Origin of the sequence: Accumulibacter sp., from assembly GCF_029255125.1 — a bacterium.
In the GTDB taxonomy this organism is placed as follows: domain Bacteria; phylum Pseudomonadota; class Gammaproteobacteria; order Burkholderiales; family Rhodocyclaceae; genus Accumulibacter.
Map to the genome: position 1 here is coordinate 1 of NZ_JAPUVR010000111.1, position 42,750 is coordinate 42,750.

A 42,750-nucleotide genomic window follows, 5' to 3' on the forward strand; every position below is an offset into this window, starting at 1 on the left:
CTTCTTCCTCGCGAAAAAGAGATTCAGTCATCGCCAGAAACCGTCCGTAGTTGACATTGTCATTATACCCTGCGTCCCACGTTCCCGGAGGGTAGGCTCGGGATTTTTTCACAGCCTCTCAGGCCTAGCCGTTGCCAAAGCGTCCGGGTCAGCGCAACCTGGTTCAGCGTGTAGAAGTGCAGCCCCGGCGCGCCGGCGGCGAGCAGCTTCTCGCACAGCCGACCGACGACCTCGAGGCCAAACTCGCGGATCGACGCGGAATCGTCACCGTAGCTTTCGAGCGCCCGTCTGATCCAGCGCGGAATCTCCGCCCCGCAATTGTCCGAGAAACGGGCAAGACTGCTGTAGCTGGCGATCGGCATGATTCCGGGAACGATCGGCGCCTCGATGCCGATCGCCCGGCAGCGGTCGATGAAGCTCTCGTACGCCTCGAAGTTGTAGAAATACTGGGTGATCGCCGAGTTGGCGCCAGCGGCGAGCTTGCGCTTGAAAGCGAGCAGGTCGTCCCGTGGGCTTTTCGCCTGCGGGTGGCATTCGGGATACGCCGCGACCTCGATGTGGAACCAGTCGCCCGTCTCGGCGCGAATGAACTCGACGAGTTCATTCGCGTAACGAAACGTTCCCGGGCGCGCCATTCCCGACGGCAGATCGCCGCGCAGAGCAACGAGCTGGCGAATGCCGTGGGCGCGGTACTGCTCGAGGATGTTGCGTATGCTTTCGCGCGTCGAGCCGATGCACGACAGGTGCGGCGCCGCGTTGTGGCCCTCGCGCTGAACCTCGAGGACCGTCTCCAGCGTGCGCTCGCGCGTCGAGCCGCCGGCGCCAAAGGTGACCGAGAAGAACTTCGGGCGCAGCAAGGCCATCTGCGCGCGCGCTGCGCGCAGCTTTTCGGCGCCCTCCGGGGTCTGCGGCGGAAACAGCTCGAGGCTGAAGATGCGTCGGCTCTCGCTCATTGCAGCGGCAGCCTCAGTAGCGGTAATGTTCGGACTTGTACGGACCCGCTTTCGGCACGCCGATATACGCGGCCTGCTCGTCGGTCAGTTCGGTGAGCACGGCATTCAGCTTCCTGAGTTGCAGACGAGCGACCTTCTCGTCCAGATGCTTGGGCAGCGTATAGACGCCCACCGGATAGTCGGCGGTACGCGTAAACAGCTCGATCTGGGCAATCGTCTGGTTGGCAAACGACGAACTCATGACGTACGAGGGGTGGCCAGTGGCGCAGCCGAGATTGACCAGCCGACCTTTGGCGAGCAGGATGATCCGCTTGCCGTCGGGGAAGATCACGTGGTCTACCTGCGGCTTGATTTCCTCCCATTGATAGCCCTCGATCGACGCAACGTCGATCTCGTTGTCGAAATGCCCGATGTTGCAGACGATCGCCTGGTCCTTCATTTTCAGCATGTGCGCGTGCGTAATCACGTGGTAGTTGCCGGTCGCCGTGACGAAGATGTCGGCCTTGTCGGCGGCATAATCCATGGTGACCACGCGGTAGCCTTCCATCGCCGCCTGCAGCGCACAGATCGGATCGATTTCGGTCACCCAGACCTGCGCCGAGAGCGCGCGCAAAGCCTGTGCCGAACCTTTGCCGACGTCGCCGTAACCGCAGACCAGCGCAACCTTGCCAGCGACCATCACGTCGGTGGCGCGCTTGATTCCGTCGACCAGCGATTCGCGGCAACCGTACAGGTTGTCGAACTTCGACTTGGTCACCGAGTCGTTGACGTTGATTCCCGGGAAGGCGAGTTCGCCACGCGCGTGCATCTGGTAAAGCCGGTGGACGCCGGTGGTGGTTTCTTCGGTCACCCCCTTGACCGCCGCGAGGCGGCGCGAATACCAGGTCGGATCGCTCGCCAACTTGGCGCGGATCGCAGCGAAAAGCACCGTTTCTTCTTCCGAGGTCGGCTTGGCGAGCACCTCGGGAGACTGCTCGGCGCGCGCGCCGAGATGCAGGAGGAGCGTCGCATCGCCACCGTCGTCGAGGATCATGTTGCTGTAGCCACCATCCGGCCACTCGAAGATGCGGTGCGTATACTCCCAATAATCAGCGAGCGACTCTCCCTTGACGGCAAAAACGGCGATGCCGGCAGCCGCGATAGCTGCCGCCGCGTGGTCCTGCGTCGAAAAGATGTTGCACGAGGCCCAGCGGACTTCAGCCCCGAGGGCGAGCAGCGTTTCGATCAGAACGGCGGTCTGGATCGTCATGTGCAGCGAGCCGGTGATCCGCGCCCCCTGCAGCGGCTTGCTGACGGCGAATTCTTCGCGAATTGCCAGCAGGCCGGGCATTTCTGTTTCGGCAATGCGGATTTCCTTGCGGCCCCAATCAGCTAGGCGAAGGTCGGCAACAACGTAGTCATGTCTTTCAATGGAAGCATCCGGCACGGTAGAACTCCTTGCAAGCGGTGACCGGGAAAGGGGGAAAAGCGGCGGCTTTGGCCGGCAGAAAGGTCTCGGCCGGGCCCACCCTTTGCCCCATCCCCGGTCAGGGTTGGTTGGATGAGCGCCGTTGGGAGAATCCGAGCCTCGAACCGTCGGTCTACGGTCCTGCAGCGCTCCTCGGATTGCGCTGAATTATAACCCGGATTGGCTCTTGCCGAGTCTGCCGAGCGGGGGCAGCAAGCGATTTCCGGCGGACCGTGCGGCCCGCCGGCGCGCTCTGCTTCAGCGACGCGGGCGATCGAACCTGCCGCCGCCCTCCATTCTCTCGATCCGGCTCTTGACGAAAAGCCGTGCCTTTTCCTTCTGCACCGCATCGAGGCTGTCGTAGACCTGCAGCCAGCGCTCACGGTTCGCTTCGCGCTGCTTGCGTCCCGCTTCGCGCGCTTCGTCCATCTGGGCGGCGATGGCGCGCAGGTCGGCGTTCGGCTGACTGAGCATGCTCAGTGCCGCTGCACGCTGGCCGCGCATCTGCGTGCGCACTGCGTCCATGCCCTCGCGCGAGAACCGGCTGGCCTCCTGCCAGAGTGCTTCCTGCTGCGGGTTGAGTTTGAGTTCGTCATGCAGGCGCGACAGCTCGCGCAGTACGTGTCCTGCGCGCAGCTCGAAGACACCGCCAGGAGGACAGCAATCGGGCGGCGCGGCGAGCAGCGGGCCGCTGGCGCCGAAGCTGAGCAACAGAGCAAACAGCGCGTGGCGCGGTGAGATTTTCCAGTTCATCAGACAACTCCTTCTTTCGGTTGATGGGCTCCGCCCGGCAGGAAGCGGTCGAGCGCTTCGCCTGCGGTGCAAACATTCTCGCGCAGCAGCCAGTTACAAGGCATTTCGCCGAGCAAGGACTTCGTTGCAAAATGTTGCGCCGCCACAGACGTAACCGGCAGGCGGCATAGAATGGCGGCTGTTCTCCCGACGACGGTCACGCACGTGAAAAAGATCCTGCTCATCGATGACGACCCGGAACTGCGCCAGTTGCTCGCCACCTATCTCGGGCGGCAGGGTTACGACACGCTGCTGCTGCCCGACACACGCCAGCTCGACGCCTTTCTTGAACGTTACCAGCCCCAGTTGCTGATTCTCGACCTGATGCTGCCCGGCGAGGATGGCCTGAGCGCCTGCCGCCGCCTGCGCGGGCGCAGCGAAACGCGCCCGATCATCATGCTCACCGCGCGCGACGAACCGGTCGACCGCGTGATCGGTCTGGAGATGGGCGCCGACGATTACCTGGGCAAGCCTTTCGACCCGCGCGAACTGGTCGCCCGGATCGAGGCCGTCCTGCGCCGTGGGGGACGGCCGCCGGCATCCGAACCGCAACGCGGCACCGTCCGTTTCGGCGAATGGCTGTTCGACCGCAGCACGCGCCAACTGCTCAAGGACGGCTGCCCGGTCGCCCTGACCAGCGGCGAGTTTGCCTTGCTCAACGTGCTGGTCACGCATGCCAATCAGACGATGAAGCGCGAACGTCTGATCGAGCTGACGCGCCGCGAGGGTAGCGATTCGTTCGACCGGGCAATCGATGTCCAGATCCATCGCCTGCGCCGCCTGCTCGAAAGCGATCCCGCTCAACCGCGTTATCTGCAGACGGTGTGGGGCGTCGGCTACGTTTTCGTGCCCGATGCGGCGAGCGAAGCGGCTGCGCCACGATGCGATTCCTGAGCTTTTCGCTCGCCGGGCGAACCGTCCTGCTGGTCATCGCGGTGATCGCGGTGACCGAAATCGCGACGTTTTCGCTGATCAGCCGCTATCGCCGAGCCTGGCACGTCGATCAGACGGTACATCTGATTGCCGGACAGATCCGGCTGCTGCAAAGCGCGCTGCCCGGGCTGAACGATGAAAGCCGGCGCCGCCTGAGCGCCAGCGACAGCCAGCAGGGCCTGCAGTTGCGCGCCGACGGGCCGCACGTGCCGAGCCAGCCGGCGCAGTTTCGCTTCGCCCGGCGCCTCGCCGACGAACTCGACGAACACCTGGGCGAGCCTGTCCTGCTGCGGCACAGCGGTCCGGGACTGCGTGGTGGCCTGTGGATCGGTTTCCACTCGGGCGGCGAACGCTGGTGGCTGGTTCTGCCGCCACCGCGTTTCGAGCCGCAGGACCTGCCGCCCGAACTCTGGCTGCGCCTGGCCGGAACGCTGGCGGTCGTTCTGCTGATCGCCGTACTCTTCGTGCGCGGCATCGTCGGCCCGCTGGCGCGCCTTGGCGAAGCGGTCACCGCCACCGGTGACGGCGCCGCGCGCACGGTCACACCGGAAGGGCCGGCCGAAGTCCGCCGGCTGGCCGAGCGCCACAACCGGATGCTCGATCAGTTGGCGAGCGCTGCGGCCGAACGGCGCGAGATGCTCGCCGGACTGACGCACGACCTGCGCGCGCCGCTGGCGCGCCTGCGTCTGCGCCTGGCCCTGCTGGAAAGCGACGGCGAACGTAGCGGCCTGACGCGCGATGTCGATGACATGGAACGTATCGTCGCCCAGTGCCTGGCCTTTCTGCGCAGCGAACAAGGCGGGCGAACGCCGCAACCGCTGGCCGTCGTCGCTTTCCTGCGCGAAGCCGTTGCCCGTCAGCGCGAACTCGGCCGGCCGCTGACGCTGACCGTCGATGCGGCGGTCAACGAGCGCCGGGTGATGATCGCCGCCAGCGACCTGCAGCGCCTGCTCGACAACCTGATCGACAACGCGCTGCAGCACGGCGCCCCGCCGATCGAAGTGACGCTGACGCAGCGCCAGGCGTCAACGCTGGTGCTCAGCGTACGCGACCACGGACCCGGAATTGCCCGCGCCGATCGCGAGCACGCGCTCGAACCCTTTGCTCAGCTCGAACCGGCGCGCGCCACCGACGGCAGTTGCGGTCTCGGCCTGGCGATCGTCCGGCGCATCGTCAGCGGCTGCGGCGGCAAGCTCAGCCTGAACGATCCACCGGACGGCGGGCTGGAAGTGATCGTCGAATTGCCGGCCACCTGAACCGGCGAGCGGCTACCCGCTCGCCGACATCGCCTGAGCAATCGCCTCATCGACCTGATCGAGAAAGACGAACTCGAGCCGCTCGCGTGCTTCCACCGGCACTTCGTCGAGATCGCGGCGGTTCCTCGCCGGCAGGAGGACACGCCGAATCCCGGCGCGCATCGCGGCGAGCACCTTGTCCTTGATCCCGCCGACCGGCAGCACGAGTCCGCGCAGGCTGATTTCGCCGGTCATCGCCGTGTCGTTACGCACCGGCCGCTCGCTGAGCAGCGACACGAGCGCGATGAAGATGGCGACGCCGGCACTTGGACCGTCCTTCGGGATTGCGCCGGCCGGCACGTGAATATGGATGTTGCTCTTCTCCAGACCACCGGGCTGCAGACCGAGGCTGCCCAAGCTTGTCTTGACCAGCGTCAGGGCGGCCTGCGCCGACTCCTTCATCACCTCGCCGAGATGCCCGGTGAGGATCAGCTTGCCGTCGCCGGCCGTCTGGCTCGCCTCGATGAACAGGATGTCGCCGCCGACCGGCGTCCACGCCAGCCCGGTGGCAACGCCGGCCAGGCTGGTGCGCAGGGCGACTTCGTTGTCGAACTTGCTCGCGCCGAGAATCCCGACGAGATCGTCGGCGCCGACCTCCAGCGCCGAGACGCTGCCCTCGGCGACGCTCACCGCCGCCCGCCGGCAGACCGCGGCGATCTGCCGCTCGAGCGAGCGCACGCCGGCCTCGCGCGTGTAGTCGCGGATGATCGCCGCAAGCGCACCGTCGCTGATCGCAAGCTGCCCCTCCTGCAGGCCGTTGTGCACGATCTGGCGGGCGAGCAGATAGCGCCGGGCAATCTCGAACTTCTCCTCGTGCGTATAGCCGGGCAGTTCGATGACTTCCATGCGGTCGCGCAAAGGCCCGGGAATGTTGTCGAGAACGTTTGCCGTCGTAATGAACAGCATCCGCGACAGGTCGAAGGGCAGCGCCAGGTAATTGTCGCGAAATGAGTTGTTCTGCTCCGGATCGAGCACCTCGAGGAGCGCCGCCGATGGGTCGCCCTGAATTCCGCTGCCCAGCTTGTCGACTTCGTCGAGCATCATCACGCAGCCGCGCGAACCCGCCTTGCGGATCGCCTGAATGATGTTGCCCGGCAAGGCACCGATGTAGGTGCGCCGATGGCCGCGTATCTCCGCCTCGTCGTGGCAACCGCCGAGCGAGGCGCGGACGAACTTGCGGCCGAGCGCGCGCGCGATCGACTGGCCGAGCGAAGTCTTGCCGACACCCGGTGGCCCGACGAAACACAGGATCGGCGCATGACCTTTCGGGTTGAGCTTGCGCACGGCGAGAAACTCGACAATCCGCTTCTTCACCTGGGCCAGGCCGAAATGGTCGGCATCAAGGATTCGTCTGGCTTCGCCGATCTCGATCCGGTCGGCTTCCGGCTCCTTCCACGGCAGTTCGACCAGCCAGTCGAGGTAGGTGCGCAACAGCGAATACTCGGCTGAACCATCGGACATGTGCTCAAGCCGGCGCAACTCCTTGTTCGCCTGAGCAGCCACTTCCTCGGGCATTTCGGCCTCGACGATCGCACGTCGCAGCGTCGCCAGCTCGGCAGCGTTTCCCGCTTCGCCCTCGCCCAGCTCGTGCTGAATCGACTTCATCTGCTCGCGCAGCAGGTACTCGCGCTGATGCTGGTCGATGCTCGCCTTCGTCCGCTCGTCCAGCTCGCGCGACAGGCGCAAGACCTCCAGGCGCTTGATCAGACATTGGAGAACCAGTTCGAGTCGCTGCTGGACATCGATCGTCTCGAGCACGCGCTGTCGCTCGGCCAGCTTGATCTCGGCGATGCTCGCCACCAGATCGGCCAGCGGACCAGGCTGGCTGACGCTCTTCACCGCCTCGACGAGTTCACGCGAGACCTGCGGCAGGAACTGCAGAACTTCCAGCGCGCGCTCGCGCAATTGCAGCACACGCGCCTCGGTCTCGCTATCGCTCGCCTCGGCCTCATCGAGACGCTCGACGCGCGCGACCAGGAACGGCTGTTCGGCCACGTACTCGCGCACGGCAAAGCGCTGCAAGCCCTGACAGACGATGACGTGCGTACTGTCCGGCAGCGTCACGTAACGCAGAATGTTGGCCAGCGTGCCAACCCGGCTCAGATCGTCCGGAGCGGGCGCCTCGATGTCGGCGTCGTGCTGCATCAGGATGCCGACCGGATGATCGGTCTTGACCGCCTGCTGCGCGGCGATGATCGAGGGCTGGCGACCAATCGTCAACGGCAGGATCATGCCGGGGAAAAGGACCACATTGCGGATCGGCACGATGATCAGGGCATCGTCCGCAATGGGCAGCATGCCCGGGTTGCCGCGCTCCCGGCTGCGCTCGGACGACATATCCTCGCCGCCCTGCTCAGCGGTGACGCAGAACGAGCAGCAGACAGCCGTCCGCGAGCGACTGCTGCACCAGCCGGTACCTCCCCGGCGGCAGTGGCACGCGGCGCTCGAAACGGCCGTAAGGGATTTCCAGGCGGCGAATCGCCATCCCTGGCGAGGCGCACGGCCGCGGCCGCTCGCCGCGCACCAGCAGGCCGGCTTCGTCGAGGACCACCTCGATCTGACACTGACTCACGCCGGGCAAAGCGACCAGCAGCCTGAGTTCGTCGGCCTCCTCGTACAGATCGACCGCGGGCTCCCAACAGGGTCCCGTCCACTGCGCTCGCAGGGAAACGAAACGATGCTGCAGTCGCTCGGCGCCCTGCAGAAGCTCGAGCGCTTCCGTCCAGGCGACGAACACTCCTTCACGAGATCTCATGGCTTTCGTCCTCGATTCACTTACGGCCCCGCGGATGCAGCTCAGCGATAGTATAGGGTGGGAGCACGGAATATTCACACCCTTGGCGTCTTGTCCCCTTGTCCTAGCGAAGCGCTGCTTGAATCGCCCCGCCGGACGATGCGGAGGGTAGCAAGTGCTCGGCGCTGCGCATGGGACTTGCCGGAGGAGAGACACCTGGCGAAGGCCATCGGCCAGGCAATCAACGGGCAACTGACGAACGCCAGGCTGCTGATGCGCGAGGGCACCCTTGCTGACCCGACGATCCTGGCCGCACCGCCGTCGGTGAAGAACCAAGCGAAGGCCCGCGCTCGCGAGATGCAGCAGACGAAGAAGGGCAAGCCATGGCATTTTGACATGAAGTCGCACACCGGGGTCGATGCCCAAGACGAGTTGGTGCAGAAACGCAGACCGCGGACGTTCTATCTATCCCCCTTCGGAGCGACAACGGTCGCCGGGTAAGCAGCAAACCACGGATTCCTCGAAGCGCGTTCCACCACGGTAACAAAAACGTACTCTGGCTTCCAATCTTCAACCAACTGGATAAAGCGACCCCCGGGTTGCATTGCCTCGGCCCAATGCAGTTGAAGAACTTCGCTGAATGTTGCAGCCATCAAAGGGGACAAAGCGGTTCCGAAAGAGTCGCGTAGCCAAAGAACCCTCTTGTCGTTAAGTGCGCCAACGGATTGAACAAGAAGGGGCTTTGTCGGTGGGAGAACCGCCTTGTTGGCACCCTGGTAAAGAACCTGCTTGGTATCGAAGTCCGATTCTTTCGTTTCTATGGACAGACTTGCGGTATTGATCACTGGCTCACGGTCGGAAAGATGCGCGGTGAGACGAAGAAATTCAGCCAAGTCACCACCATCTCGAGAATCGACACGGGCGAGTTGATAGACGGTTGCAGGTGGCCATTTTATCTCCGGGGCGGCCAAGCTGACCTGTTGTGCAAATGTTCGAAACGCGACTCCCGCTCCCAAGTAATTCCAGTGCGTATCCGTCTTGTAATACAAAGGCTCGTTCTGATCCGTTTTTGCCGCCAGCAAGGGCCCGCGGAGGTCAACGTAGAAAACCGTTCCGGTTCCTGCGAGCAAAGCATCGGTAGCGTTAGGCAAAGAGGGTTTCGCCCAATCTGGCAAATACTCAGGATAGATTGAACCTTTGTTTGGACCAATCACCACTCTGAAAAGCTTTACACCCCGGCTCGCCAGGAACGCGTCCAATGCCATTGCGGCGTGGCCAATCTCCTGACCACGAGCAAAGTCCGCTTTGGATGGAGGTCGACGATCGACGCTCAAGGTTTGTTCATATTGATCCCCCAGGTAGATCCAACCTTCTCTACCGAGGATCACTTGCTTTGGGTCGGTACTTATTCCCAGAGGATAAAGCAGTCGTGCCGTCAACCTCGACGCGAAATCCATATTGAAAAGGAAGGCTTTTTCGGTCCATTTGATCGTATCAAGATTCGGTGCGGCAAGGATGTTGATGACCGGAACGACCAACAGACTCGATAAAGCTGCCAACAAGAATCGGACTACGCTACGCTTCACGATGAGGAGATTTAGAAGTTGAAGTAAAGAAATACTGTGCTGGTGGCCGCTAGCATGAAGTACATCGCTGTCGCGAAGACGATGATGCCATATAGAAGCTTCCTGGCCCCGATCGCGCCGATTGCCATCTCCATCGAATTCTTTTGAGCAATCAGCCCAAACGCAACAGTGATCGCGAGGAAGGTGGGAAGTTGCCCGACAAGGCTTGTCGGCATCAAGCGCAACAGGGCGTCGGACAACCAGCCACCCCAAGCAAGATCGGATGTTGGGAGCGATGCGGCGGTACCGGCAAACACCGAACCGAAGTCGATCATTCCACGCAGAACGCGCAAGGCATCATCCAGTGTTTTCGCGCGGAAAAACACCCAGGCGACGTTGACGAACATGAAGGTCGTCATCCGTGCCAGCATCGGGGGCAACGGGCGATCGAAGGCTCGCCAACGGCGATGGATGATCAGTGCAGCACCATGCATGGCTCCCCAGATGACGAACATCCAGCTCGCACCATGCCATAGACCACCCAGAGCAAAAGTGATGAAGAGGTTGAGATAGGTCCGATATTCTCCATGCCGGTTTCCACCCAGCGGAATGTAAAGATAGTCGCGGAGAAAGTTGCTCAGCGTGATGTGCCAGCGACGCCAAAAATCCTGGATGTCCATCGCCTTGTAAGGGGAGTTGAAATTGATTGGCAGCCAGATGTTGAATAACAGCGAGCTGCCAACCGCCATGTCGCAGTAGCCACTGAAATCGAAGTACAGTTGAAACGTATAAGACAGACTCGTTGCCCAAGCAGCAAAGAAGCCTAGTGCCTGGCCGCCATCGAACCCGGCTGTCGCCCAGACGGCAAAACTGTCAGCGATGACTACCTTCTTAAAGAGTCCGATCGCAAAGATGAACAATCCCCTCAGTATATTCGAGTATCTTCGGGTCAGTGTCCAACGTGAGGCGAACTGCGGCATGATCTGCCGATGATGAACTATCGGACCGGCAATCAAATGCGGGAAAAAGGTGACGAACAAGGAATAGTTCAGCAGGTCGTATTCAACCGTCTCCCCGCGATAGCTATCAACCAGATAGACGATCTGTGTGAAAGTAAAGAAGCTGATCGCCAAAGGCAGGATGATATGCGGTAGCGGATAATTCGTACCCAGCACGGCGTTGAGGTTGCCGAGCAGAAAGTCGGTGTACTTGTAGTAACCGAGCAACAGTAGATTGGTCACGATCCCGGTAGCAAGTATGACTTTTCTGTTGACCTGGCGGTGCCGCTTCGGGACGTCGCGAAGTGTTGCCAGATGTGCGCGGGCAAGCCCTGTTCCGATGGCGAAATTCACAAAGATCGAGCCCAGGATCAGAGGCAGATACTTGACATCCCAGTACGCGTAGAAAAACAGGCTCGCGGCCACCAACCAGACTTTCCCGGCGATGACCAAGCGCCGATGATTTAGCCAGAAATAGGCAAAGAAGGCGGTTGGCAGAAAAAGCAGAATGAACTGCCATGAACTGAAAAGCATGTTGGGTGAAGCCGTCTAGGATTAATCGGGCATAGCTGACTGACTATGCGATGTTGAAATGGCATGAACAGACCTTGAACCCAGATGGCCAAGATGGTGATACGCGAAGAGGTACGTAAGCTCGCCGGCGCGGCATATCTCTGGTCTGTTTTCGCAAAAGGAGTTGGCGTTGTACATCTGATCCTGATGTCTTGCAACCCGCCGCCTTCCTGGTCCGCTCTGCACCGGACAGTACGGGATCGATCGTCGGCAGCCGCACTTTCAATACCGTGATGGCCTGGGCTTCCACGTGCCCGTCAGCGGTGAAAGGTCAATCCTCCAAGAAATCGAGCCGCTTCAGAATCGTAACCGTTCACGTCCCCCTGGCCACCAGCACCGTCGTGCTCGACGAATCAACACCTTGCCAAGGAGCAGGAGGCAACAAGGCAGGGGGGTGTGAACGGTTACTCAGAATCTCGCTGAACCGCAGGCATCAAATCCCTGCGATCGAAAGTGCATGTGTGATTGACGCTGACGCGTGCACAGCAAGTTCCCTCGCCAGTTCCAAGTCACCACCACTTGCGTCAGAGCATCGATGAGCGCATGTCTGAAACGATCAAGCACCCTCTTCCGAGACATCAGGGAGCGCCGATCCAGGTAGCGCCAAGGCCAAGTGACAGCGGCTGTTCCAAACCGCTCAGTTGGCGCGCAGCTTGGTTTCCGCGAACCGTCGGTGGTTTTTACGCCAGCATCGATCCTCTGGATGCTCGACTAATTCCATGTTGACACCGGCGGGAAGGAACGGCCAGATTCGCACCGAGCCATCGTTCCTGAGCTGCTTCTCCTGAATAACCGCGCGTTCCCGCGCTCGGTCATCATTGTTGGTCGCCACTCCGTGCGGCCGAGTTGTGCGGCTAGGGTTCGGGGAGCAGATCCAACGGAAATCGAACGAGCGGCCACGCTGGTAAAAACAGTGGCGTTATTACGGTCTTGCAGGCATGATCCGCGCGCACGCGCCGACACATCCACCCGCAACGGAAACGGAAACGGAAACGGAAACGGAAACGGAAACGGAAACGGAAACGGAAACGGAAACGGAAACGGAAACGGAAACGGAAACGGAAACGGAAAAGCACGCTAACTCATTGATGTATTGTAACTATGGAGCGGGTGAAGGGAATCGAACCCTCGTATGCAGCTTGGGAAGCTGCCGTTCTGCCATTGAACTACACCCGCGCCTCAGCAGCGCCTCGTCAACGACGATTGTACGATGTTTGGGCGCTCGCCGACAACGCGTATTGGTGCCCCCAGCGTGCGCCGGTGGCTGGCGATTTCGCTGGATTGCGGCGGACAGGCTGACAGAGTGCGGCGAGCGTGTCTATAATTCGCCGATGGATATCGTTACTGGTCTGCTGCATACGATTCTAGGCGGGCTCGTCGAGCGGGTGCTCGACCCGCCGGAGGCGCCACCGCCAGCGCTGATTGCGCCGGCTGCGGTGCGCGCGCTGCCCGTCGAGGTGAAGAAGGGTCTGATGTTGCCGCTAGCCGGTGACGGATTCGTCACCATCGACCGCCAGGTGCGGCCGCTCGCGCCGGGCCTGCAAATCCGCAGCGAGCAAAACCTGATCATCATGCCGATGCAGGTCCAGCAGCCGGTAGACGTGGCTTATCTGACCGACCACACGGGTGCGGTGAATCGGGTCTGGCTATTGGCACCGGGCGAGGGAGCGGCGCTTGGCGCGCGCTGAGATCGGGTCAGGGCGACGACGACCGAACAGTATGCCGAGAGAGCCTTCCTGCCCACGCTGCCGCGCGCCTTTGCGCCTGCCTGCCTGGCGGTTTCTTGACCAACGCCGAGCCGATCAATGACCAAGAAGCTGTTCATCCGCACCTTTGGGTGCCAGATGAACGAGTACGACTCGGACAAGATGGCCGATGTGCTCGCCGCCGATGAGGATCTGGTCCGGACCGATACGCCGGAAGATGCTGACATCATTCTGTTCAACACGTGTTCAGTGCGCGAGAAGGCGCAGGAGCGGGTTTTTCACGACCTCGGGCGAGTCCGGCGGTTGAAACAGGAGCGACCGGATTTGCTGATCGGCGTCGGTGGGTGCGTGGCGAGCCAGGAGGGTGCGGCCATCGTCGCCCGCGCGCCGTACGTCGACGTCGTCTTCGGGCCGCAGACGCTGCATCGGCTGCCCGAACTGATTGCCAAGCGGCGTCGGCAGGGGCGACCGCAGGTCGACGTTTCGTTTCCCGAGATCGAAAAGTTCGACCATCTGCCGCCGGCACGGGTCGACGGCGCGGCCGCCTTTGTTTCGATCATGGAGGGTTGCAGCAAGTTCTGCTCGTTCTGCATCGTTCCCTATACGCGTGGCGCCGAGGTGTCGCGTCCGTTCGACGATGTGCTGACCGAAGTCGCCGGGCTGGCGGCGCAGGGCATCAAGGAAGTGACCTTGCTCGGCCAGAACGTCAATGCCTACCGCGGCGCGCTGGGCAGCGGCGACGAGTCCGGTGCGAGCGACGAGACGGCTGATCTCGCCCTGCTGATCGACTACGTAGCCGAAATCCCGGGAATCGAAAGAATCCGGTATACGACCTCGCACCCGCGCGAGGTATCGCAACGGCTGATCGAGGTCTATGCGCGGACGAGCAAGCTCGTCTCGCACCTGCACCTGCCGGTGCAGTCGGGTTCAGACCGCGTGCTGGCCGCGATGAAGCGCGGTTACACGGCGCTCGAATACAAGAGCCTGGTTCGTCGCTTACGCGCCGTGCGTCCCGACCTGTCGCTCTCGTCGGACTTCATCGTCGGCTTTCCGGGGGAAACGGACGACGACTTCGCGAAGACGATGCGGCTGATCGACGAGGTCGGTTTCGATGCGTCGTTCTCGTTTCTCTACAGCGCCCGCCCGGGAACGCCGGCGGCTGATCTGGCCGATACGACGCCGAAGTCGGTCAAACAGGAAAGGCTGCTGCGTCTGCAGAAGCGTATCGACGAGCAGGCGCAAGCCATTTCGGCGGCGATGGTCGGCAGCGTGCAACGTGTCCTGGTCGAAGGCGTGTCGCGCAAGGACACGAGCGAACTCGCTGGACGTACGGACAACAACCGGGTAGTCAATTTTTCGGTCGATCGCGCGGGCGCCGAGCGCTGGTTGAACGGCTTCGTCGATGTACGCATCACCGCGGCTCTTCCGCACTCCTTGCGCGGTGAGCTGCTGGGCGGCACAGGATGACGGTAAGAAGCGTCGGCGCGCCGAGGCAGGCGATTGAGTTGCTGCTGTCGCCGGTCAACAACCGGCAACTGGCCAATCTCTGCGGCGCGCTCGACGAGAACCTGCGCCAGATAGAAACCGCGCTCGATGTGGCGATCGCCCGCCGTGGCGAGCGTTTCACGCTGCGCGGCGAGGCGGCGCAGACGGCGGTCGCCTCGGAAGCGCTGCAGCGCTTCTACGCGCAGGCGAAGAATGCCTTGTCGATCGACGAGATCCAACTGGGCCTGATCGAGTTGCTCAACCGGCCGGTACGCAACATCAGCGCAAGCGGTGGCGCCGCGCCGGCGCTGCTCACGCGCAAGAGCGAACTGCACGGGCGTACGCCACGTCAGGTCGAGTACCTGAAGCACATTCAGGAGTACGACATCACTTTCGGCACCGGTCCGGCCGGCACCGGCAAGACCTATCTCGCCGTCGCTTCGGCGGTCGATGCCTTCGAGCGCGAACTCGTCCAGCGCATCGTTCTCACCCGACCGGCGGTCGAGGCGGGGGAACGGCTGGGGTTTCTGCCTGGCGACCTGGCGCAGAAGGTCGATCCTTACCTGCGGCCGCTGTACGACGCGCTCTATGATCTGATGGGCTTCGAACGCGTCGGGAAGTTGTTCGAGCGCGGCGCGATTGAGATTGCGCCGCTCGCCTATATGCGCGGGCGCACGCTGAATCATGCGTTCATCATTCTCGACGAAGCGCAGAACACGACGCCCGAGCAGATGAAGATGTTCCTGACGCGCATCGGCATCGGCGCCAAGGCCGTGGTCACCGGTGACGTAACGCAGATCGACTTGCAGCGCGGCCAGAAGAGCGGCCTGATCGAGGCCCGCCTGATCCTGCGCGAGGTGCGCGGAATCGCTTTCACCGAGTTCCAGAAAGAGGATGTCGTCCGCCATCCGCTGGTGGCGCGCATCGTTTCGGCCTATGAGGCGCACAGTGCGGCACTCGCCGCCGTGGATAACGCCGGGCAACATGCCGAAAGCCGCTGAGCGTCGCCGGATCGGCGTGTACTACGCCGAGCGCAGCGACGACGTGCCGCCCAAAGCGCTGGTCAGGAATTGGCTGCTGGCGGCGCTGCGCGTCGAAGGTCGCCGAGCAGGAGCGATCGGCGTGCGCTTTGTCGATCGCGAGGAAGCCGCTCGCCTGAACCGCGACTATCGCAGCAGGGACTACGCAACCAATGTTCTCTCGTTTCCTTATGCGCGCAAACCGTTGGTCGATGGCGACTTGGTCCTCTGCCCGCGGGTCGTCGAGGCAGAAGCGGCCGAGCAGGGCAAGCAGCCGCTCGCACATTACGCTCACCTGGTCATTCACGGAACGCTTCATCTGCTCGGCTACGACCACGTTGGCCGGCGGCGCGAGGCTGCGCGGATGGAGAAGCGCGAGCGGAAGATCCTGGCTCGACTGGGCTTTGCCGATCCGTACCGGAGCCGGCGATGAGCCATCGACGATGCGGGCAGAGCGGCCAGCCGCTCACTGCTGACCGGGCATTTCGTGCCACAGGATGATATGGACAGCGCGACACGCAGCTCAAGCTTGTTGGAACGCCTTTCGGCGTTGCTGGTGCGCGAACCGGAGGATCGCGAACAGTTGATCAGCTTGCTGCGCTCGGCGCACCAGCGCCATCTGCTCGCTGCCGACGCGCTGGGCATCATCGAGGGCGCGCTCGCTGCTTCCGAGATGAGCGTGCGCGAAGTAATGGTGCCGCGCTTGCAGATGGAAGTAGTCGACATCGACGATTCGCTGGGCGAGGTTGTCGCTCGCGTGAACACGACGGCGCATTCGCGCTTCCCGGTGATCGATCGCGACCGCGACAATGTGCTCGGCATTCTGCTTGCCAAGGATCTCCTGCGCGTCGACGAAAAGGCCATCTTCAATCTGCGTGACTGGCTGCGACCGGCGGTGTTCATTCCCGAGTTCAAGCGCCTCGACATACTGCTGCGCGAGTTTCGCGTTTCGCGCAACCACATGGCCATCGTCATCGACGAGTACGCCGGCATTGCCGGCCTGATCACCATCGAGGACGTGCTCGAACAGATCGTCGGCGACATCGAGGACGAGTACGATTTCGACGAGGCCGACGCAAACATCCAGACGGACCACGCGGGAGGTTATCGCGTCAAGGCGCAGACGACGGTCGGCGAGTTCAACGAGGCCTTTCTGACCGCTTTCAGCGATGAGAAGTGTCAAACGGTGGGCGGTCTGGTGCTCCACCATCTGGGGCGTGTGCCACGCTACAACGAGACGGTCGACATCGACGGGATCAGCTTCCGGGTACTGCGCGTCGACAGCCGCCGGATCTACACCTTGCTCGTCCATCGGCTGCCGATGGCGTCGTGAGGAAAGTGCAGCCCTGCGCGCGGCAAGCGCGGCCCGCCCGGCGCTCGCCCGGCGGCTTTCGCTGCCCGACGTTGGCCGGTCGATGATGCGCTTCCAGCAAGCGACCTGGCGCCGCGCCTGCGCTTTCCTGCTCGGCCTTGCCGGGGTTCTCGCCTTTGCGCCTTGCGGCTGGTTCCCCCTCAACTGGCTGACGCTGGCCGGCCTTTTCGGCCTCCTGTGTGCGGAAGCCGAAGGCGAACGGCGAATGCGCAACGGCGCCTGGTTGACCACGGCTTTTTCCTGCGGGCTGTTTCTCGCTGGCGTGTCGTGGGTGTTCGTCAGCCTGAGCGTCTTCGGCGGACTGCCGATGCCGCTTGCCGGACTGGCCACGGTTCTCTTCTGCGCCGTGCTGGCGCTCGTTAGCGCGCCCGTCGGCGCGCTCTTCATCCGTCTGGCGCCGGACGGCCGGCTGCGCCGCGGTTTGCTTTTCGCCGGCCTGTGGACGCTTGCCGAGTGGACGCGTGGCTGGCTGCTCACCGGCTTCCCTTGGCTGGCTGCCGGCTATTCGCAGGTTCCGCCCAGCCCGCTGGCCGGCTACGCGCCGCTCGTCGGCGTGTTTGGCGTTTCGCTGGCGTCGGCCTTGGGCGCCGCGCTGATCTACGAGGTCGGCCGGCGCTGGCTGACCGTGGACCACTGCAGCACGCGCGCCGTGCTGCGCTGGTGCCCAGCGCTGCCGCTACTCGGCCTCGCCGCACTTTTCGGCGGTGGCGAGTACCTGAGCGCTGTACGCTGGACGGAGCCGGTCGGCGACAAGCTTTCGGTTGCCCTGTTGCAGGGAAACGTCGCGCAGGAGATGAAGTGGCGACCGGAGCGCCTGGTCGAATCGCTGCAGACGTATTATCGCCTGGCCGAGGAGAACCCTGCCCGGCTGACCGTGATGCCCGAAACGGCGCTGCCGGCGTTTCTCGAACAGATTCCGCTGGCCTATCTCGAGGCCTTGCGCGAACTGGCTTTACGCCAAAACGGCGACGTTTTGTTCGGTATCGCGGTCGCCGACGGGCGGCGCTATGCCAACTCGGCGCTCAGCCTGGGCACAGCCGGCGAACAACGCTACGACAAGGTCCACCTGGTTCCCTTCGGCGAGTTCGTCCCGCCGGGCTTCGCCTGGTTCATGGCGTTGGTCGACATTCCGCTGGCCGACTTCACGCGTGGCGCGCGGCGACAGCCGCCCCTGCTGCTCGCCGGCCAACGTGTCGGGGTCAACATCTGCTACGAAGATGCTTTCGGTGAGGAGATCATTGACGCCTTGCCGACGGCGACGCTGTTGGTTAACCTGTCGAACGTCGCCTGGTTCGGCGATTCGCTGGCGCCGGCACAGCACTTGCAAATCGCTCAAATGCGCGCGCTGGAGACCGGCCGCGTGATGCTGCGCGCGACGAACACCGGGATGACCGCCATCGTCAACCCGGACGGTCGGCTGCAGGCCGTCCTGCCGCCGTTCACGCGCGCCGCACTGGTCGGCGAAGTGCAGCCGTATGCCGGAGCAACTCCCTTTGTTCGTTGGGGAAACTGGCCGATCGTCGTGCTTGCCGCCGTGTTCGTCGCGCTTGCGGCAGGCCGCCGCCGGCTGCCCTAGCACGCCGATGAACTTGCCGTTGGCGGCGAATGCCACCCGGGCTTGCCGGCACACTTTGCATCACCCGTCATGGAGGATACTGCTTTGCCAACCGACTTGCTGTTTCGTGAAGATGCCTATCTGCAGCAGGCGACTGCGCGCGTCAGCGCGGTGCACCCGACGGGAATCGAGCTCGACCGGACGATCTTCTATCCCCTCGGCGGCGGACAGCTTGGCGACACCGGCTGGCTGTTGCGTGCCAATGGCGAACGTATTGCCATCGCCGACACGCGCAAGGAGCACACGCGCGATGTCGTTCTGCATCTGCCGGCAGCCGGGCAGGCGATGCCCGAGCCGGGCGAAGTGCTCGGGCTGGAAATCGACTGGGCGCGCCGCTATCGTCTGATGCGCCTGCACACCGCCTTGCATGTCATGTCCTGCGTCGTCGTGGCGCCGGTGACCGGCGGCAACATCGCGCCCGACAAGGCTCGCCTCGACTTCAAGATCGAGATGAGCCAGCTCGACGGGGTGCGCATCGAGAACGAGATGAACGCGCTGATCGCGCGTGGCGTCGCTATCGAGACGGTATGGATCAGTGACGAGGAACTGGCAGCCCGACCTGAACTCGTCAAGACGATGAGCGTACAACCGCCCAGCGGCTGCGGACAGGTTCGCCTGCTGCGCATCGCCGGCATCGACCTGCAACCCTGCGGCGGCACGCATGTGGCCAACACCGCCGAAATCGGCGCTATCCGGGTGGTCAGAATCCGCAATGAGGGCAAGCAGAACAGGCGCGTCGAGATCGTCCTCGCCGACTGAGCCAGCCGAGCAGCACTGGCGGCCGGCGCCAGTCGGCTGCGTTGCCTCGAGCGTGTCGACTCACTGGCGCTCACTCACGCCAGCCGCGGCGAAACTCGCCATCTCGTTGAGGAAGGCCGCCGCGGCGCGGACCAGTGGCCAGGCTAGGGCGGCGCCGGTTCCCTCTCCCAGACGCAAACCGAGATCGAGCAGCGGTTCGGCGCGCAGCGCGCGCAGTTGCGCAAGATGACCTGGTTCCGCAGAGCGGTGGCAAAAAACGCAATAATCGACGATCGCCGGCGCAATGCGTGCGGCGACGAGCAAGGCGGCAGTCACGATGTAACCGTCGATCAAGAGAAGCATGCGCTGCCCGGCGGCGGCGAGCATGGCGCCGGTCAGCATCGCGATTTCCAGGCCGCCGAACTCGGCGAGGACGGTAGCCGGGTCGGCGGAAGATGACAAACCGGCGCGCCGCAGCGCGTGCGCCAGCAGATCACGTTTGCGCGCCAGCCCGGCATCGTCAAGTCCGGTCCCACGCCCGACACAATCGGCCAGCGGCGAGCCAGTGAGCAGATGCGTGAGCAGCGCAGCTGAGGCAGTGTTGCCAATGCCCATTTCGCCGAAAGCGACAACCCGACAACCCGCCTCGGCCAGGCTGCGCACGATCGCCGCACCGCGCGCCAGCGCAGCGTCGCGCTGATCGACGCTCATCGCCGCTTCTTCGAGATAATTGCGCGTGCCAAAGGCGATCTTGGCGTCCAGCAGGTCCGGCCGTACGCCGAAATCGTGTGCGACGCCAGCGTCGACGACCTGCAACTGGAGATCGTTGTGGCGCGCAAAGACGTTGATCGCGGCACCGCCGGCGAGGAAGTTCTCGACCATCTGCCAGGTGACTTCCTGCGGGTAGGCCGAAACTCCGGCGCGGGCAGCACCATGGTCGCCCGCGAAAACCAGCACGCAGGGTCGACCGAGTTGCGGTTGCAGGGTCTGCTGAACCTGGCCAATCTGGCGGGCGAGGCGCTCGAGTTCGCCGAGCGCGCCTAGCGGCTTGGTCTTGCCGTCGATCTTGGCCTGCAGATCGGGAAGTTCGGCGGTCGGCGGGATGAAGACGTGCATGTGGCGCTGTCCTTGGCTGGCGAGGCGTCGATTATACGCAGGCCTCGTCGCCTGCTGGCCACGCACCCGGCAAGGGTGCGGCGGGTCGGCGTCGCACGCGCCTTGCCAGCACCCGGGGTCGCGCCCGTAGAACGGGCGCGTCGAGTGTTCCCGCCGGGCCTGATCGGTGCTATGGTGCGGCCTGTCTGAGCACTTTGCGGAATGAGGAGTCGAGCGCGATGTACAAACGAATCATGGTTGCGGTTGACGAGAGCTTCATGACCAGCCAGGTCCTGAGCGATGCGGTTGCGCTGGCAAAGGCAACCGGCGCCCGGCTGGCGATCTGCCATGCGATCGACGAAACGATACTGTCGAATCGGGAAGTGGCCATGATGCTGCCGAACAGCGTTGGCAAGACGGAAGCGCGCTTGCGCATGGGCGCTCAGGGTTTTCTCGAGCGGCTTGCTGGCGAAGCCCGCGGGCAGGGCGTAGATGTAGAAACCAGGCTGATCGAGTCGGAAGAAAAACATGTTTCCGACATGCTGATCGCGGCGGCCGCTGAGTGGCAGGCGGACCTGCTCGTGGTCGGCACGCATGGCAGGCGCGGCATCGAGCGCTTTTTCGTCGGCAGCGTCGCCGAGCGTCTGGTGCGCAAAGGACAGACTTCGCTCCTTCTGGTGCGCGGCGAGGACCCGGACGAGTAGGCGGGGCGCCAGGCGCTGGCGCGAGGCGCTGCGGCGCACCACCGCTGGCCGGTCAGCTCCCCACTTTGCTCGCTGGCCATCACCTGCACTTGCCGTGAAGACCCCGTACGCGGCCGCGGCTGAGCATTCGCGCCGAGCAGCGGCGGCGCGTCTGTTCCTTGCCCTCTGGCCGAATGACGACGAGCGCGCGGCACTCGCCAGGTTCTGCGCCGACGCGGAGTGGCCGCCAGGGTGCTCGCCGGTACGCAGCGAACGGCTGCATCTGACCTTGCACTTCATCGGCGCGCTCGAACGCAGTCGTCTGAGCGAAGTGAGCGCCGGTTTGGAGCTCGTTTTCAGCCCCTTCCGCATCGGCTTTTCACCTGCCGAGCTCTGGCCACGCGGCCTGCTCGTATTACCGGCGAAGGCGTTGCCGGCGGAGCTGGTGCGCCTGCACACGCTGCTTGCTGACGCCTTATACCGTCTTCGCCTGCCGGTCGAGAAGCGGCGCTTTCGTCCGCACGTCACGCTTGCCCGGCGCGCACCGGCAGTCATGCTGGCGAAGGAAGCGGCCCCGATGGACTGGCAGATCAACGACTACGCGCTGGTCGAGTCGCTGCTGGGCAGCGCGGGCGGCTACCGGATCGTCTGCCGTTACGCGGCGCGCCTGGCTGCGACCGGCGACGGCTGAGTGCTCAGGGCCGACCACCGGCCGGTGGTCAGCGCGCGCAAGCCACGCTCATCGGGCGTACAAGCACGCGGCGATTCCGGTTGCGATGCCATCGGCCATACGTGCCTGCTGCTCGGGATCACGCAGGCGCAGTTCCTCGGCGCGGTGCTTGATCACTCCGGCCTCGAAAAGCAGCGCCGGCAGCGTGCTGCGATAGAGAACGACAAGGTTGTCGTAATAGTGGACCGCGTTGGTTTCGTCGGCTGCCGGCCGGGCCGGTCCGGCGAGTGGCCGGGCATGATGGGTCGCCGGCGCAAAGCCCATGCGGCGCAGGCGCGCGCCGATCGCTGAGGCGCAGCGTTGACTCAAAGCCAGACCGGAATTGCGGCGTGAGACGAAGAGGGCAAAGCCGCTGTGCAGGTCGCTGTAGGTGTGCGTCGCGCCATGCCAGTCCCATTGCTGCAGCAGATCGGCATGCACCGAATCGTGGTGGATCGAGATCAGCAGATCGGCTCCGGTCGCCTCTTCGGCGCGCGCCGCGAGACTGGCGATGCGGCCGTCGAAGTTGATCGGCCGCGTGAGCAGGCCGCGTGCCTGCAACTCCTCGACCAGACGCGCGGCGAGAACCCGATTGAAGTCGAACTCGGCGCGTCCGCGCGCGCTCGTCGCACCGGGTTCGCTCAGCGTATGGCCGACGTCGACCGCAACTTCGGGTGTAGCCAGGCCGCCGCCAGCGCCGAAAGCGCCCGCCGCAGCCAGCAGGCTGGCCAGGCGGCGGCGCGCTGCAGTCAGAAATCCTTGGCCGCCTGCCAAAGAATGAAGCCCTCGCGCTGGCGTGTCCATTCGAGCAGTTCGATCAACGGGTGAGCGCGCTGCGCCAGGCCGACATGCTGGCCTTCGCCGGCGTCGTCGTCATCCGCCGGGGCACTGGCGGCCGCCTCTGCCGCCGGCGGAGCGGCGGCTTCGCGCACCGCCTGGCGCAGGCGATGGATGGCCTCGGGCAACTGCTCAGTGGTAATCACGCCGCGCGCTGAGCACTCCTTGCCGATGATTTCGAGGAGTTGGCGGGCGATCGGGGCAAACATCATGATTTCCCCCGACGTGCTCGAAGTGAAGGTGACCAGCATGGCAGACGCCTCACGGACTTGGTGGCAGGACTTCCATTGTCTTCCTTGCGACGACGCGCGGCAAGCATCGCCGGTGCAAGCGCTACCGTTTGCCGGCAATGAGCCGTACACTGTCACCTTTGGCTTCAGCGAATGGTCGGCGATGACCCTTACCGAGTTGCGCTATATCGTCGCGCTGGCGCACGAGAGGCATTTCGGGCGCGCGGCCGAGCGTTGTCATGTCACACAGCCGACGCTCTCGGTGGCGCTGAAGAAGGTCGAGCAGCGCGACGGCGTGGTTCTGTTCGAACGTTCGTCGGCCGATGTGCGCCTGACCGCCATCGGCGAACGGATCGCCGAGCAGGCGCTGCGCGTGCTCGAAGAAGCCGAACGGCTGAAGGAGATCGTCGTCCAGGGCAAGGACCCGTTACAGGGCCCGCTGCGCCTCGGAGTGATCTATACGATCGCGCCCTATCTGCTACCCCGCCTGATTCCCGCCGTGAACCGGCGCGCGCCGCAAATGCCCTTGTACCTGCAGGAAAACTTTACGGTCAATCTGGCAACACAGTTGCGCCGCGGCGACCTCGACGTGATCATCGTCGCGCTGCCTTTTGCCGAAGCCGGGGTCGTTTCGCGCGTCGTCTACGAGGAGCCGTTTTGCGTTCTGCTGCCCGGCGGGCATCCGCTGACCAGCGAGAGCAGGATTGATCCGGCAGCGGTCGAGGGCGACAAGCTTCTTCTGCTCGGTCGCGGCAACTGCTTTCGCGAACAAGTCGTGCAGGCGTGCCCGCAACTGACGCAAGCGGGCGGGACCGAGGGTGCGCTGGAAGGAAGTTCGCTCGAAACGGTGCGCTACATGGTGGCGAGCGGCGCCGGGATCTCGGTCGTTCCGGCATCGGCCGCCGCCTCGTGGCCGCACGACGATCCGCTGCTGCATTATCGGGCGTTCACCGACCCGGCACCGGCGCGCCGAGTGGTCATCGCCTGGCGCGCCAGCTTTCCCCGCCCGCAGGCGATCGATGTCCTGCGCCGGGCGATCGTCGATTCGCCACCCCCCGGAGTGTCGATCGTCTGAGCCCGACCAGACTCCTGGCGGCTCGCCGGCCGCTCACTCGGCTGGCGCCTTGGCGGTCTTGCGCGCGGAACCCTTCGCCGGACGCGGTTCGAATTCGAAGCCGACCTTGCCGTCAGCGGCACGCACCAGGAAGGCAGCGAACTTGCGCCGGGTGCGCGCCGAAACGAAGTCGCGCAGGAGATCGGTGCGCCCGCTGCGGAGCAGTTTCCGCATCTGCTCGTGGTCGATCGTCTGCTGAAGGATGATCTTGCCCGAACGGAAGTCGCAGTTGCGCGCGGCGCCAACCGACTTCTCACAGACATACGCCAGGCCGTGCTCGAAAATACCCGCGCCACACTTCGGACACGCACCGAGCGACTCGCTGTGCGAGAAATCGACTTCATCAGCGCTGCCGTCGCTGCCACTCGACGACTGCCCGAAGTCGAATTCCGGCGCGTGCTCGTCATTCAACTGAACAACCGCATTGAACGGACGGCCCATCTTGTTGCGGAAGCCGCTGAGCGGTCCAATCTTTCGGTGGCTGAGCAGTTCTTCAATCTCCGCCGCCTCGAACTGACGGCCGGCGACGATTTTCCATAGGCCGTAGTCGCAAGCCTGGCATTGGAAGCGCTTATAGGTTTCCTTGATCTTGCCGCCGCACTTCGGGCAGCATGCAACAAGCTCGCCGAAGTCACCCGGGATCGTGTCGCTGTCGTAGCTCTTGGCGCGGGCGACGATGTCGTGCGTCATCGCGGCGATCTCCTTCATGAAATCTCCCCGCGAAAGTTCGCCGCGCTCCATCCGGGCGAGTTTCCATTCCCATTCGCCAGTCAGTTCAGGCGCCGTGAGTTCCGGAATGCCGAGCCCGTTGAGCAGCGTCATCAGCGAGAATGCTTTTGCCGTCGGCATCAGTTCGCGCCCATCGCGATGCAGATACTGTTCGCTGAGCAGATTCTCGATGATCTGGGCACGCGTCGCGGGTGTTCCCAGACCTCGCCCGGCCATGGCCGCACGCAGTTCCTCGTCGTCCATCGCCTTGCCGGCGCCTTCCATGGCCGTCAACAAGGTTGCCTCCGAGTAGCGTGGCGGCGGCTTGGTGCGTTGCGCGGCGAGCAGCACATCGGCGGCAAGCACGCGCTCACCTGGCTGCACGGCGACCAGATTGCCCTCGTCGCCGGACTGCGCCTCGCGTCCATAGACGGCGAGCCAGCCAGCGTTGACCAAAACCTTACCTTCGGTCTTGAACGGCTCGCTGAGCACGCGCGTGATGCGCGTCGTGATCAGGTATTCCGCCGGCGGGAAGAAGACGGCGAGAAAGCGCTTGACGACCATGTCGTAGAGCTTCGTCTCGGGCTCCGAAAGGTGGCGTGGCGCCTGCAGCGTCGGAATGATGGCAAAGTGGTCCGAAATCTTGGCGTTGTTGAACACGCGTTTGTTCGGCACGACCCAGCGCCGATCCAGAATTTGTTGGGCAAACGGCGCGTAACGGGCGAGTGCCGCTTCGTCGTGCCCCTTGCCCAGCCCCTCGCCGGTGAGCATGGTGAGCGTGCTGATCACCGTCTGCAGATAGTCCTCGGGCAGCGCGCGCGACTCGGTACGTGGATAGGTGAGAACCTTGTGTTTTTCGTACAGCGCCTGGGCCAAGGCCAGCGTCGTCTTGGCCGAGAAGCCGAAGCGGCTGTTGGCTTCACGCTGCAGGCTGGTGAGGTCGTAAAGCAAGGGCGAGACCTGCGTCGAGGGCTTCACCTCCTCGCTGACCTCGCCTTCCTGCCCGAGGCACTTCTGCTGCAGGCTTCTCGCCTGCGCCTCGTCCCACAAGCGGTCGGCGCGTGCATGCTCGTCGTCGTCCTTGCCGGCGAATTTCTCGTCGAACCACTTGCCACGATACTCACCGGCAGCACAGGTGAAAGCGGCCTCGACTTCCCAGTAGGTGCGCGGCTTGAACTTGCGTATGCGGTCCTCGCGCTCGACCATCAGCGCCAGCGTGGGCGTCTGGACGCGGCCGACCGTCGTCAGGTGGAAACCACCCGTCTTGGAGTTGAACGCGGTCATCGCGCGCGTGCCGTTGATGCCGACAAGCCAGTCCGATTCCGAACGGCAGAGCGCGGCATCGGCCAGCCCCTGCATGTCGCTGCCACGGCGCAGGCGCAGGAAACCCTCCCTGATGGCTTCGGGAGTCATCGATTGCAACCACAGGCGCTCGACCGGTTTGCGGCTCGCCGCGTGCTGCACGATGTAGTTGAAGATCAGTTCGCCCTCGCGCCCGGCGTCGCAGGCGTTGACCAGGCTCGCGATCTCCTTGCGGTTGATCAGTCGGACGAGAAGCTTCAGGCGCGACTCGGTCTTGGCAATCGGCTGCAGGGCAAAATGCGGCGGAATGACCGGCAGGTGCGCAAACGACCACTTGCCGCGCTTGACTTCATACTCCTCCGGGCACGCCAGTTCGAGCAGGTGCCCGATGGCCGAGGCGAGGACGTAGTGGTCGTTCTCGTAGTAGTCCTCATGACGGACGAAACCACCGAGTGCGCGGGCAAGGTCAGTGGCAACGGAGGGTTTCTCGGTGATGATCAGTTTCTTGCTCATGGGAAGGATTTCATCAGCCGGGCAACGTAAGGTTTCAGGATGGGCGTAAAAGGCGATGACCGCGTGCCGCCGCGGTCAGCCTGGTGGAAGCTGCTGGTAGTGGCCGCCGGGCAGCGTGGCGACGCGACCATCCAGCTCCAGGTGCAGGAGCATCACCGAAACAACGTCCGCCGTCAAGCCGCTGCGGCTGGCCAGGTCGTCCAGCGTACAAGGCTCGAAGCTCATTGCCTGCAGCAGGGCGTCGGCCGATGCCGGCGCTCGCACGCCGTCCGGCGGCATCGCCGGACTGCCCGTCCAGCCAATCTCGTCGAGTACGTCCTGCACCGTCTCGACGAGTTTGGCGCCCTGCTTGATCAGCTTGTGGCAGCCGCGCGACTGCGGCGAGTGAATCGACCCGGGGATCGCGAAGACTTCGCGTCCCTGCTCGGCGGCGAGTCGAGCGGTGATCAGCGAGCCGCTTTCGGTAGTCGCCTCGACTACCAGTACGCCGCGCGAGAAGCCGGAGATCAGCCGGTTGCGGCGGGGAAAATTGGCCGCGGCGGGCGGCGTACCGAGGGGAAATTCGGAGACCAGCGTTCCGCCCTCGGCAATCGCCAGGGCCAGTTGCTGGTTGCGCGCCGGATAGACGCGGTCGATGCCGGTGCCAATGAAAGCAACCGTACTGCCGGCAGACGGCAGGGCGCCGCGATGGGCGGCCGCGTCGATGCCGAGCGCGAGGCCACTGGTGATGGTCAGGCCGGCAGCCGCGAGCGCGGCGGCGAAGCGCTCGGCATTGGCGGCGCCTTGCGGCGTTGGATTGCGACTGCCCACAATGGCCAGCGCCGGGCGATTCAGCAGATCGACGCGTCCGCGTACGTAGAGCACGGTCGGCGGGTCGGCAACCTGCAGCAAGCTTTGCGGATAGTCGGCGTCGGCCAGGCAGAGCAGGCGGTTTTCCGCCTTTTCGCACCAGGCGAGCGCCTGAGCAAGCGCAGCGCGGTTGTCGGTGTTGAGGAGGAGATCGGCCCGCTTCTCGCCGATCACCGCCACGAGGGCGCTCCGACTCGCCTTGAAGGCGGCGTCAGGCAAACCAAAGGCGGCCAACAGCTTGCGCTGCGTTTCGCCGCCAAGGCCCGGAATCAGCGTCAGTCGCAGCCAATCGGTCGGCGACTCGGCAAGACTCATGGTCAGGGCGTGCGCGCGAAGTCGTTCACGTCGATGGTGTTTTCGGCCTGGACAACCAGGGCATACGACAGGCGATCGAAGGTGCGAAAAACGAACAGGAGGCCGACACGCTGATCGGGAATGGTGACCAGCGTCTGGCGATCGTTCTCGTCGCGCTGCGTCACGGCGCGATTGCGCTCGGCCGCGAGAACGTGGCCGACTTCAATCCCATCGACCGCGCCGCGATTGAGCGCAACGATCGAGCCCCGACCCGCCGTGTCTACGCCACCGTACACCGAGACGACGCGCGCATCGACAAGAAAATCGGGTTTGTGCGGCGCGTAGGCGATGACCGGCTGCCGGCGCGCCGGCAACAGGCGGTCGCCGCGACCGATTTCCTGCTTGGCGGTAAGCACCTCGAAGGTGGCCGGCGCGCCGGGGCGAAGCTGTTCCGCGGTGCCGAGATGAAATGCTTCGTAGCCGATGATCGCTGTGCTGTCCGGATCGTAGAGCGGCCGATCCTTGCGGAAGATGTTCCACTCGCGCTGCTTGGGGTCGGCCTGGTCGACGTAAGCCAGATCACCGTTGCTCAGATGCACCCTGTCTTCGGGTGTCGCCACAATCAACGCAGCCTTGTCCAGGCTGCTCGTGTCGAAGAGCAGCGCATCGGTCAGGAACGGCCGGATGACGTTTGGCGGAATCGACGGGATGGCTTCCTGAGTCGGTTCGGCATGGATTTGCGGGCGGAGCTTGCTGCCTTGCAGGCGCAAACGCGGGTTGCCTCGGGCGTCGCGCTCGAGGACGATGAGGTCACCCGGATAGATGCGGTGCGGATTGCTCACCTGCTCGCGGTTCATGCGCCAAATCTCCGGCCAGCGCCAGGGCTCGCGCAGGAAGGTGGCAGAGATTCCCCACAGCGTATCGCCGGGAACGACGACATGGCGGTTCGGCGCACCCTCGGCCAATTGGAGTTCCTGACCGGCGGCGGCGCAGAGGGCGCTGGCCAGCGCAAAAAGCAAGGCGGATAGAATGCGGATCATCGTGTTATCCTCGTACGAGCGGTCGTCACGCCAGGTTTGGAACTCCCGGCGAGCGGTCTTGTCCCAGAGCGGCGTCAGCCTGCTTGCCGGCCCGCGCCAAGCGGTTCGCGGTTCCCGGCACGCCGGTCAGCTCAAGGTATGGCTCTGGATTCTGCACGCAGTTATTTTTTCGAGCAAGCTCTTTTTATGGCGCTATTACCCATACTCCGTTTTCCTGATCCGCGCCTGCGCAAGGTCGCTGAGCCGGTCGCGCGGATCGACGACGCGATTCGCCGCCTGGCGCGCGACATGGCCGAGACCATGTACGAGGCGCCCGGAATTGGCCTGGCGGCAACCCAGGTCGACGTACACAAACGCCTGATCGTCATTGATGCGTCGGAGACGAGAGACGAGTTGCTGACGCTGGTCAACCCGGAGATCGTCGAGCAGTCGGGCCAGCAACGCGGAGAGGAAGGCTGCCTGTCGGTACCGGGAATCTACGACAAGGTCGAGCGCGCGCAACGCGTCGTCGTGCGCTACCTGGATCTCGACGGCAAGCAACAGACGGTCGAGGCGGAGGGCATCCTCTCGGTTTGCTTGCAGCACGAAATCGACCACCTGCAAGGGCGCGTTTTCGTCGAGCACCTGTCGCAACTGAAGCAGCAAAGGATCAAGAGCAAGTTGAGCAAGCAGGCACGGATCACGGCATGAGACTGATCTTTGCCGGGACGCCGGAGTTTGCTGCGCAGGCCTTGCGGGCGATCGTTGCCGCCGGGCATCAGGTGCCGCTGGTCCTGACGCAGCCCGACCGGGCAGCCGGGCGGGGAATGAAGCTGCGGCCGTCGCCAGTGAAGATCGTCGCGCAAGCCATCGGTAGCGAGGTCTTCCAACCGGCGAGCCTGAAGGGCGAGACGGCGCAGGAGCGGATTCGTCAGGCGACAGCCGCGGTGATGGTGGTGGCTGCTTATGGCTTGATTCTGCCGCAGGCCGTTCTCGACGTGCCGACGCTCGGTTGCATCAACATTCACGCTTCGCTACTGCCGCGCTGGCGCGGCGCAGCGCCGATTCAGCGGGCGATCCTCGCTGGCGACGCAGAGACCGGGATCAGCATCATGCAAATGGACGCCGGCCTGGATAGCGGCCCGGTCCTGCGCAGCGAGGCTGTGACGATCACCGACGACGATACGGCAGCGAGCTTGCACGACCGGCTGGCAGCGCTCGGTGCACGCCTGGTGGTCGAAACGCTGGCCCGGCTGCCGCTGGACGGGCAGATTCAATCAGCAGACGGCGTGAGCTATGCGAGAAAGATCGACAAGGCGGAAGCGATCCTCGACTGGCGCCAGCCGGCTGCGCAGCTCGCCCGACAGGTGCGCGCTTTCGATCCTTTTCCAGGAGCGATCTGTTCGATCGGCGGGCACGTGTTGAAGGTCTGGCGGGCACGTGCCGTTGCCGGCGGCGTCGCCGGCGTTCCCGGAGTTGTTCTTGCAGCCGACCGGGAAGGGATCAACGTCGCGTGCAGCGAAGGCGTGCTCTGCATTCTGGAAGTGCAGAAAGCGGGTGGCCGCCGCCTGTCGGTGGCCGACTTCCTCGCCGGCGCTGCGCTCGCGCCGGGGACGGAATGCGCGTGCCTGGCGGACTGCTGAGCTCGCCCGAGGGTGGGCTGATGTGTTCGCGCCGATCGTGTTTCACGTGAAACATTTCGGCACCTTCTCCAGCACGCGCAGGGTTTTTCGCTTCCAGCCTCGTCTTCGCGGCTGACCACGAATTCGTCGCTCACTTCCCCCCAAGCAGGCGATGCAAGAGATCTGCCAGTCGATAACCCGCGTCGATCATGCGTTGCCTCGCCAGCGCGAGGGCGTTCTCGTGGAACTGGCTGTCGATCGTCGGTACTTCGTCGCGCCCCGGCGGATAAGCCTGGTCGCGCGCCAGTTGCCGGCTTTCTTCAATCCATTGCGCCGAAACGCCGGCGACCAGCGGCGGGCGAAAGCCCTGGTTGAGCGCTCTGACTGCGCTCTCCAGCCGGCTACCGCGCAACCAAGGCGGCGCTGGCAGATCATCCCAATAGCGGTGGAGGTTGGTCGAGGGATGGCGCTGATCGAACGGATTGACCACCGGCTGCTCGTTGCCGCCGTTATCGCTGCGCCCATCGGGCTGGGCCCGGCTCGCCGTGTGCAGCGGCTGATGCGCGTCGCCGACCAGGTGCAGCAGCCAGGGCAGGGCGTAGGCGCGCGCGGCCGTGCTTGCCTGCCGATTGCCGACAGTATCGGCAAGTTCGACCAGTTGCCGGTCCAGTTCGCCGTCCGTGCCGGCCTTGCCCACCGCGGAACCGACTGGCAGATCGACGTAGTGCCAGTCCAGTCGTCGCTCCATATCGGGAAATCCGGCCAGCGTTGGCGTCGGCGCTTCCAAGCCAGCGGTATAGAAGCGCTTGTCCCGGCGGATGTCGTCGGGCCAGGTCGACGCCTCCAGAAAAGCCGTCAGATCGGCGTCGGCGTCGCGACTGCGCTCCTGCCATTGCAGAAAATCGGGGTGCGCCCGAAGAAGTTTGGCTGCCGCCCACCTCGTCGAGGTGTCCAACGCCTCCCACGCGATCATCGCCACGACGCGATGCCCGCCGGCGTTCCAGGCCAGTGCCGCGGGGCTTGACGCCACGCTCACGAAGAGCCACCAGATGGCGCGTTGCACGCCTTGGCGAACGCACCGGCTAGCGGTCAAGCGGAACGTCCTCGAGCGACGAGGGATCGCCGAGCGGTTCGAGATGGGTAAACACCGACGTTTGCGGCAGGACACGCCGTATCTCCTGGTCGATCTCCTCGGCCAGTTGGTGAGCACGCGCAATCGTCCACGTGGCGGGCACGAGAACGTGCAGCGAAATGAAGCGCCGCGCGCCGGACTCGCGGCCGCGCACGGCATGAAACTCGATCCCCTGCGCCCGATACCGTTCGAGGACGCCGACCAGCAGCGTCTGATCGCTGGCAGGCAGGCTACTGTCCATCAGGCCCGCGGCCGAACGTTGCAGGAGCCGCCAGCCGGTCCATACGATGTTGGCGGCGACCAGCAGGGCGAGCGCCGGGTCGAGCCAAAGCCAGCCGGTGAGGGCGACCGCGCCGAGGCCGAGAAGCACACCAAGCGAGGTCCACACGTCGGTCAGCAGGTGATGCGCATCGGCCTCCAGCGTGATCGAGCGGTGACGCCGGCCGGCGACGAGCAGCACCCGACCGACGCCGAGATTGATCAGCGAAGCGGCGAGCGAGATGGCCAGACCCACCCCCAACTGTTCGAGCGGCTGCGGGTCGAGCAATCTGCCAATCGCCGTGTACGCGATTGCGACTGCCGCGGCGAGGATCAGCAGCCCCTCGAAAGCGCTCGAAAAGTACTCCGCTTTGCCGTGGCCGAAAGCGTGCTGCTCGTCCTCTGGCCGCTCGGCGATCGACAGCATGGCGAGCGCCATCAGCGCGCCGGCCAGATTCACCAGCGACTCGAGTGCATCCGAGAGCAGTCCGACCGAGCCGGTGAGCAGCCAGGCAAAGCCCTTGAGCACGATCGTCGCGAGCGCCGCACCTATCGACAGGTAGGCGTAAGCTTTGAGTGGAATCGGTTTCATCGGACGATTATGCCCGCTCGGCGATCATCACGCCATCGCCGAGCGTCGTGCTAAACTCCGCGCCAACTCGACAGCCGTCAGGCCCGACCGTGCCTTTCACCCGATCCTCATCGTCGTCTCCCCGAAGCGCGCTGCGCGTGGTCAAGGTGGCGCGCCCGGCGGGGCGCGGCGCGAACCCGGACACCCGCGCCAGCCGGTCGCGCTTGCCTGCCGATTCGCTGGCCTACAGCCTTCGCCTGGCGGCGACGACGATTGCCGCCGTGCGTTGCGGAGCAAGCCTCACGCAAGCCCTCGCCCGCCTCGCTGGCGAACCGCCCGGCGCGCGTGCCGCCGCCCAGGAGCTGGCTTACGGCGCCTTGCGTTGTCACGGCCGGGGCGATTTCATTCTTGCCCGTTTGCTCGAACGCGCGCTGCCGCACGCGGAAACCGAGGCCTTGCTGCTCGCCGCCATCTACCGTCTACAGACGCGCCCCGAGGCGGCGCACACGGTGGTCGATCAAGCGGTGGCCGCTGCCGGCGAAATGGCCAACGGCGCTTTCCGCGGCTTGGTCAATGGCGTCCTGCGCAACTATCTGCGTTGCCGGGACGAACTGCATGCGGCGCTCGCCGAGGACGAACCTGCGGCCTGCCAGCACCCGCAATGGTGGCTCGACCGCTTGCGTCGCGCCTATCCGGAGCACTGGCGCGAGATTGTCGCGATCAACAATGGCCAGCCGCCGATGAGTTTGCGCGTCAACCAGCGGCGCACCACGCTGGCCGCCTACTGCGCTTTGCTGCACGCCGCCGGCCTGTCGGCGCGGCCGGCCGGCGGTCATGCGCTGATCCTCGCCCAGCCGGTGCCGATCGAGGCCCTGCCCGGCTTTGCCGAAGGTCTGGTGTCGATCCAGGATGTCGGCGCCCAGCGCGCGACCGAACTGCTCGCGCCGGTGACGGGCGAACGCATCCTCGATGCCTGTGCGGCACCGGGCGGGAAGTCGACCCATCTGCTCGAAGCGGCTGACATCGACCTGCTCGCCCTCGACATCGACGAAATCCGAACGCAGCGCATCGCGCAGAATCTCGAGCGACTCGGCCTCTCCGCGACAGTGAAGGCTGGCGATTGCCTGCTGCCCGCGACGTGGTGGGACGGCCGTCCCTTCGACGCCATCCTGGCCGACGTGCCCTGCTCGGCCTCCGGCGTCGTACGCCGCCATCCGGACATCAAACTGCTCCGGCGCGCCTCCGATATCCGCCTTTTCAGCCACCGACAGGCGGCCATCCTCGATCGGCTGTGGCCGCTGTTGAAGGTGGCCGGGCGCTTACTGTATACCACGTGTTCGGTCTTTCCCGAGGAGAACGCGGCGCAGATCGACGCCTTTCTGGTTCGCCAGCCGGCGGCGCGAAGGCTCTGCGAAGAGCGGCTCTTGCCATGCGATGAACATGACGGTTTCTACCATGCACTGCTGCAGAAGTCAGCTTAGAGCCCTGCTCGTCGGCGTGCTGCTCTCGTTTGCCGCCTCCTTCGCCTGGCCGGCGGACATTTCGGTACGTCATCCGCAACTTGCACTCGGCGACGAGGGTTATGTCCTGGGGGCCGATTTCAACCTCAGTCTGAATCCCCGTCTGGAGGACGCGGTAGCGCGCGGAGTCGCGCTCTACTTTGTCGTCGAATTTGAACTGAGCCGTTCGCGCTGGTACTGGCTCGACGAGCAGGTGGCGGCACGAACGCAGTCTTTCCAGCTTTCGTACCACGCACTGACGCGTCAGTACCGCTTGTCCAGCGGCGCGCTGCACCAGAGCTTTCCCTCGCTGGACGATGCCTTGCGCATCCTCTCGCGACTGCGCAACTGGCAGGTGGCCGAAAAAGGCGGCCTGCGCAGCGACCAGACGTATTTTGCTTCCTTGCGCATGCGCCTCGACCTGACGCAGATGCCGAAGACGTTTCAAGTCAACGCGCTAGCCAACCGTGACTGGAATCTCTCCGCCGAATGGGCGCGTTGGCAGTTCACCCCCGCCGACCTTCCCGCCGTCGGCGCTTCCGGCGCAACCACCATTGCGCCCGCGGGTGGCGACGGGCGATGAAAAGCCTGATCGTCGCAGCAGCATCATTCGGCGGCATCCTGCTCTTCCTGCTTGCCTCGGCGAGCGCCAACACCGCGCTGTTCGCCCGCCACTATCCCTGGCTGCTCGCACTCAACTCGATCGTCGCGCTCTCCCTGCTCGCGCTGATCGCGTGGCAATTGCTCGCGCTCTGGCGCGAACACCGGGCCAAGGTCTTCGGCTCACGCCTCAAGCTGCGCCTGATGCTGATGTTCGGTCTGATGGCCGTCCTGCCGGGTGTCCTGATCTACGCGGTGTCGGTGCAGTTCGTGACCAAGAGCATCGATACCTGGTTCGACGTACGCGTCGAGAAAGCGCTCGAAGCCGGGCTCAATCTCGGGCGCAACGTGCTCGACTCGCTGCTTGCCGATCTGGCGGGCAAGGCTCAGGCGATGGCGCTGGATCTCGGTGAGCAGACGGAGACTCAACGACGGCTCGAGCTCAACCGGCTGCGCGAGCAGGCCGGCGTCCAGTCGGCCGCGCTGTTTTCGACCAAGGGGGTTCTGCTGCTCACGGCGACCGGCGATCTGGCAACGCTGACCCCGGCGCAGCCGACGGCCGAGCTTCTCCGCCGCGTTCTCGTCGAGCGCCGGGTCGCGCAGATCGAAAGCAACGGCGACAGCGATCTGACGCTGCGCGTTCTGGTTGCCGTGACGCCACACGGACTCGGCGCCGAGACGCGTGTTCTGCAGCTCATGGAGCCGGTGCCAGCAAGCCTGGCGATCAATGCCGAGAGCGTGCAGACCGTTTATGCCGACTACCAGGAACTGTCGCTCGGCCGCGAGGGCCTGACCCGGATCTACGCGATGACGCTGACGCTGACCGTTCTGCTCGCGCTGTTCACTGCCATCGCGCTGGCCTTCGTGCTGGCGCGCCGCCTCTCCGCCCCGCTGTCGATTCTCGCCGCTGGCACGCAGGCGGTTGCCGCCGGTGACTACACGCCACGCCAGGCGATCTACAGCCGCGACGAACTCGGCGTGCTCACCCGCTCGTTCAAACAGATGACCAGCCAGCTCGACGAGGCCCGGCGCGACAACGAGCGCCACCGAGCCGAACTGGAGTCGGCACGCGCCTACCTTGAATCCATCCTGGCCAACCTGTCGGCGGGCGTGCTGGTCTTCGACCGGCGTTTCGTCCTGCGCACCGTCAATGAGGGCGCGCTGACCATCTTGCGCGACGACTTCGACGGATTGCTCGGTCACGCGGCCGAGCTTTGGCCGCGCCAGCAGGCGCTCGGTGAGGTCATTCGCCAGGCGTTCGCCGACCCCGAGCGCAACGAGTGGCAGGAACAGATCGAACTCGAGCATCCCGGCGAGCTGCCGCAGATCCTCCTCCTGCGCGGCACCCAGCTTCCCGCCGGATCGCACGGCGGCTACGTCGTCGTCTTCGACGACGTCACCCGCTTGATTGCGGCGCAGCGCAGCGCCGCCTGGGGCGAGGTGGCAAGGCGGCTGGCGCACGAAATCAAGAACCCGCTGACGCCGATCCAGCTTTCCGCCGAACGCCTGCAGATGAAGCTGGCCGACCACCTGAGCAAGGCCGACGCCGAGATGCTCTGGCGTGCCACGCAAACGATCATCACCCAGGTACAGGCAATGAAACACATGGTCAACGATTTCAGCGACTATGCCCGCCTGCCGCCTCCCCAACTGACGCCGGTCGATCTCAACGCCCTGATCAAGGAGGTGCTTGGCCTCTACGAAACCTCACGCGCGCAGGTCAGGCTGAAGCTCGCCGGCAAACTGCCACCGGTGCTTGGTGACGCGACGCAGCTTCGCCAGATCATCCACAACCTGTTGCGCAACGCCGAGGACGCACAGGAAGGGGTGGATTCGCCGATCATCACGATCGCCACGCGCCAGGTAGACGCGATGAGCGAAATGAGCGTTGCCGACGCCGGGCCAGGCTTCCCGCCGGAGATTCTTGCCCGCGTCTGCGAACCCTACGTGACGACCAAGGCACGTGGCACCGGCCTGGGTCTGGCGATCGTGAAGAAGATCGTCGACGAGCATCACGGCCGGGTCAAGATCAACAACCTGCAACCGACCGGCGCGGAAGTCAGCGTCATCCTGCCGTTGGCAGCGTTGTCGAACCAAAAGCGCGAGCAAAGCAACAAACTTCCTTCCGGGGCATGACCATGGCGCAGATACTGATCGTCGACGATGAAGTGGGAATCCGCGAACTTCTCTCCGAGATTCTCGCCGATGAAGGACATTCGATCTGGTTGGCAGAGAACGCTGCGACGGCACGGCGAATCCGCGCCGACAAGCGACCCGACCTCGTCCTGCTCGACATCTGGATGCCCGATACCGACGGCATTTCGCTGCTCAAGGAGTGGTCGGCGAACGGCCAGTTGACGATGCCGGTCGTCATGATGTCGGGACACGGCACGATCGATTCGGCAGTCGAGGCGACGCGTATTGGCGCCACCGACTTTCTCGAAAAGCCGATTGCCTTGCAGAAACTGCTGGCCACCGTGAAGAAGGCCCTCAAGCACGAGGCGGTGTTCCAGAAGAAGCCTCTGACGCTTGACGCCTTTGCGCGCTCGCCCCTCCTGAAAGATCTCAAGCGACGGCTTGAGCAGGCTGCCGCGAAGACCTCGGTCCTTCTCCTGAAGAGCACTTCCGGCGGGATTGCCGAGATCTGCGCGCGCACCTTGCAGTCGCACCGGACGCCCTGGCTCGATCTATCGAATCTGAGCTCGCCGCTGACGCAGGAGATGCTGCACAACAGCAGCGGCGGAATTGTCTTCGTTGCCGACCTCGCGCAGTTTGGCAAGCTGCAGCAGATGAACCTGGTCTTTGCCCTCGAACGGCTAGAACGGCACAGCCTGCAGATGGTCGCCGCGTCTACACGTTCACCGACAGCGCTCATCGAAGCCGGCTGGGATCCGCTGCTGGTCAACCGCCTGGCCGAAGTCTGGGTGACGCTACCGCAGCTCTCCGGTCACGCCGACGACGTTCCCGAAATCGCGATGATGTTGTTGGCGCATCTTGCCGAACGTGGCGAGGTTCCGGTCAGGCATCTCTCGAGCGGCGCGCTCAACCTTCTGCGCCTGCACCGCTGGCAGGGCGAATGGGCCGAACTGCTCGGCGTCGTAAAGAATCTCGCGCTTTCCGCGCTGGAGGAGGAAATCACCAGCGAAGACGTCGAACGCGTCCTGCACCGCGAGTCCGACGACCCGAGCTCGGCGCTTGCCGCCACTTTCTTCGAGCGACCCCTGCGCGACGCGCGCGAAGGCTTCGAGCGCCTCTATTTCGAGTACCACCTGCGCAGCGAGCGCGGTAACATGACGCGTTTGGCCGAAAAGACCGGATTGGAGCGGACGCATCTTTATCGGAAGTTGCGGCAGCTCGGCTTGAACATCGGTCGGCGTAGCGACGAGCGCGACTGACCGGCGTTTTCAGTTCCACAGGGGGAGCCAGGAAATGCGCATCGTCATTCTCGGCGCTGGCCAGGTTGGTGCCAGCGTCGCCGAAAGTCTTTCGTCCGAGAACAACGACATTACCGTCGTTGACAACAACCACGATCGCCTGGCCAACCTGCAGGACAGGCTTGACCTGCGGACAGTGATCGGCAACGCCGCCTACCCCTCGGTTCTTGCCAGCGCCGGCCTGGAAGACGCCGACCTGCTGATTGCCGTGACGCAAAGCGACCAGACCAATCTGGTCGCCTGCAAGGTCGCACAGAGCGTATTCAACGTTCCGGCGCGCATCGCCCGTCTGCGCGCGCACGACTTTCTGGACAGCGAAACGCTGCTTTCGCCGGCCAATTTTGCTGTCGACTACGCGCTTTGCCCGGAGCAGGTCATTACCGAATACATCACGCGGCTGATCGATTTTCCCGAAGCGCTGCAGGTGCTCAGCTTCGGCGCCGGGCGGCTGGTGCTCGTCGCGGTGCGCGCGTTCGCCGGCGGTTTGCTCGTCGGCAGTCCGATACGCGAGATGCGCAACCATCTGTCGCCGGAGGTTGACGGAAGGATCGCCGCGATCTATCGGCGCGACCGCGCGATCACGCCCACCGGCGACACGGTGATCGAAGACGGCGACGAAGTCTTCGTGCTGGCCGCCGAGGAGCACATCCGCCCGGTGATGCGCGAGCTGCGCGGTTCGGTCGAACCGGTTCGCCGGGTGATGATCGCCGGTGGCGGGAACATCGGTCTGCGCGTCGCGCAGTCGCTGGAGAACAAGTGCGAGGTCAAGGTGATCGAGATCGACCGGCGGCGCTCGGAACTGGTCGCCACCTCGCTGCAGTCGGTGCTGGTCCTGCATGGCGACGCCACTGACGAGGACCTGCTGCAGCAGGAGGCCATCGACGAGATGGACCTGTTCCTCGCCCTGACCAACGACGACGAAGACAACATCATGGCGGCTTCGCTCGCCAAGCGGATGGCTTGCAAGCGCGTCGTCGCGCTGATCAATCGGCGAGCCTACGCCGAACTCGTCCAGGGTGGGCCGATCGACATCGCGATTTCCCCGGCGCAGGTGTCGATCGGCCGCCTGCTGACCTATGTCCGGCATGGCGACGTGGCGCAGGTGCACAGCCTGCGGCGCGGCGCGGCCGAGGCGCTCGAAGTCGTTGCGCACGGCGATCGCAAGAACTCGAAGGTGGTTGGTCGACGGGTCGGCGAACTGCCGACGATCCCGGGCGCATTCATCGCCGCGATCGTGCGCGACCTCGACAAGAGCCGCGATGTCGGCTTCCTCGGTCTGGCCAAGAAGAAGGTCGCGGGACGCGTGCTGATCGCGCACACCGACGTCGTCATCGAGACCGACGACCACGTCATCGTCTTCTGTCTGGACAAGAAGGTCGTCAAACAGGTGGAGAAGCTGTTTGCCGTCGGCTTCCACTTCTTCTGAGTCAAGGCTGCCATGAAACGCTACTATCCGGTCATCCGGGTTCTATCGCTGGTCATCTTCATGTTTGGCCTGACGATGCTCGTCCCCTGGGCGCTTTCCTGGGCATTGCACGACGGCGCCGAAAGCGCTTTCGACGAAGCCGTCCTGCTCACCCTGGGCAGCGGTCTCGGCCTCTGGTACGCAACCCGGCGCGAAAAGCGCGACCTGACGATCCGCGACGGTTTCCTGATGGTCGCATTAGTGTGGACGGTGCTGCCGGTGTATGCCTCGCTGCCGCTGATCATCCAACTCAATGCGAGCTTTACCGACGCGTATTTCGAGGCGGTGTCGGGCCTGACGACGACCGGCGCAACGGTTTTCGAGGGACTCGACAAGCTGCCGGTCTCGCTCAACTTCTGGCGCACCCAATTGGTCTGGCTGGGCGGCATGGGCCTGATCGTTCTCGCCGTCGCCGTCCTCCCCTTGCTCGGCATCGGCGGCCGCCAGATGTTCAAGGCGGAAACCCCTGGACCGATGAAGGACTCCAAGATGACGCCGCGCATTGCCGAGACGGCGAAAGGGCTGTGGGTCGTCTATACGCTGATCTCGATTGCCTGCGTGCTGGGCTACCGATGGGCCGGGATGACCTGGCTCGACGCGATCATGCACATGTTCGCGACCATGGGACTGGGTGGCTTCTCCAGCCACGACGCGAGTTTCGGCTACTTCGACTCGCCGGCGATCGAGGCGGTCAGCATCGCCTTCATGCTGATCGCCGGCTGCAACTTCGCGACGCATTACATCGCGCTCTCCGGGCGCTCGCTGCGGCCGTACGCCAGCGATCCGGAAGCCGGCATGTTCATCCTGGTGACGGTCGGCAGCGTCATCGGAATTGCCATCTATCTCGACGTGCACGCGGTCTACCCGACCTTCATCGAAGCCTTGCGCTTTTCCGCGTTCAACGTCGTGTCGATCGCGACGACGACCGGCTTTGCCAACACCGACTACGCCCTGTGGCCGTTTTTCGCACCGCTCTGGATGCTCTTTCTGTGCAGCTTCGCGACCAGCGCCGGTTCCACCGGCGGCGGCATCAAGATGATCCGGGCGATCGTCCTCTACAAGCAGGTCTACCGCGAACTGCTGCGCGCGATGCACCCCAACGCCGTCCATCCGATACGAATCGGCAACGAAGTCGTTCCCCCGAATATCCTTTTTGCCGTGCTCGCTTTCGGCTTCGTCTATATGGTCTGCATCGTCTCGATGACGCTGGTCCTGTCCTTCTCGGGACTGGAGATCGTCACCGCGTTCTCGGCGGTCATCGCCAGCATCAACAATACCGGACCGGGCTTGGGCCAGGTCGGGCCGGCGACCAATTTCGCCGTGCTCACCGATTTCCAGACCTGGGTGTGTACCGCGGCGATGCTTCTCGGCCGCCTCGAGATCTTCACCCTGCTCGTCGTCCTGACTCCGGCGTTCTGGCGCCGGTAGCGCGACCGGCGTGTGCGACTCAACCAGCCGCCTGCCCGCTCACCTGCAGACTCAGCCGCACCAGATCGGCAATGCTGCCCACCTGCAACTTGGCCAGCAGGCGGGCCTTGTGCACTTCCACCGTGCGCGGACTGATATCCAGCGCCTGCGCGATCTCCCGGTTGTGCCGGCCGGCGACGACCAGGGCCATCACTTCGCGTTCGCGCGGCGTCAGGCCTGCGAGGCGGGCGGCAGCACTGGCGTGGCGATCGTGGTCGTCGCGCCGCTGGTGCTGGCGGGCGAACGCTTCCGCGATCGCCGCCAGCAGGCGGTCGTGATCGATCGGCTTTTCGAGAAAATCGACCGCGTCGCTGCGAAAGGCCTGGCGCGCCGACTCGACGTCGCCATGGCCGGTCATCACGATCACCGGCAACAGGCAGCCACTTTCGGCCAAGCGCTTCTGCAGGCTGAGTCCGTCCATTCCCGGCATGCGGATGTCGAGCAGCAGGCAGCCGTACCAGTCCGCCCGGCGCGCCGCCAGGAAGCTCTCGGCGTCGGCAAACAGCGCCACGGCAAGACCCTGCAGACCAAGCAATAGTCCGAGCGCATCGCGCACCGACTGATCGTCCTCGACGATGAACACGGTATTCACACTAGATGGCATGCGCGCTCGCCTCCTCGACGGGAAGAAGCAGCCTGAACAAGCCGCGTTCGCCCACCTCGGCCCACAAGCTGCCGCCGTGCGCCTCGACGATTGCGCGGCTGATCGCCAGTCCGAGGCCGAGCCCGCTCGCCTTGGATGAATGAAACGCTTCGAACAGATGTTCCACCATTTCCTCCGAAACGCCGGGTCCGCTGTCTTCGACCGTGATACAGACGCGTCCGGCGCCGTCGTGTTCTGCTGAAACGCGCACCTGCCGCACCGCCAGCGGTCGTTCGGCGGTCGCCTCGAAGGCGTTGGCCAGCAGGTTGCGCAGTACCACTTCCAACTGCAGGCGATCGGCCCACAGCGCACAGGCGGGCGTCGCAAGCAGCCGGAGCTCGACGCCCTGCTGCCTGGCCTGTGTCGAAAAACGGGCGACTGCCGAGGCGAGCAATTCGCGCAGCTCGATGCGTTCGAGTCGCGTCGTCCCCGTGCGAAAGAAATCGCGCAGTCGACTGACCACATCGGCCGCGCGCTGCGATTCGGCAACCACGCGATCGATCACGTCGAACAGCCTTTGGCCGCTCTCCCCCTGGGCGAGCAACTGCTGACACGCGCGCGTATAGGCGAGCAGCGCGGTCAGTGGCTGGTGCAGCTCGTGCGACAAGGCTCCAGCCATTTCGCCGGCCGCGGCCAGGCGCAGCGTCTGCTGCAGTTCGGCGCTCAGCCGCTGCTTTTCGTCGACGACGATGCCGATGAAGTAGCCCGCCAGCGCCAGAACGAGCACCAGGACTTCCAGTTCGAACTGGATGAACCAGGAGAAGCCGAGCAGGCGCGAGGCGAGGACGATGCCGACCTGCGTCAGGCCGACGGTCAGCACGGCACCGGCCAGCCCCTGCCGGGCGGCGGCCCAGGCGATCGGCAGGAAGAGCACCGGGAAGTACTTGAACTCGGTCATCTCGCCGGCGACGAAGGTGAAGGCGAGGGCGCCGCCGGTGGTCAGCAGGCTGAGCGATTCGCGCCCGATCAACAGGCGGCGCAAGCGCGCGCGGCCGCGCGTGTCGAGCAGCATGGCGAGCAGCGGCATCGAGATCAAGACGCCCACTACGTCACCGAGCAGATGCGGCAGCAGCGCTTCGCTCGCCGCGGCCTGCGGCAGGTATCCGCCGAGCGTCAAGCCGGCGAAGAAGAGCAGACCGTTGAGCAGGGTACCGACGACGGCGATCGTCACCCAGTCGATCAGACCCCGACGATCGACGAAGAAGCCCTTGCTGCCCAATCGGCGCCGGAGAATGTGTGCGGTCAGCCAGTATCCGGCAGTCAGTTGGAGCGCCAGGCCGACGGCAAGCAGCCCGGGCAGCGCCAGTTCGCGCGTCCACGCGTCGGCGACGAGAATCGCCAGGGCCAGTGGTGGCGCTGCCTGCTTGCCGTGGCGAACCAGGAAAAGCAGGCCCAATGCGGGGGCCGGACTCCATGGCGTGACATCGAGTCCGTGCAGGAAGTGGATGTGGCTTGCCCAGTCGAGCGCGAGATAGCCGAAA

At 64.4% G+C, this 42,750-nt stretch carries 37 protein-coding genes, 1 tRNA gene, 1 pseudogene and 1 riboswitch; of the genes and pseudogenes, 21 read left to right on the top strand and 18 right to left on the bottom strand.

Annotation, left to right across the window (positions count from 1 at the left end; genetic code table 11):
• Positions 1 to 62: 62 nt before the first annotated feature.
• The 3 genes from metF to Q1L59_RS11515 form a co-directional block, all read right to left on the bottom strand.
• Positions 63 to 953, bottom strand: a complete 891-nt coding sequence (gene metF, locus Q1L59_RS11505; protein WP_300332325.1) for a methylenetetrahydrofolate reductase [NAD(P)H] — start codon at positions 951 to 953, stop codon at positions 63 to 65.
• 13 nt (positions 954 to 966) lie between these two features.
• Entirely contained in the window at positions 967 to 2,379 is a 1,413-nt protein-coding gene (ahcY, locus tag Q1L59_RS11510) for an adenosylhomocysteinase (RefSeq protein ID WP_300332326.1), read from the bottom strand.
• A gap of 109 nt (positions 2,380 to 2,488) precedes the next feature.
• A riboswitch (S-adenosyl-L-homocysteine riboswitch) is annotated at positions 2,489 to 2,561 on the bottom strand.
• 97 nt (positions 2,562 to 2,658) lie between these two features.
• Positions 2,659 to 3,153 carry a periplasmic heavy metal sensor gene (locus Q1L59_RS11515; protein ID WP_300332328.1) on the bottom strand — a complete coding sequence of 165 codons (495 nt, stop codon included), beginning with the start codon at positions 3,151 to 3,153 and terminating at the stop codon, positions 2,659 to 2,661.
• A 171-nt stretch (positions 3,154 to 3,324) separates the two neighbouring features.
• Here Q1L59_RS11515 and Q1L59_RS11520 point away from each other — a divergent pair, with 171 nt between their 5' ends.
• Together Q1L59_RS11520 and Q1L59_RS11525 are read left to right on the top strand one after the other, a co-directional pair.
• The gene (locus tag Q1L59_RS11520) at positions 3,325 to 4,086 is read left to right on the top strand and encodes a response regulator (RefSeq protein WP_300332330.1); all 762 of its coding nucleotides are present in this window, start codon (positions 3,325 to 3,327) and stop codon (positions 4,084 to 4,086) included.
• Positions 4,074 to 5,381, top strand: a complete 1,308-nt coding sequence (locus Q1L59_RS11525; protein WP_300332332.1) for an ATP-binding protein — start codon at positions 4,074 to 4,076, stop codon at positions 5,379 to 5,381. Before Q1L59_RS11520 ends, Q1L59_RS11525 begins: the two co-directional genes overlap by 13 nt.
• Before the next feature lie 12 nt (positions 5,382 to 5,393).
• Here Q1L59_RS11525 and lon read toward each other — a convergent pair whose 3' ends face one another.
• Positions 5,394 to 7,757: an endopeptidase La gene (gene lon, locus Q1L59_RS11530; RefSeq protein ID WP_300332334.1), complete on the bottom strand. Its 2,364-nt coding sequence runs from the start codon at positions 7,755 to 7,757 to the stop codon at positions 5,394 to 5,396.
• A 16-nt stretch (positions 7,758 to 7,773) separates the two neighbouring features.
• Complete coding sequence (locus Q1L59_RS11535; RefSeq protein ID WP_300332336.1) at positions 7,774 to 8,175, bottom strand: Hsp20/alpha crystallin family protein; 402 nt, start codon at positions 8,173 to 8,175, stop codon at positions 7,774 to 7,776.
• A gap of 246 nt (positions 8,176 to 8,421) precedes the next feature.
• Between Q1L59_RS11535 and Q1L59_RS11540 the strand changes: the two are divergent.
• Positions 8,422 to 8,577, top strand: a pseudogene (locus tag Q1L59_RS11540) (IS5/IS1182 family transposase); the annotation flags it as partial.
• Positions 8,578 to 8,615: 38 nt separating this feature from the next.
• Here Q1L59_RS11540 and Q1L59_RS11545 read toward each other — a convergent pair.
• The 3 genes from Q1L59_RS11545 to Q1L59_RS11555 all read right to left on the bottom strand — a co-directional run bounded on the left by Q1L59_RS11545 (position 8,616) and on the right by Q1L59_RS11555 (position 12,466).
• The gene (locus tag Q1L59_RS11545; protein ID WP_300332338.1) at positions 8,616 to 9,713 is read right to left on the bottom strand and encodes a hypothetical protein; all 1,098 of its coding nucleotides are present in this window, start codon (positions 9,711 to 9,713) and stop codon (positions 8,616 to 8,618) included.
• A gap of 38 nt (positions 9,714 to 9,751) precedes the next feature.
• Entirely contained in the window at positions 9,752 to 11,251 is a 1,500-nt protein-coding gene (locus tag Q1L59_RS11550) for an MBOAT family protein (protein ID WP_300332340.1), read from the bottom strand.
• Positions 11,252 to 12,392: 1,141 nt separating this feature from the next.
• Positions 12,393 to 12,466 (bottom strand) — tRNA-Gly (locus Q1L59_RS11555).
• Positions 12,467 to 12,621: 155 nt separating this feature from the next.
• On the opposite strand from Q1L59_RS11555, the gene Q1L59_RS11560 reads away from it, so the two are divergent.
• The 7 genes from Q1L59_RS11560 (at position 12,622) to Q1L59_RS11590 (ending at position 19,246) form a co-directional block, all read left to right on the top strand.
• On the top strand, positions 12,622 to 12,978 hold the full coding sequence (locus tag Q1L59_RS11560) for a hypothetical protein (protein ID WP_300332342.1): 357 nt from the start codon (positions 12,622 to 12,624) through the stop codon (positions 12,976 to 12,978).
• Positions 12,979 to 13,095: 117 nt separating this feature from the next.
• Positions 13,096 to 14,463: a tRNA (N6-isopentenyl adenosine(37)-C2)-methylthiotransferase MiaB gene (gene miaB, locus Q1L59_RS11565; protein ID WP_300332344.1), complete on the top strand. Its 1,368-nt coding sequence runs from the start codon at positions 13,096 to 13,098 to the stop codon at positions 14,461 to 14,463.
• Positions 14,460 to 15,482, top strand: coding sequence for a PhoH family protein (locus tag Q1L59_RS11570; RefSeq protein WP_300332346.1), 1,023 nt, complete (start codon positions 14,460 to 14,462; stop codon positions 15,480 to 15,482). The genes miaB and Q1L59_RS11570 overlap by 4 nt, the downstream gene beginning before the upstream one ends.
• Positions 15,466 to 15,933 carry an rRNA maturation RNase YbeY gene (gene ybeY, locus Q1L59_RS11575; protein ID WP_300332348.1) on the top strand — a complete coding sequence of 156 codons (468 nt, stop codon included), beginning with the start codon at positions 15,466 to 15,468 and terminating at the stop codon, positions 15,931 to 15,933. The genes Q1L59_RS11570 and ybeY overlap by 17 nt, the downstream gene beginning before the upstream one ends.
• 69 nt (positions 15,934 to 16,002) lie before the next feature.
• The gene (locus Q1L59_RS11580; RefSeq protein ID WP_300332349.1) at positions 16,003 to 16,833 is read left to right on the top strand and encodes a transporter associated domain-containing protein; all 831 of its coding nucleotides are present in this window, start codon (positions 16,003 to 16,005) and stop codon (positions 16,831 to 16,833) included.
• A gap of 82 nt (positions 16,834 to 16,915) precedes the next feature.
• On the top strand, positions 16,916 to 18,448 hold the full coding sequence (gene lnt, locus Q1L59_RS11585; RefSeq protein ID WP_300332351.1) for an apolipoprotein N-acyltransferase: 1,533 nt from the start codon (positions 16,916 to 16,918) through the stop codon (positions 18,446 to 18,448).
• 69 nt (positions 18,449 to 18,517) lie between these two features.
• Complete coding sequence (locus Q1L59_RS11590) at positions 18,518 to 19,246, top strand: alanyl-tRNA editing protein (RefSeq protein ID WP_300332353.1); 729 nt, start codon at positions 18,518 to 18,520, stop codon at positions 19,244 to 19,246.
• A gap of 60 nt (positions 19,247 to 19,306) precedes the next feature.
• On the opposite strand, the gene cobT is transcribed toward Q1L59_RS11590, so the two are convergent.
• Positions 19,307 to 20,341 (bottom strand): nicotinate-nucleotide--dimethylbenzimidazole phosphoribosyltransferase, encoded by a 1,035-nt coding sequence (gene cobT, locus Q1L59_RS11595; RefSeq protein WP_300332355.1) that lies wholly within the window; start codon positions 20,339 to 20,341, stop codon positions 19,307 to 19,309.
• A gap of 218 nt (positions 20,342 to 20,559) precedes the next feature.
• Between cobT and Q1L59_RS11600 the strand changes: the two genes are divergently transcribed.
• Positions 20,560 to 21,024: a universal stress protein gene (locus Q1L59_RS11600; protein WP_300332357.1), complete on the top strand. Its 465-nt coding sequence runs from the start codon at positions 20,560 to 20,562 to the stop codon at positions 21,022 to 21,024.
• Between the two features lie 94 nt (positions 21,025 to 21,118).
• The gene (thpR, locus tag Q1L59_RS11605) at positions 21,119 to 21,694 is read left to right on the top strand and encodes an RNA 2',3'-cyclic phosphodiesterase (protein WP_300332359.1); all 576 of its coding nucleotides are present in this window, start codon (positions 21,119 to 21,121) and stop codon (positions 21,692 to 21,694) included.
• A 48-nt stretch (positions 21,695 to 21,742) separates the two neighbouring features.
• Here the strand turns inward: thpR and Q1L59_RS11610 are convergent, their stop codons facing one another.
• The gene (locus Q1L59_RS11610) at positions 21,743 to 22,486 is read right to left on the bottom strand and encodes an N-acetylmuramoyl-L-alanine amidase (protein ID WP_366145650.1); all 744 of its coding nucleotides are present in this window, start codon (positions 22,484 to 22,486) and stop codon (positions 21,743 to 21,745) included.
• Positions 22,462 to 22,758: a DUF1840 domain-containing protein gene (locus tag Q1L59_RS11615; RefSeq protein WP_300332361.1), complete on the bottom strand. Its 297-nt coding sequence runs from the start codon at positions 22,756 to 22,758 to the stop codon at positions 22,462 to 22,464. Before Q1L59_RS11615 ends, Q1L59_RS11610 begins: the two co-directional genes overlap by 25 nt.
• A gap of 184 nt (positions 22,759 to 22,942) precedes the next feature.
• Between Q1L59_RS11615 and Q1L59_RS11620 the strand changes: the two genes are divergently transcribed.
• Positions 22,943 to 23,854 carry a hydrogen peroxide-inducible genes activator gene (locus tag Q1L59_RS11620; protein ID WP_300332392.1) on the top strand — a complete coding sequence of 304 codons (912 nt, stop codon included), beginning with the start codon at positions 22,943 to 22,945 and terminating at the stop codon, positions 23,852 to 23,854.
• A 33-nt stretch (positions 23,855 to 23,887) separates the two neighbouring features.
• On the opposite strand, the gene Q1L59_RS11625 is transcribed toward Q1L59_RS11620, so the two are convergent.
• The 3 genes from Q1L59_RS11625 to Q1L59_RS11635 form a co-directional block, all read right to left on the bottom strand.
• Positions 23,888 to 26,416 carry a DNA topoisomerase III gene (locus Q1L59_RS11625; protein WP_300332363.1) on the bottom strand — a complete coding sequence of 843 codons (2,529 nt, stop codon included), beginning with the start codon at positions 26,414 to 26,416 and terminating at the stop codon, positions 23,888 to 23,890.
• Between the two features lie 75 nt (positions 26,417 to 26,491).
• Entirely contained in the window at positions 26,492 to 27,580 is a 1,089-nt protein-coding gene (gene dprA / locus Q1L59_RS11630) for a DNA-processing protein DprA (protein WP_300332365.1), read from the bottom strand.
• A gap of 2 nt (positions 27,581 to 27,582) precedes the next feature.
• On the bottom strand, positions 27,583 to 28,599 hold the full coding sequence (locus Q1L59_RS11635; RefSeq protein ID WP_300332367.1) for a LysM peptidoglycan-binding domain-containing protein: 1,017 nt from the start codon (positions 28,597 to 28,599) through the stop codon (positions 27,583 to 27,585).
• A 186-nt stretch (positions 28,600 to 28,785) separates the two neighbouring features.
• On the opposite strand from Q1L59_RS11635, the gene def reads away from it, so the two are divergent.
• Together def and fmt are read left to right on the top strand one after the other, a co-directional pair.
• Entirely contained in the window at positions 28,786 to 29,289 is a 504-nt protein-coding gene (gene def / locus Q1L59_RS11640) for a peptide deformylase (protein WP_300332368.1), read from the top strand.
• The gene (gene fmt, locus Q1L59_RS11645; RefSeq protein WP_300332370.1) at positions 29,286 to 30,221 is read left to right on the top strand and encodes a methionyl-tRNA formyltransferase; all 936 of its coding nucleotides are present in this window, start codon (positions 29,286 to 29,288) and stop codon (positions 30,219 to 30,221) included. The genes def and fmt overlap by 4 nt, the downstream gene beginning before the upstream one ends.
• A 130-nt stretch (positions 30,222 to 30,351) precedes the next feature.
• Here the strand turns inward: fmt and Q1L59_RS11650 are convergent, their stop codons facing one another.
• Together Q1L59_RS11650 and Q1L59_RS11655 are read right to left on the bottom strand one after the other, a co-directional pair.
• Entirely contained in the window at positions 30,352 to 31,236 is an 885-nt protein-coding gene (locus tag Q1L59_RS11650; RefSeq protein WP_300332371.1) for a S1/P1 nuclease, read from the bottom strand.
• Between the two features lie 46 nt (positions 31,237 to 31,282).
• Positions 31,283 to 32,182: a cation diffusion facilitator family transporter gene (locus tag Q1L59_RS11655; RefSeq protein WP_300332374.1), complete on the bottom strand. Its 900-nt coding sequence runs from the start codon at positions 32,180 to 32,182 to the stop codon at positions 31,283 to 31,285.
• Positions 32,183 to 32,385: 203 nt separating this feature from the next.
• Between Q1L59_RS11655 and rsmB the strand changes: the two genes are divergently transcribed.
• Genes rsmB through Q1L59_RS11685 form a run of 6 tightly spaced genes read left to right on the top strand, consistent with a single transcriptional unit; the run spans position 32,386 to position 40,587 of the window.
• Positions 32,386 to 33,642 (top strand): 16S rRNA (cytosine(967)-C(5))-methyltransferase RsmB, encoded by a 1,257-nt coding sequence (rsmB, locus tag Q1L59_RS11660; protein ID WP_300332376.1) that lies wholly within the window; start codon positions 32,386 to 32,388, stop codon positions 33,640 to 33,642.
• Positions 33,617 to 34,243: a DUF4390 domain-containing protein gene (locus Q1L59_RS11665; RefSeq protein WP_300332378.1), complete on the top strand. Its 627-nt coding sequence runs from the start codon at positions 33,617 to 33,619 to the stop codon at positions 34,241 to 34,243. The genes rsmB and Q1L59_RS11665 overlap by 26 nt, the downstream gene beginning before the upstream one ends.
• Entirely contained in the window at positions 34,240 to 36,396 is a 2,157-nt protein-coding gene (locus Q1L59_RS11670) for an ATP-binding protein (protein WP_300332380.1), read from the top strand. The genes Q1L59_RS11665 and Q1L59_RS11670 overlap by 4 nt, the downstream gene beginning before the upstream one ends.
• A 2-nt stretch (positions 36,397 to 36,398) precedes the next feature.
• Positions 36,399 to 37,655 (top strand): response regulator, encoded by a 1,257-nt coding sequence (locus Q1L59_RS11675; protein WP_300332381.1) that lies wholly within the window; start codon positions 36,399 to 36,401, stop codon positions 37,653 to 37,655.
• A gap of 34 nt (positions 37,656 to 37,689) precedes the next feature.
• Positions 37,690 to 39,120 (top strand): Trk system potassium transporter TrkA, encoded by a 1,431-nt coding sequence (trkA, locus tag Q1L59_RS11680; protein WP_300332383.1) that lies wholly within the window; start codon positions 37,690 to 37,692, stop codon positions 39,118 to 39,120.
• 12 nt (positions 39,121 to 39,132) lie between these two features.
• The gene (locus tag Q1L59_RS11685) at positions 39,133 to 40,587 is read left to right on the top strand and encodes a potassium transporter TrkG (RefSeq protein WP_300332385.1); all 1,455 of its coding nucleotides are present in this window, start codon (positions 39,133 to 39,135) and stop codon (positions 40,585 to 40,587) included.
• 19 nt (positions 40,588 to 40,606) lie between these two features.
• On the opposite strand, the gene Q1L59_RS11690 is transcribed toward Q1L59_RS11685, so the two are convergent.
• Together Q1L59_RS11690 and Q1L59_RS11695 are read right to left on the bottom strand one after the other, a co-directional pair.
• Complete coding sequence (locus tag Q1L59_RS11690) at positions 40,607 to 41,230, bottom strand: response regulator (RefSeq protein ID WP_300332387.1); 624 nt, start codon at positions 41,228 to 41,230, stop codon at positions 40,607 to 40,609.
• Positions 41,220 to 42,750: ATP-binding protein (locus tag Q1L59_RS11695; RefSeq protein ID WP_300332389.1), on the bottom strand; the 1,531-nt coding region annotated here is incomplete at its 5' end. The genes Q1L59_RS11695 and Q1L59_RS11690, both read right to left, overlap by 11 nt.

Coding starts and splice junctions, on each gene's coding strand:
- Q1L59_RS11535 (WP_300332336.1), bottom strand. CDS start 8,175: ATGAGATCTCGTGAAGGAGTGTTCGTCGCCTGGACGGAAGCGCTCGAG.
- Q1L59_RS11525 (WP_300332332.1), top strand. CDS start 4,074: ATGCGATTCCTGAGCTTTTCGCTCGCCGGGCGAACCGTCCTGCTGGTC.
- dprA (WP_300332365.1), bottom strand. CDS start 27,580: ATGAGTCTTGCCGAGTCGCCGACCGATTGGCTGCGACTGACGCTGATT.
- Q1L59_RS11675 (WP_300332381.1), top strand. CDS start 36,399: ATGGCGCAGATACTGATCGTCGACGATGAAGTGGGAATCCGCGAACTT.
- Q1L59_RS11600 (WP_300332357.1), top strand. CDS start 20,560: ATGTACAAACGAATCATGGTTGCGGTTGACGAGAGCTTCATGACCAGC.
- Q1L59_RS11665 (WP_300332378.1), top strand. CDS start 33,617: ATGCACTGCTGCAGAAGTCAGCTTAGAGCCCTGCTCGTCGGCGTGCTG.
- metF (WP_300332325.1), bottom strand. CDS start 953: ATGAGCGAGAGCCGACGCATCTTCAGCCTCGAGCTGTTTCCGCCGCAG.
- Q1L59_RS11570 (WP_300332346.1), top strand. CDS start 14,460: ATGACGGTAAGAAGCGTCGGCGCGCCGAGGCAGGCGATTGAGTTGCTG.
- Q1L59_RS11590 (WP_300332353.1), top strand. CDS start 18,518: ATGGAGGATACTGCTTTGCCAACCGACTTGCTGTTTCGTGAAGATGCC.
- trkA (WP_300332383.1), top strand. CDS start 37,690: ATGCGCATCGTCATTCTCGGCGCTGGCCAGGTTGGTGCCAGCGTCGCC.
- Q1L59_RS11690 (WP_300332387.1), bottom strand. CDS start 41,230: ATGCCATCTAGTGTGAATACCGTGTTCATCGTCGAGGACGATCAGTCG.
- Q1L59_RS11655 (WP_300332374.1), bottom strand. CDS start 32,182: ATGAAACCGATTCCACTCAAAGCTTACGCCTACCTGTCGATAGGTGCG.
- Q1L59_RS11560 (WP_300332342.1), top strand. CDS start 12,622: ATGGATATCGTTACTGGTCTGCTGCATACGATTCTAGGCGGGCTCGTC.
- Q1L59_RS11620 (WP_300332392.1), top strand. CDS start 22,943: ATGACCCTTACCGAGTTGCGCTATATCGTCGCGCTGGCGCACGAGAGG.
- Q1L59_RS11550 (WP_300332340.1), bottom strand. CDS start 11,251: ATGCTTTTCAGTTCATGGCAGTTCATTCTGCTTTTTCTGCCAACCGCC.
- lnt (WP_300332351.1), top strand. CDS start 16,916: ATGATGCGCTTCCAGCAAGCGACCTGGCGCCGCGCCTGCGCTTTCCTG.
- Q1L59_RS11670 (WP_300332380.1), top strand. CDS start 34,240: ATGAAAAGCCTGATCGTCGCAGCAGCATCATTCGGCGGCATCCTGCTC.
- lon (WP_300332334.1), bottom strand. CDS start 7,757: ATGTCGTCCGAGCGCAGCCGGGAGCGCGGCAACCCGGGCATGCTGCCC.
- def (WP_300332368.1), top strand. CDS start 28,786: ATGGCGCTATTACCCATACTCCGTTTTCCTGATCCGCGCCTGCGCAAG.
- Q1L59_RS11635 (WP_300332367.1), bottom strand. CDS start 28,599: ATGATCCGCATTCTATCCGCCTTGCTTTTTGCGCTGGCCAGCGCCCTC.
- Q1L59_RS11615 (WP_300332361.1), bottom strand. CDS start 22,758: ATGTTTGCCCCGATCGCCCGCCAACTCCTCGAAATCATCGGCAAGGAG.
- Q1L59_RS11625 (WP_300332363.1), bottom strand. CDS start 26,416: ATGAGCAAGAAACTGATCATCACCGAGAAACCCTCCGTTGCCACTGAC.
- Q1L59_RS11520 (WP_300332330.1), top strand. CDS start 3,325: ATGGCGGCTGTTCTCCCGACGACGGTCACGCACGTGAAAAAGATCCTG.
- cobT (WP_300332355.1), bottom strand. CDS start 20,341: ATGCACGTCTTCATCCCGCCGACCGCCGAACTTCCCGATCTGCAGGCC.
- Q1L59_RS11580 (WP_300332349.1), top strand. CDS start 16,003: ATGGACAGCGCGACACGCAGCTCAAGCTTGTTGGAACGCCTTTCGGCG.
- Q1L59_RS11685 (WP_300332385.1), top strand. CDS start 39,133: ATGAAACGCTACTATCCGGTCATCCGGGTTCTATCGCTGGTCATCTTC.
- ybeY (WP_300332348.1), top strand. CDS start 15,466: ATGCCGAAAGCCGCTGAGCGTCGCCGGATCGGCGTGTACTACGCCGAG.
- miaB (WP_300332344.1), top strand. CDS start 13,096: ATGACCAAGAAGCTGTTCATCCGCACCTTTGGGTGCCAGATGAACGAG.
- Q1L59_RS11515 (WP_300332328.1), bottom strand. CDS start 3,153: ATGAACTGGAAAATCTCACCGCGCCACGCGCTGTTTGCTCTGTTGCTC.
- fmt (WP_300332370.1), top strand. CDS start 29,286: ATGAGACTGATCTTTGCCGGGACGCCGGAGTTTGCTGCGCAGGCCTTG.